Source organism: Bradyrhizobium sp. Kon56 (assembly GCF_055807635.1).
Genome location: NZ_JBVVOU010000013.1, coordinates 1 through 55,286 on the forward strand (window position 1 = coordinate 1; position 55,286 = coordinate 55,286).

55 protein-coding genes (1 of these 55 running past the window's edge) are annotated in these 55,286 nt (G+C 64.9%); 24 read left to right on the forward strand and 31 right to left on the reverse strand.

Translation table 11 applies throughout. The features are described 5' to 3' along the window. Positions 1–1,204, forward strand: a 1,204-nt coding sequence (gene ligA / locus AC0L3B_RS20980) for an NAD-dependent DNA ligase LigA (RefSeq protein ID WP_473380968.1), incomplete at its 5' end; no start/stop codon positions are given. Between the two features lie 174 nt (positions 1,205–1,378). Here ligA and AC0L3B_RS20985 read toward each other — a convergent pair. Next, positions 1,379–2,653, reverse strand: a complete 1,275-nt coding sequence (locus AC0L3B_RS20985) for a multidrug effflux MFS transporter (protein ID WP_377788787.1) — start codon at positions 2,651–2,653, stop codon at positions 1,379–1,381. Positions 2,654–2,965: 312 nt separating this feature from the next. Then, a complete protein-coding gene (locus AC0L3B_RS20990; RefSeq protein ID WP_473380969.1) occupies positions 2,966–4,795 on the reverse strand; it encodes an aminopeptidase P family protein in 1,830 nt (609 codons plus the stop codon). Between the two features lie 188 nt (positions 4,796–4,983). Here AC0L3B_RS20990 and AC0L3B_RS20995 point away from each other — a divergent pair, with 188 nt between their 5' ends. Next, complete coding sequence (locus AC0L3B_RS20995; RefSeq protein ID WP_018454252.1) at positions 4,984–5,163, forward strand: hypothetical protein; 180 nt, start codon at positions 4,984–4,986, stop codon at positions 5,161–5,163. Positions 5,164–5,187: 24 nt separating this feature from the next. Here the strand turns inward: AC0L3B_RS20995 and AC0L3B_RS21000 are convergent, their stop codons facing one another. Further along, on the reverse strand, positions 5,188–6,075 hold the full coding sequence (locus tag AC0L3B_RS21000) for a 50S ribosomal protein L11 methyltransferase (protein ID WP_377788783.1): 888 nt from the start codon (positions 6,073–6,075) through the stop codon (positions 5,188–5,190). Between the two features lie 162 nt (positions 6,076–6,237). On the opposite strand from AC0L3B_RS21000, the gene AC0L3B_RS21005 reads away from it, so the two are divergent. Continuing rightward, positions 6,238–6,393 carry a Flp family type IVb pilin gene (locus tag AC0L3B_RS21005; protein ID WP_085395715.1) on the forward strand — a complete coding sequence of 52 codons (156 nt, stop codon included), beginning with the start codon at positions 6,238–6,240 and terminating at the stop codon, positions 6,391–6,393. A 276-nt stretch (positions 6,394–6,669) separates the two neighbouring features. Here the strand turns inward: AC0L3B_RS21005 and AC0L3B_RS21010 are convergent, their stop codons facing one another. Then, positions 6,670–8,280 (reverse strand): phytoene desaturase family protein, encoded by a 1,611-nt coding sequence (locus tag AC0L3B_RS21010; protein WP_473380970.1) that lies wholly within the window; start codon positions 8,278–8,280, stop codon positions 6,670–6,672. A 168-nt stretch (positions 8,281–8,448) separates the two neighbouring features. Here AC0L3B_RS21010 and AC0L3B_RS21015 point away from each other — a divergent pair, with 168 nt between their 5' ends. After that, the gene (locus AC0L3B_RS21015; protein WP_473380971.1) at positions 8,449–10,728 is read left to right on the forward strand and encodes a spermidine synthase; all 2,280 of its coding nucleotides are present in this window, start codon (positions 8,449–8,451) and stop codon (positions 10,726–10,728) included. A 9-nt stretch (positions 10,729–10,737) separates the two neighbouring features. Here AC0L3B_RS21015 and AC0L3B_RS21020 read toward each other — a convergent pair whose 3' ends face one another. Continuing rightward, complete coding sequence (locus AC0L3B_RS21020) at positions 10,738–11,673, reverse strand: glycerophosphodiester phosphodiesterase (protein ID WP_473296709.1); 936 nt, start codon at positions 11,671–11,673, stop codon at positions 10,738–10,740. A 220-nt stretch (positions 11,674–11,893) separates the two neighbouring features. Here AC0L3B_RS21020 and AC0L3B_RS21025 point away from each other — a divergent pair, with 220 nt between their 5' ends. From AC0L3B_RS21025 to AC0L3B_RS21035, 3 genes are read left to right on the forward strand one after another with little or no spacing between them, the layout of a single operon-like run. Then, entirely contained in the window at positions 11,894–12,853 is a 960-nt protein-coding gene (locus AC0L3B_RS21025) for an acyl-CoA desaturase (RefSeq protein WP_473380972.1), read from the forward strand. A gap of 44 nt (positions 12,854–12,897) precedes the next feature. After that, on the forward strand, positions 12,898–14,280 hold the full coding sequence (locus tag AC0L3B_RS21030) for an MBOAT family O-acyltransferase (protein ID WP_473380973.1): 1,383 nt from the start codon (positions 12,898–12,900) through the stop codon (positions 14,278–14,280). After that, a complete protein-coding gene (locus tag AC0L3B_RS21035; RefSeq protein ID WP_473380974.1) occupies positions 14,255–15,268 on the forward strand; it encodes a hypothetical protein in 1,014 nt (337 codons plus the stop codon). Before AC0L3B_RS21030 ends, AC0L3B_RS21035 begins: the two co-directional genes overlap by 26 nt. A 6-nt stretch (positions 15,269–15,274) precedes the next feature. On the opposite strand, the gene AC0L3B_RS21040 is transcribed toward AC0L3B_RS21035, so the two are convergent. From AC0L3B_RS21040 to AC0L3B_RS21050, 3 genes are read right to left on the reverse strand one after another with little or no spacing between them, the layout of a single operon-like run. After that, complete coding sequence (locus AC0L3B_RS21040) at positions 15,275–16,975, reverse strand: fatty acyl-AMP ligase (protein ID WP_473380975.1); 1,701 nt, start codon at positions 16,973–16,975, stop codon at positions 15,275–15,277. Positions 16,976–16,999: 24 nt separating this feature from the next. Beyond that, positions 17,000–17,473, reverse strand: a complete 474-nt coding sequence (locus AC0L3B_RS21045) for an acyl carrier protein (RefSeq protein ID WP_473380976.1) — start codon at positions 17,471–17,473, stop codon at positions 17,000–17,002. A 5-nt stretch (positions 17,474–17,478) separates the two neighbouring features. Then, complete coding sequence (locus tag AC0L3B_RS21050; protein ID WP_473380977.1) at positions 17,479–18,285, reverse strand: L,D-transpeptidase; 807 nt, start codon at positions 18,283–18,285, stop codon at positions 17,479–17,481. Positions 18,286–18,590: 305 nt separating this feature from the next. On the opposite strand from AC0L3B_RS21050, the gene AC0L3B_RS21055 reads away from it, so the two are divergent. Beyond that, positions 18,591–18,914, forward strand: coding sequence for a hypothetical protein (locus AC0L3B_RS21055; protein ID WP_085349135.1), 324 nt, complete (start codon positions 18,591–18,593; stop codon positions 18,912–18,914). A gap of 48 nt (positions 18,915–18,962) precedes the next feature. Here the strand turns inward: AC0L3B_RS21055 and AC0L3B_RS21060 are convergent, their stop codons facing one another. Together AC0L3B_RS21060 and AC0L3B_RS21065 are read right to left on the reverse strand one after the other, a co-directional pair. Next, the gene (locus tag AC0L3B_RS21060; protein ID WP_018454266.1) at positions 18,963–19,724 is read right to left on the reverse strand and encodes an ABC transporter permease; all 762 of its coding nucleotides are present in this window, start codon (positions 19,722–19,724) and stop codon (positions 18,963–18,965) included. Continuing rightward, the gene (locus tag AC0L3B_RS21065; protein WP_018454267.1) at positions 19,721–20,644 is read right to left on the reverse strand and encodes an ABC transporter ATP-binding protein; all 924 of its coding nucleotides are present in this window, start codon (positions 20,642–20,644) and stop codon (positions 19,721–19,723) included. The genes AC0L3B_RS21060 and AC0L3B_RS21065 overlap by 4 nt, the downstream gene beginning before the upstream one ends. A 280-nt stretch (positions 20,645–20,924) precedes the next feature. Here AC0L3B_RS21065 and AC0L3B_RS21070 point away from each other — a divergent pair, with 280 nt between their 5' ends. Continuing rightward, positions 20,925–21,638 carry a hypothetical protein gene (locus AC0L3B_RS21070; protein WP_018454268.1) on the forward strand — a complete coding sequence of 238 codons (714 nt, stop codon included), beginning with the start codon at positions 20,925–20,927 and terminating at the stop codon, positions 21,636–21,638. Positions 21,639–22,050: 412 nt separating this feature from the next. Continuing rightward, positions 22,051–23,040, forward strand: coding sequence for a zinc-binding metallopeptidase family protein (locus tag AC0L3B_RS21075; RefSeq protein ID WP_473380978.1), 990 nt, complete (start codon positions 22,051–22,053; stop codon positions 23,038–23,040). A 22-nt stretch (positions 23,041–23,062) separates the two neighbouring features. Here the strand turns inward: AC0L3B_RS21075 and AC0L3B_RS21080 are convergent, their stop codons facing one another. Then, on the reverse strand, positions 23,063–23,914 hold the full coding sequence (locus AC0L3B_RS21080; RefSeq protein WP_473380979.1) for an alpha/beta fold hydrolase: 852 nt from the start codon (positions 23,912–23,914) through the stop codon (positions 23,063–23,065). Positions 23,915–24,038: 124 nt separating this feature from the next. Here AC0L3B_RS21080 and AC0L3B_RS21085 point away from each other — a divergent pair, with 124 nt between their 5' ends. Continuing rightward, positions 24,039–24,656, forward strand: a complete 618-nt coding sequence (locus AC0L3B_RS21085; protein WP_085350313.1) for a CGNR zinc finger domain-containing protein — start codon at positions 24,039–24,041, stop codon at positions 24,654–24,656. A gap of 128 nt (positions 24,657–24,784) precedes the next feature. Continuing rightward, positions 24,785–25,717, forward strand: a complete 933-nt coding sequence (locus tag AC0L3B_RS21090) for a LysM peptidoglycan-binding domain-containing protein (RefSeq protein WP_247294832.1) — start codon at positions 24,785–24,787, stop codon at positions 25,715–25,717. 336 nt (positions 25,718–26,053) lie between these two features. Here the strand turns inward: AC0L3B_RS21090 and AC0L3B_RS21095 are convergent, their stop codons facing one another. From AC0L3B_RS21095 to AC0L3B_RS21110, 4 genes are all read right to left on the reverse strand, one after another. Beyond that, complete coding sequence (locus AC0L3B_RS21095) at positions 26,054–26,293, reverse strand: hypothetical protein (protein ID WP_018454273.1); 240 nt, start codon at positions 26,291–26,293, stop codon at positions 26,054–26,056. Between the two features lie 26 nt (positions 26,294–26,319). Next, positions 26,320–26,637 carry a hypothetical protein gene (locus AC0L3B_RS21100; protein WP_018454274.1) on the reverse strand — a complete coding sequence of 106 codons (318 nt, stop codon included), beginning with the start codon at positions 26,635–26,637 and terminating at the stop codon, positions 26,320–26,322. A gap of 117 nt (positions 26,638–26,754) precedes the next feature. After that, positions 26,755–27,210 (reverse strand): small heat shock protein HspD, encoded by a 456-nt coding sequence (gene hspD / locus AC0L3B_RS21105; protein WP_018454275.1) that lies wholly within the window; start codon positions 27,208–27,210, stop codon positions 26,755–26,757. 199 nt (positions 27,211–27,409) lie between these two features. Then, positions 27,410–28,483, reverse strand: a complete 1,074-nt coding sequence (locus tag AC0L3B_RS21110) for a tartrate dehydrogenase (protein WP_473380980.1) — start codon at positions 28,481–28,483, stop codon at positions 27,410–27,412. A 125-nt stretch (positions 28,484–28,608) separates the two neighbouring features. Between AC0L3B_RS21110 and AC0L3B_RS21115 the strand changes: the two genes are divergently transcribed. Together AC0L3B_RS21115 and AC0L3B_RS21120 are read left to right on the forward strand one after the other, a co-directional pair. Beyond that, on the forward strand, positions 28,609–29,526 hold the full coding sequence (locus AC0L3B_RS21115; RefSeq protein ID WP_473380981.1) for a LysR family transcriptional regulator: 918 nt from the start codon (positions 28,609–28,611) through the stop codon (positions 29,524–29,526). Between the two features lie 37 nt (positions 29,527–29,563). Continuing rightward, a complete protein-coding gene (locus tag AC0L3B_RS21120; protein WP_085350296.1) occupies positions 29,564–30,388 on the forward strand; it encodes an aspartate dehydrogenase in 825 nt (274 codons plus the stop codon). Between the two features lie 3 nt (positions 30,389–30,391). Here the strand turns inward: AC0L3B_RS21120 and AC0L3B_RS21125 are convergent, their stop codons facing one another. From AC0L3B_RS21125 to AC0L3B_RS21165, 9 genes are all read right to left on the reverse strand, one after another. After that, positions 30,392–31,696, reverse strand: a complete 1,305-nt coding sequence (locus tag AC0L3B_RS21125) for a PQQ-dependent sugar dehydrogenase (protein WP_085350295.1) — start codon at positions 31,694–31,696, stop codon at positions 30,392–30,394. A gap of 142 nt (positions 31,697–31,838) precedes the next feature. Continuing rightward, positions 31,839–32,048, reverse strand: coding sequence for a hypothetical protein (locus AC0L3B_RS21130; protein ID WP_018454280.1), 210 nt, complete (start codon positions 32,046–32,048; stop codon positions 31,839–31,841). A 124-nt stretch (positions 32,049–32,172) separates the two neighbouring features. Then, positions 32,173–32,799 (reverse strand): methyltransferase family protein, encoded by a 627-nt coding sequence (locus AC0L3B_RS21135; protein ID WP_007600907.1) that lies wholly within the window; start codon positions 32,797–32,799, stop codon positions 32,173–32,175. A gap of 30 nt (positions 32,800–32,829) precedes the next feature. Then, positions 32,830–33,861 carry an NAD-dependent epimerase/dehydratase family protein gene (locus AC0L3B_RS21140; protein WP_018454281.1) on the reverse strand — a complete coding sequence of 344 codons (1,032 nt, stop codon included), beginning with the start codon at positions 33,859–33,861 and terminating at the stop codon, positions 32,830–32,832. 29 nt (positions 33,862–33,890) lie between these two features. Then, positions 33,891–34,427, reverse strand: coding sequence for an Mpo1 family 2-hydroxy fatty acid dioxygenase (locus AC0L3B_RS21145; RefSeq protein WP_018454282.1), 537 nt, complete (start codon positions 34,425–34,427; stop codon positions 33,891–33,893). Positions 34,428–34,581: 154 nt separating this feature from the next. Beyond that, complete coding sequence (locus AC0L3B_RS21150; RefSeq protein WP_018454283.1) at positions 34,582–35,253, reverse strand: OmpA family protein; 672 nt, start codon at positions 35,251–35,253, stop codon at positions 34,582–34,584. Continuing rightward, the gene (locus tag AC0L3B_RS21155; protein ID WP_018454284.1) at positions 35,253–35,669 is read right to left on the reverse strand and encodes a hypothetical protein; all 417 of its coding nucleotides are present in this window, start codon (positions 35,667–35,669) and stop codon (positions 35,253–35,255) included. The genes AC0L3B_RS21150 and AC0L3B_RS21155 overlap by 1 nt, the downstream gene beginning before the upstream one ends. An 88-nt stretch (positions 35,670–35,757) precedes the next feature. After that, positions 35,758–36,048, reverse strand: a complete 291-nt coding sequence (locus AC0L3B_RS21160) for a type II toxin-antitoxin system HicB family antitoxin (RefSeq protein ID WP_018454285.1) — start codon at positions 36,046–36,048, stop codon at positions 35,758–35,760. 7 nt (positions 36,049–36,055) lie between these two features. Then, complete coding sequence (locus AC0L3B_RS21165; protein WP_473380982.1) at positions 36,056–38,695, reverse strand: ATP-dependent helicase; 2,640 nt, start codon at positions 38,693–38,695, stop codon at positions 36,056–36,058. 241 nt (positions 38,696–38,936) lie between these two features. Between AC0L3B_RS21165 and AC0L3B_RS21170 the strand changes: the two genes are divergently transcribed. Next, positions 38,937–39,110, forward strand: coding sequence for a DUF1328 domain-containing protein (locus tag AC0L3B_RS21170; protein ID WP_007600914.1), 174 nt, complete (start codon positions 38,937–38,939; stop codon positions 39,108–39,110). 5 nt (positions 39,111–39,115) lie between these two features. Here the strand turns inward: AC0L3B_RS21170 and AC0L3B_RS21175 are convergent, their stop codons facing one another. Next, complete coding sequence (locus tag AC0L3B_RS21175; protein WP_018454287.1) at positions 39,116–39,622, reverse strand: thioesterase family protein; 507 nt, start codon at positions 39,620–39,622, stop codon at positions 39,116–39,118. Between the two features lie 87 nt (positions 39,623–39,709). Here AC0L3B_RS21175 and AC0L3B_RS21180 point away from each other — a divergent pair, with 87 nt between their 5' ends. After that, complete coding sequence (locus tag AC0L3B_RS21180) at positions 39,710–41,134, forward strand: FAD-binding oxidoreductase (protein ID WP_085350292.1); 1,425 nt, start codon at positions 39,710–39,712, stop codon at positions 41,132–41,134. A 50-nt stretch (positions 41,135–41,184) separates the two neighbouring features. Beyond that, on the forward strand, positions 41,185–41,547 hold the full coding sequence (locus AC0L3B_RS21185; RefSeq protein ID WP_026232706.1) for a hypothetical protein: 363 nt from the start codon (positions 41,185–41,187) through the stop codon (positions 41,545–41,547). A gap of 6 nt (positions 41,548–41,553) precedes the next feature. Here AC0L3B_RS21185 and AC0L3B_RS21190 read toward each other — a convergent pair whose 3' ends face one another. The 4 genes from AC0L3B_RS21190 to AC0L3B_RS21205 form a co-directional block, all read right to left on the reverse strand. Continuing rightward, positions 41,554–43,221, reverse strand: a complete 1,668-nt coding sequence (locus AC0L3B_RS21190; protein WP_473380983.1) for a SulP family inorganic anion transporter — start codon at positions 43,219–43,221, stop codon at positions 41,554–41,556. Between the two features lie 161 nt (positions 43,222–43,382). Next, positions 43,383–43,649, reverse strand: coding sequence for a hypothetical protein (locus AC0L3B_RS21195; protein ID WP_018454291.1), 267 nt, complete (start codon positions 43,647–43,649; stop codon positions 43,383–43,385). Beyond that, positions 43,643–43,924, reverse strand: a complete 282-nt coding sequence (locus AC0L3B_RS21200) for a GCG_CRPN prefix-to-repeats domain-containing protein (protein ID WP_143273231.1) — start codon at positions 43,922–43,924, stop codon at positions 43,643–43,645. Before AC0L3B_RS21200 ends, AC0L3B_RS21195 begins: the two co-directional genes overlap by 7 nt. A gap of 91 nt (positions 43,925–44,015) precedes the next feature. Continuing rightward, positions 44,016–44,345 (reverse strand): hypothetical protein, encoded by a 330-nt coding sequence (locus AC0L3B_RS21205; protein WP_085350289.1) that lies wholly within the window; start codon positions 44,343–44,345, stop codon positions 44,016–44,018. A gap of 171 nt (positions 44,346–44,516) precedes the next feature. On the opposite strand from AC0L3B_RS21205, the gene AC0L3B_RS21210 reads away from it, so the two are divergent. Together AC0L3B_RS21210 and AC0L3B_RS21215 are read left to right on the forward strand one after the other, a co-directional pair. Then, positions 44,517–45,227, forward strand: coding sequence for a response regulator (locus AC0L3B_RS21210; protein ID WP_085350288.1), 711 nt, complete (start codon positions 44,517–44,519; stop codon positions 45,225–45,227). Positions 45,228–45,245: 18 nt separating this feature from the next. After that, positions 45,246–46,592 carry a sensor histidine kinase gene (locus tag AC0L3B_RS21215; protein WP_473380984.1) on the forward strand — a complete coding sequence of 449 codons (1,347 nt, stop codon included), beginning with the start codon at positions 45,246–45,248 and terminating at the stop codon, positions 46,590–46,592. Here AC0L3B_RS21215 and AC0L3B_RS21220 read toward each other — a convergent pair. Then, the gene (locus tag AC0L3B_RS21220) at positions 46,586–48,082 is read right to left on the reverse strand and encodes a caspase family protein (protein WP_473380985.1); all 1,497 of its coding nucleotides are present in this window, start codon (positions 48,080–48,082) and stop codon (positions 46,586–46,588) included. The genes AC0L3B_RS21215 and AC0L3B_RS21220 overlap by 7 nt on opposite strands. On the opposite strand from AC0L3B_RS21220, the gene AC0L3B_RS21225 reads away from it, so the two are divergent. The 4 genes from AC0L3B_RS21225 to AC0L3B_RS21240 are packed head-to-tail and all read left to right on the forward strand — an operon-like array spanning position 48,081 to position 52,415. Further along, entirely contained in the window at positions 48,081–48,527 is a 447-nt protein-coding gene (locus AC0L3B_RS21225; RefSeq protein ID WP_473380986.1) for a hypothetical protein, read from the forward strand. The two genes, AC0L3B_RS21220 and AC0L3B_RS21225, sit on opposite strands and share 2 nt — an antisense overlap. After that, a complete protein-coding gene (locus AC0L3B_RS21230; protein ID WP_456653643.1) occupies positions 48,509–49,540 on the forward strand; it encodes a TRAP transporter substrate-binding protein in 1,032 nt (343 codons plus the stop codon). Before AC0L3B_RS21225 ends, AC0L3B_RS21230 begins: the two co-directional genes overlap by 19 nt. Before the next feature lie 7 nt (positions 49,541–49,547). After that, positions 49,548–51,425: a TRAP transporter large permease gene (locus tag AC0L3B_RS21235; protein WP_473380987.1), complete on the forward strand. Its 1,878-nt coding sequence runs from the start codon at positions 49,548–49,550 to the stop codon at positions 51,423–51,425. Between the two features lie 12 nt (positions 51,426–51,437). Further along, positions 51,438–52,415: a hydroxyacid dehydrogenase gene (locus tag AC0L3B_RS21240; RefSeq protein WP_018454299.1), complete on the forward strand. Its 978-nt coding sequence runs from the start codon at positions 51,438–51,440 to the stop codon at positions 52,413–52,415. Between the two features lie 6 nt (positions 52,416–52,421). Here AC0L3B_RS21240 and AC0L3B_RS21245 read toward each other — a convergent pair whose 3' ends face one another. Next, positions 52,422–53,588, reverse strand: a complete 1,167-nt coding sequence (locus tag AC0L3B_RS21245; RefSeq protein WP_473380988.1) for an ABC transporter substrate-binding protein — start codon at positions 53,586–53,588, stop codon at positions 52,422–52,424. Positions 53,589–53,905: 317 nt separating this feature from the next. On the opposite strand from AC0L3B_RS21245, the gene AC0L3B_RS21250 reads away from it, so the two are divergent. Then, on the forward strand, positions 53,906–55,286 hold the 5' portion of the coding sequence (locus AC0L3B_RS21250) for a bifunctional diguanylate cyclase/phosphodiesterase (RefSeq protein WP_473380989.1). The gene runs 1,010 nt beyond the window's last position; 1,381 of the gene's 2,391 nt are visible here — the first part of the coding sequence; the start codon lies at positions 53,906–53,908; the stop codon falls past the right edge of the window.

The following is a 55,286-nucleotide window of genomic DNA, read 5'->3' on the forward strand; positions in this document are numbered from 1 at the left end:
GCGGCTCGGCTTCGTCTCGCGCACGCCGCGCTGGGGCATTGCCCACAAATTCCCGGCCGAGCGCGCCACGACGGTGTTGCGCGACATCGAGATCCAGGTCGGCCGCACCGGCTCGTTCACGCCGGTCGGCAAGCTCGAACCGGTCGGCGTCGGCGGCGTGATCGTGCAGAACGTCACGCTGCACAACGAGGACTACATCAAGGGTATCGGCAATAAGGGCGAAGTGCTGCGCGAGGGCCGCGACATCAGGATCGGCGACACCGTCGTGATCCAGCGCGCCGGCGACGTCATCCCGCAGGTGGTCGACGTCGTCCTCGACAAGCGGCCGAAGGCTGCCAGGGAATTCCAGTTTCCGAAGAAGTGCCCGTGCCCGTTGCACACCGACGTCACGCGCGAGGAGACGGCGGCGGGCGAAGAGGGCTCACGCGCTCGCTGCACCGGCGAGTTCGCCTGCCCCTACCAGAAGATCGAGCATCTGAAGCTGTTCGTGTCGCGGCGCGCCTTCGACATCGACGGTCTTGGCGAGAAGCAGCTCCAGTATTTCTTCGACGAGGGCTTTGTGAAGGAGCCAGCGGACATCTTCACGCTGGAAAAGCGCAATTCGAAACTCAAGCTCGAGGACATCGAGGGTTACGGGGCAACCTCGGTGCGCAATCTGTTCAGCGCGATCGAGAGCCGTCGGAAGATTGCACTGGAGCGCTTTATCTTCGCGCTCGGCATGCGCCATATCGGCGAGACCACGGCGCTGGCGCTGGCCCGCGGCTACGGCTCCTGGGACGCCTTCCACGATGCCAGCCTCAAGGTCGCCAAGGGCGACGAGGAGGCGATGGCCGAGATGGACGCGCTCGACCAGATCGGCGAGACCGTGATCAAGAGCATCGCCGATTATTTCGGCGAGAGCCACAATCGCGGCATCGTCGAGCGGCTTACCAGGGAGGTCGAGATCATCGACGCGGAGAAGCCGAAGAGTAACTCCGCCGTCGCCGGCAAGACCGTGGTGTTCACGGGCTCGCTGGAGAAGATGACGCGCGACGAGGCCAAGGCCACCGCTGAGCGGCTAGGCGCAAAAGTGTCCGGGTCGGTGTCCAAGAAAACCGATCTCGTCGTCGCAGGCCCCGGCGCAGGTTCGAAGCTCGCGGAGGCCAACAAGCATGGCGTCAAGGTGCTGACCGAGGACGAGTGGCTGGCGCTGATCGGGGAGTGACTCTTCCCTTCTCCCCTTGTGGGAGAAGGTGGCGCGCAGCGCCGGATGAGGGGTTCTATCCTCGAATTCAAACTTTGAGAGGGGACCCGTGCGGAGAGAGACCCCTCATCCGGCGCGCTACGCGCGCCACCTTCTCCCACAAGGGGAGAAGGAAGAAGGCCTCACCGCGCCCGATCACATCATCCCGCTCTCTTCCTCTTCCGCCTGCTCGATCAGCGTCTCGCTCACCATGACCTCGCGGCGGGGGACGACGAAGGTCATCGTGCAGGCGCAGAGCAGGGAGATCGCCAGTACCGCGGCGGTGAGCGGCAGCGTGGTCGCGGAATGGCCGCCGAGATAGGCGCCGAATTGCGACATCAGCGCGCCGATGCCCTGCTGGAGAAAGCCCATCGCACCTGACGCGGTGCCGGCGGCCTCGGGACGGATGCTGATCGCGCCGGCGGCCGAGTTTGCCATCACGAAGGCATTGCCGACCATCACGATCATCTGCGTGCCGAACAGCCAGGCGGGCGCCTCGTTCCAGCCGGTGAAGCTCCAGAGCAGGTTCAACAGGCTGCCGCAAAGCTGAAGCGCGAGGCCGAACCAGATCAACTTCTCCAGCGAGTGCCTGGGCGCGAAGCGCACGCAGAGCAGATTGCCGACGAGATACGCAAAGCCCGTCGTCGCGAACCACGCGCCGTATTCGGCGCTGGTCCTGCCCATCTGCGTTACCACGATATAGGGGCCGCCGCCCGCGAAGGTGAAGATGATCTGCGAGGCCAGCACCTGGCACATCACGTAGCCGACGAAGGCGCGGTTGCGGATCAGGATGCCGACATCGCCGCGAAAGCCGCTGCCGGCGACGCGGTCTCGGCGGGTCTCGGGCAGCGCGAATGCGATTCCGACGGCGACAATGATCGCGGCGACGGTGATGGCGTAGAAGATCGCGCGCCAGCCGAACGCGGTTTCGATCAGGCCGCCGGTGAGCGGAGAGACCATCTGCCCGATCATCAGCGCCGCGACCACGAGGCTGATCATCGAGGCGACGCGGTCGCGCTCGTAGATGTCGCGGATGATGGCGCGGCTCACCACCATGCCCGCGGCGCCGCCCAACGCCTGGAAAAAGCGCGCGGCGATCAGCTGCGGCAGGGTTTCCGCGAAGATGCAGGCGGCGCTGGCGACCACCATCAGCGCCAGTCCTCCGAGCAGCACCGGTCGCCGCCCGAAACGGTCCGACAGCGGGCCCATGATGAGTTGCGACAGCGCGATGCCGACCATATACAGCGACACCGTCATCTGCGCGACCGAGATGTCGCTGCCAAAGGTCGTCGCCAGCACCGGCAGCGCCGGAACCAGCATGTAAAGCGAGATCGGCGCGATGCCGGTCATGACGACGAGCAGCAGCAACACCACGCGCGAGGTCGCGAGGTTCTTCGCCGTGTCCGGCGGCTTGCTGATCATGCCGTGCATGCGTGTCCGTCTCGTAGAAATTCGAATCGGACTGTAGCGCGCTCGCACAAGACGCATATCGGCGTTTCGGAATGCGGCTATACGGATTCCGGGACGGTTATAGTGGCGACCGATTGGGCGCGATGTTCGTGCCAAAAAGTCGGTGTCATCGCCCGGCTTGACCGGGCGATCCAGTACGCCGCGGCTTCTCCGCATGCGTTTGCTGTCTCTGGAATACTGGATTCCCCGCCTTCGCGGGGCATGACAGCGGAGGTGGGAATGAGCCTTGCGCAAATCGCGTGGTGCTATGCGTCGAGCCCGTGAATGGCGAATTTACGCCTTCAGCTCCGCCGTGGCCTGGTCCAGCCAGGCCTTGGTCGTCTCGTCCAGCGCCGGCCGCACCTCGGCCCTGACGCGCGCGTGGTAGGCGTTGAGCCAGTCGAGTTCGTCCTTGCTGAGCATGCCGACCTCGATCAGCCGGCGGTCGATCGGTGCCAGGGTCAGCGTCTCGAACGCGTTCATCGATTTTTCCGCGCCCTTGATGTCGACCGCGACCACCAGTTCGAGGTTCTCGATGCGGATGCCGAAACCATCGGTCTTGTAGTAGCCGGGCTCGTTGGACAGGATCATGCCGCGCTTGAGCGGCGTGGTGCCGAGCTTCGAGATTCGCGCAGGCCCCTCATGCACGCTCAGATAGCTGCCGACGCCGTGGCCGGTGCCATGCTCGAAATCGACGCCGGCGGCCCAGAGATATTGCCGTGCGAGTGTGTCGAGCTGCGCGCCGGTGGTGCCGTCGGGAAAGATCGCCCGCGCAATTGCGATGTGGCCGCGCAGCACACGCGTGAAGCGGTCGCGCATCTCGTCGGTCGGCTCGCCCACGGCCATGGTGCGGGTGACGTCGGTGGTGCCGTCTTCGTATTGTGCACCTGAATCGATCAGCAGCAGATCGCCGGGGACGATCCGCCGGTTGCTCTTGCGGGTGACGCGGTAGTGCACGATCGCGCCATTCGGGCCGGTGCCCGATATGGTCGGGAACGACACATCTTTGAGCGCGCCGGTGTCGCGGCGGAATGTCTCCAGCGCCTCGACCGCGTCGATCTCGGTGAGCTTGCCGCTTGCCGCCTCGCGGTCGATGAAGGCGAGAAAGCGTGCCAGCGCCACGGCGTCGCGCCGGTGCGCCGTTTGCGTGCCCTTGATCTCGGTCGTGTTCTTGACCGCCTTGAGCAGGGCGATCGGATCGCTGCCGCGGACCGGCTTGCCGCCGGCGCCCGTGATCAGCCGGCTGAGGGCGTCGGCCGCGGTCGCATTGTCGAGCGCGATCGATCCACCGCTCTTGGCGAGCGCCATCAGCGTCGGCGCCATCGCATCGGGCTCGCGCACGTCGGCGGACTGCTCGAGATGGTCGCGGGTCAGATTTGAGAGCTTGCGGTGATCGATGAAGATGGTGGGACGGCTGTCCTTCGGCACCAGCGCATAGGACAGCGGCAGCGGCGTATGCGCGACGTCGGCGCCGCGGATGTTGAAGGTCCAGGCCACGGCATGGCTGTCGGACAGCACCAACGCATCGACGCCGAGCTTGCCGATCTCGCTCCTGATCTGCGTCAGCTTCTCGGCTTCAGTCACGCCGGCATGTTGCATTCCGTGCACCGTGACCGGCGCAATCGGCGGCTGTGGCCGGTCATGCCAGATCGCATCGACCGGATTGCTGTCGACGGCGACCAGTTCGGCACCGGCCTTGGTGCAGGCGGCGGCCAAACGCTCGGCTGCTGCAAAAGTGTGCAGCCACGGATCAAATCCTAGGCGGTCGCCGGCCTTCAGGTGTGCCGACATCCAGCTTTCCGGCGGGGGATCGATCAGAGATTCCACGGCCCAGGCCCTTGAATCGACCTGCTTGGCCGCCTGGATCGTGTAGCGGCCGTCGACGAAGACCGCGGCCTCGTGCGTCAGCACCACCGCCAGTCCCGCCGAGCCCGTAAAACCGGTCAGCCAGGCGAGACGTTCTTCGGACGGCGGCACGTACTCATTCTGCTGCTGATCGGCGCGTGGAATCACGAAACCGGTCAGCTTGCGGCGGGCGAGTTCTTCACGGAGCGCGGCCAGCCGGGCTGTCAACGCGACGCCGGCCTCGGGCTCCTCGAATGTCTGGAAATGCGCTTCGAACATGGTGGATCACTTTAGGATCATGCGGATCAGTCCGCAATGTAGACGCATTTGAGGTCGCATCTGGCATGGACTGTGCTTGAACAAGTTCCATTCGAATTGAGTGGAGTACAGGATGCGGCAGTTGCGCTTCGTCCAGATGACAGGGAAATTCGAGCAAGTTGTTCATCTCAACGACGAGGGGACACTCGATGCCTGCGTTCACGTTTGAAAAGATTACGCCGCCGGTGCGCCGCGCCCCGGCTGCGGCAACACCGAAGAAACCGCGCGGCCTGATCAGCCAGATGATCGACCGTTTCGCCGAACGCCGCGCGAGGCGCGCCTCGCAGGCCGAGCGCGCGATGCGCCGGGACGAAGAGACGGCAAAGTAGCGGCATCTACGGCAGCGGCCGTACTCACCCCATCTTCCGCAGCAACAGGCTGCTCCATCCCTGGATTCGCATGTGCTTCAGAGGCACGAGGCCGCGCGCGCGGTAGGCGGCGATCACGGCGGGGACCTGGGGCGTCAACAGGCCGGAGAGGATGACGCGCCCGCCAGGGGCGAGGTGGCGCGTCATCGGGCCCGCCAATTGCCGTAACGGATTGGCAAGGATGTTGGCCAGCACCAGGTCGAACGGGCCGCATCTGCCGAAATCAGCTGCAGCGAAGCCGGTGGCGCGGATCACGCGCACATGGTGACCCACCTCGTTCAACAAGGCGTTCTCGGCTGCCACCTTGACCGAGGCCGGGTCGATGTCGGAGGCTAGCACCGCGCGATGCAGCGCCTTTGCCGCCGCAATTCCCAGTACGCCGGTTCCGGTGCCGAGGTCGAGCACGCGGCCGGGCCGGGTGCGTTTCAGGACATGGTCAAGCAGGAGTAAACAGCCGCGTGTGGTGCCGTGATGGCCAGTGCCGAAGGCGAGAGCCGCCTCGATCTCGATGGCGAGCTTGTTTGGCGCCACGCGGTCGCGGTCATGGTTGCCGTGGACGACGAAGCGCCCGGCCGGCACCGGGACGAGATCTTCCAGGCTCGACTTGACCCAGTCCCTGGCTTCGACGGTGTCGAAGGCCAGCGTGTCCGCGATCTCATTTCCTGCTGATGTTGCAACGAGTTCGCGCAGCCACGCCCGGTCCGGTGCGTGCGCGAAATGCAGCGCGACGTCCCACTGTCCGTTCGGCTGCTCGAAGGCGGCGACCGCCGCATCGTCTTCGAAGAAAACCTCGGTGAGGACGTCGACGATGCGCTTGGCAGCGATCTCGCTGCCGATCGAAAAACTGGCGCGATGGGTGGGGGCAGGCTGCATCTCAGGGTTCCGTCCGGTTCAATTTTTGGAACTTTTGTTCCCGATTTTTCTAATAACTTGCATTTATGAGGTTAACCCGACCGCAGGTTGTGCCACGTAGAATTGCGGGTGTTGGGCAACCCACACAGCTTGAAATGGAAAAGGAGGCGAGACTTGAAGCGCATGATTTTGAAATTCTGGACCGACGATTCAGGTGCAACCGCAATCGAGTACGGCCTGATCGCAGCCGGCATCGCGCTGGCGATCATCACCGTCGTGAACGGACTGGGCACCACCATGAACGACAAGTTCACTTCGATTAGCAGCTCCTTAAAGTAATTTCCGCCTCCCATTTCCCGGCGGGGCAATTCTCCATACGACTGCTTTCGAGCCGCGCCCGCCGGGGGAATTGCCCCCTGGCGGGCGAAGTCGTTTTGGGGAGAGGTTTTCACAGAATGCCCACAGGCTACCCGCTGGTTTGTCCGGACTTTGTCCACGGATTATCCCGCCGCTCATTCTCGGATTTTCCACCGATTTGTAGCAGGCTTTGAAGGGGCATAACCCACCGCCCTTTCACAGCTTTGCCAACAGTCTGTCCACAGCCCATCCACAGGCTTATCCACGGCTTCCGAACAACGACCGGTGATCCCTCAGGATTGCCTGGGCGGCGTTGTGGCCAGGCGCGCCGGTGACGCCGCCGCCGGGGTGGGCGCCGGAGCCGCAATGATAGAGGCCCTTCACGGGCCCGCGATAATCGGCGTGGCCCAGCATCGGCCGCGCCGAAAACAGCTGGTTCAGCGTCAGCGCGCCGTGGAAGATGTCGCCGCCGAGCAGGCCGAACTGCCGTTCGAGGTCGAGCGGTGACAGGATCTGGCGGCCGAGCACGCTTGTCGCAAAACCCGGCGCGTATTTGTCCACCGTCGCGATCATGAGGTCGGCAACCTCGTCGCGATGGTCGTCCCACGACTTCCCATCGGGAAGCTCCGGCGCGACGTGCTGGCAGAACAGGCTTGCGACGTGGTGTCCTGCGGGCGCGAGCGTGTCGTCGAGCGTCGAGGGGATCAGCATTTCCACGACCGGCTCCCGGCTCCAGCCGTGCGCGCGGGCATCGAAAAAGGCGCGGTCCATGTAGCCGAGATCAGGGGCCAGGATAATGCCGGAGGTGAGATGATCGCCGTCGCCCGGCAGCGCCGTGAAGGAGGGCAGGCGGTCCAGCGCCACGTTCATGCGGAAGGTGCCGGAGCCGTTCTTCCAGTGCCGGATGCGGGCGAGGAAGTCTTGGGGAAGCGCATCGGCGGCGACCAGCCGCGTGTAGAGCAGTTTCGGATTGACGTTGGCTGCGACATATTTCGCGCGGATGGTCGTACCGTTCTCCAGCGCCACGCCGACCGCGCGATCGCGCTCGACGATGACCTCGCGCACGCCTGCATCGGTGTCGATCACAACGCCGCGGTCGCGTGCGGCGCGCGCCATGGCCTGCGTGATCGCACCCATGCCGCCGATGGCGTGACCCCAGACGCCCTTCTTGCCGTTCACCTCGCCGAAGGCGTGATGCAGCATCACATAGGCCGAGCCCGCGGCGTAGGGGCTGGCATAATTGCCGACGATGGCATCGAAGCCGAACAGCGCCTTGACCAGATCATGCTCGAAACGTTCGTCCAGCATCTCGCCGGCCGAGCGGGTGAAGAGATCGAGCAGGCTGCGGCTCTGCTCCAGCGACAGCCCGCGCAGGATGTTGGCGCTCTGGAATGCGTTCACGGCTTCGCGGATCGAGGCCGTGCCGAAACCATCGAGCAGGTTTGGCGGCGCGCGCAGCACGAATTGCCGAAGCACGTCGGCGATATCTTCCAGTTCGCGCGAAAACCCGTCGAGTGCATTTGCGTCATGCGGGCTCAGCCGGGCGACGGACGCCTGCGTCCGCCCCTCGCCGGTGAGCAGATAGCTGCCGTCGGGGGCGGGCAGAAAATTCTGCGCGCGCCGTTCGACGATGCGCAGGCCCTGTTCGGCCAGCTTCAAGTCGCGGATCACCTGCGGATTAAGCAGGCTCACGGTGTAGGCCGCGACCGAATTGCGGAAGCCGGGATGAAATTCCTCCGTGACCGCGGCCCCGCCGACCACCTTGCGGCGCTCGACCACGCGCACGCGCAAGCCGGCCATCGCGAGATAGGCCGCGCAGGTGAGGCCGTTATGGCCAGCGCCGATGATGATGACGTCGGTTTCGATCATGAAGGGGTCAGCTGTTCCACGCCCATTCCGGGATGGTCTGAACGACCGGGCTCGGGACATCTGTATATCAAGCATTCCCCGCTGCAACATCACGAGACCCTTTATTGCCCGTTCAGGCGCCTTGTGCTCCATTGCGCGCGCCCGGCGCCCGCCGGGGCTGGAGCTTCCATGGATTCGATCGTGCAACCCGCCGCCACGGAGCAGCCGTCCTCGTCACGCAACCGGCTGCTGCTGACGGTCTACACCGCCGCGATCTTCGTCAGCGCGCTGTTGCTGTTCTCGGTGCAGCCGCTGTTCACGAAAATGGTCCTGCCGCGGCTCGGCGGCTCGCCGGCGGTGTGGTCGGTGGCGATGGTGTTCTTCCAGTCGCTGCTGCTGGCGGGCTACGCCTATGCGCATTTGTTGATGCAGGTGAGGAACCGCATCGTTCCGGTGGTGGTGCATCTCCTGCTGCTGATCACGGCGTTCGTCACGTTGCCGCTCGGCATCGCCTCGGCCTATGGCGATCCGCCCGCTTCGGGCTACGCGATCTGGCTGCTCGGTCTGTTCGTGATCTCGATCGGGCTGCCGTTCTTCGCGCTTGCCGCCAACAATCCGTTGCTGCAGGCCTGGTTCGTCCGCACCGGGCATCCTGCCGGACACGATCCCTATTTCCTCTATGCGTCCTCCAACATCGGCAGCTTCCTCGCCCTGCTGTCCTATCCGTTCCTGCTGGAGCCGATGTTCACGCTGCACACGCAGAACCGGCTCTGGACCGGCGGTTACGGCATTCTGATCGTCCTGATCGCCGCCTGCGGCGTGCTGCTGTTGCGCTCGCCGAAACTGGCCATGGTCGATGCGCGAACCGAGGATTTGAATGCGCCGGCGCCCGGTCTCATGACGCGGCTGCGCTGGATATTCCTCGCCGGAGTGCCGTCCGGCCTGCTCATCGCCGTCACCGCGCACATCTCGACCGATGTTGCGGCAGCGCCGCTGCTGTGGGTGCTGCCGCTGTCGCTGTATCTCCTGACCTGGGTGGTGGTGTTCCAGTCGCGGCCGTTACTGCCGCACAAATGGATGCTGATGCTCCAGCCGGTCGCGATCGCGGGCGTCGTCTTCCTGCTGGCGTTCGGCGGCGAACAGAACCTGCTGCTGACGCTCGGCGGTCATCAATTGTGCTTCTTCGTCATCGCGATGGCCTGCCACGGCGAATTGGCGCGAACCCGGCCGGCCGCCAAATATCTCACCGGATTCTATGTCGCGCTATCGTTCGGCGGCATGGTCGGCGGCCTGTTCGCAGGGCTCCTTGCGCCGTTCACATTCTCCTGGATCGCCGAATATCCGATCCTGGTTGCGCTTGCCGCGCTGTGCCGGCCGCCCGCGAACGAGCGGCTGGCGGGCATCGTCAAATGGTACTGGCTGGCGCTTGCCGCGCTCGCCGTCGTGCTCGTTGTGCCGTCCACCACGACGGGCGGGCTATCGACCTGGTTCGAGGATCACCGGGTCTGGATGGCCGGCGGCGTCGGCGTGCTCGCCGCGCTGCTGGCGCTGGCGGTCAACGCCGGCCGCTGGAAGATATTCGCCACCGTCGCGCTCGCGCTGGCGTTGATCCGGGTTTATCCGGCGGACGAAGGCCGCGTCACCACGGTGCGCAGCTTCTTCGGCGTGCACAAGATCGTGGTGACGCCCGGCGGCTATTTCCACGTGCTGATGCACGGCACCACGATTCACGGCGCCGAGCGCTTCCTCAACAATGACGGCACGCCGGTCACCGGCCGGCCGGAGCCGATCACCTACTATCACAAGGACGGCGGCATCGGTCAGGCCGTGACCGCGATGCGCGAGCGCAAGGGCGCGCCGCTGAAGGTCGCGGCGATCGGCGTCGGATCGGGCACGCTCGCCTGCGCCGCCGAGCCCGGCGAGAGCTGGACATTCTTCGAGATCGATCAGTCCATGGTCGACGCGGCAAGCGATCCGAAGAATTTCCGCTACATCTCGAGCTGCATGCCGGGCCTGAAGCCGGTGATCGGCGATGCCCGCCTCACCTTCGCGAAGGAGCCGGACGGTGCCTATGATCTCATCATCGTCGATGCCTATTCGTCGGATGCGATCCCGATCCATCTTGCGACCGAAGAGGCGATGAAGATCTACAAGGACAAGCTCGCTCCGCACGGCGCCGTGGTGATGCACGTCTCCAACCGCCACCTCGATCTCGATACGGTCGTGGTCGGTATCGCCGATGCCAACGATCTCAAGAGCTGGGTCTACAACGAGGATTCCGGGCGCGATGGTGACTACATCTTCTCGACCGACGTCGTCATCTCCGCCCGCGAGGATGCCGACGTCGGCAGGCTCGCATCGTCGAAAACATGGGAGCAGACCGAAGCCGACGACCGGGTGCGGGTCTGGACCGACGATTACTCCAACATTTTGGGCGCGCTGTACCGGCGCTTGCGGGACGGGGAGTAGGGCCCGCTTCTACGGCTCCACCGGCGTCCCCGCGGGCAACGCGATTGCCTTCTCGCCCGCGACCTGCCGCAACAAATCGGGCCTGTCGGAGATGATCCCGTCGACGCCGATCTCGATCATGCGCGCCATGTCTTCGGGTTTGTTGACCGTCCAGACCACGACACGCAGCCCGAGCGCATGGGCCTCGGCGATCAGTGCCGCGGTCACATCGCCGAAATAGGGTGACCAGACCGCGCCGCCCGCAGCCTTGATGGTCCGCGGCAGCGACCCGCCGTGATCGGCCGGGCTGAAGCCCGCCGTCCAATTGGTCGCCTTGTCCAGCGCCACCGTCTGGCCCGAGCCGCGCTGGAGCGTCAGGTACACCGTCGGCATCTTTGGTGCCCGCTGCTGGACGAGCAGCAGGGTCCGCCAGTCGAACGACTGGATCATGACGCGGTCGGAGAATTTCTCGGCTTCGATCACGCCGAGCAGCCTGGTGACGAAAGATTGCGGATCGAGCGTCTCGTCCGGATGGTTCGGATCGATCTTGGTCTCGACGTTGAAGCGCACGCGCGTATTGCCGGATTTGCGCACCAGCGCGAACAGCTCGCTCAAGGTCGGAATACGGGTCCCGGGCATGGCGCGCTGGTCGGGGAATTGCTTTTCGTAAGGGCTGTCTGACCGGATCTGGCCGACGTCATAGGTCCTGACATCGGCGAGCCGCAGTTTCACGAAGGGCGTGCCGGGAGGCGTGACGTAGGCGCCGTTCGCATCCCGCGTGATATCAGGATTGAGCCCGCGCTCATGCGAGACGACGACTTCGCCGTCGGCGGTGATGCCGACATCGAGCTCCAGCGTGTCCACGCCGATCGACAGCGCGTTGGCGAAGGCCGGAAGCGTGTTTTCCGGCAGCAGTGCCCGCCCGCCGCGATGGGCCTCGAGGTCGAAAGCCGAATCAAATGCCATGCCCGGTCCCGCAATGAGAAGTGACAGTACGGTCAAGATCGTCGCAGCACGTGACGGCATGGTGGCTCATGGGGCAAGGGGAAAGGGGCGATATTTCAACGCGTTTGGCGCGTCCGTCCTATTGTATAGGCTTTCCTGGCTGTTGAAACCTTGGGCGGCGGCTTGGGTTGCGGCCGCCGCGGGGGTATGTACTCATAGTCGGTGCCCTGGAATCCCGCCCGTGCAGCAGCAACGCGATCATCGAATTATCCGCAGCCGGCATTTTCGCCGGATGCAGCGCCGGCATTTCATGATCTTCGACGTTTTGCCCTTCGTCGGCACGCTGCTGGCGCTGGTCCTTCTGTTCTACCGCCCGATCGGCGCGATGGAGCTTGGCCTGTTCGTCGGCTTCTGGCTGGTCACCGGCCTCGGCCTTACCGTCGGCTATCACCGGCTCTTCACCCACCGCGCCTTCGCGACCTCCACGGCGATGAGTGCGATCCTGGTCGTGATGGGATCGATGGCCGGCCGCGGTCCCATGCTGTCCTGGGCGGCAATGCACCGCCGGCACCACGAATTGTCCGATCACGACGGCGATCTGCATTCGCCGCGGCTGCACGGCAAGGGCGCATTCGGCCGCCTGCGCGGCTTCCTGCACGCGCATTTGACCTGGATGATCGCGCACGATTATCCCAATGTTGCGCACTATGTTCCGGATCTGATGGCGGATCGCAGGCTGGTTGCCGTCAACAGCTACTATTACAGTTGGGTCGGTCTCGGCCTGGTGCTGCCGGCCGCGATCGGCGGCCTCGCCACGATGAGCCCGTGGGGCGCACTGACCGGCTTGCTCTGGGGCGGCGTGGTGCGCATGTTCGTGGTCGAGCAGACCATGTCGGCCATCAACTCCGTCATGCATAGCTTTGGCGCGCAGCCGTTCGTCACCCGCGACGACAACAGCCGCAATCTCGGCGTGGTGGCCTGGCTTGCCTGGGGCGAGGGCTGGCACAACAACCACCACGCCTTTCCCTATTCCGCGGCCTTCGGCTTGCGCTGGTTCGAGTTCGATCCGGGCTTTGTCTTCATCAGGGCGCTGGAAGCGCTGGGACTGGCCTGGGACGTCAAGGTGCCGAGCGACGAGAAGATTGCGCGACGCATGCTGCGGCAGCCGGGTGACGCTGCGCCCGACCTCGAAACGGGCTGAGCATCATCGCCGGCTCACGCCGGCGATGGCGCGGCTGTGAACCGATGCTGTTCAACGACTATCCCTTTCTCCTGGTCTTCCTGCCCGCGGCGCTGCTGATCTATCGCTTGGCCGACCCCTATCCGGGCTTGCGTATCGGCGTGCAGGTCGCGCTGTCGCTCGCCTTCTATGCCTGGGGCAGCCCGTCCTTCATCCTGCTCCTGATCGGCTCGATCGCGATCAACTGGCTCGCCTCGTTTGCCTATGGGCGCGTGAAATGGCCGGCGCTGCTGACACTGGTGATCGGGCTCGATCTCGTGGTGCTGGCGCTGTTCAAATACGCCAACTTCGTTCTCGCTAATCTGGGTCTCGTGCTCGGTACGACGCTGCCGGTGCTCGACGTCGGGCTGCCGCTCGGCATCTCCTTCTTCACCTTCCATCACATCATGTATCTGGTCGACCTGAAGCGCGGCAGGGCGCCGCTCTATGCGTTCGACCGCTATGCGCTCTACATCGCCTTCTTCCCGCAGGCGATCGCCGGCCCCCTGGCGCGCTGGTCGGAGGTGATGCATCAGTTCGGCAGGCAGGTCTACGTTCCGGGCTGGCAGCGTCAGTTCTGCATCGCCACCTGCTTCATCGCGATCGGCCTGTTCGAGAAAATCGTGATCGCCGACGGCCTCGCGCATCTGCTCGATCCCATCTACGCGCAGGCCGCGAACGGGCCGCTCGCGGGCGGTGACGCCTGGCTCGCCTTCTGCTTCTCCTTCCAGATCCTGTTCGATTTCTCCGGCTATTCCGACATCGCGATCGGCCTCGGCCTGCTCTTCGGCGTGCAGCTGCCGTACAATTTCGATGCGCCGCTGCGCTCGACCAATATCCAGGATTTCTGGCAGCGCTGGCACATCACCCTGATGCTGTTCCTGCGCGATTACGTGTTTTATCCGCTGGTCAATCTGCGCCTGCTGCCGCGGCGCTGGCTGCCGGTGCAGTTTTTCGGCGCGATGATGATCACGATGGCGCTGTGTGGCCTCTGGCACGGCGCGAGCTGGACCTTCGTGCTGTGGGGCGTGCTGCACGGGCTTGCGCTGGTCGCCTGCACGCTGTGGCGTCGCTATGGCCCGGAGTTCCCGTCATGGCTCGGCTGGGCGCTTACCGTGCTGTTCGTGCTCGCGACCGGCGTGATCTTTCGTGCGGGATCGGTGGAGGCGGCCTGGCATGTCTTCGCCGGACTGGCTTCGCCGCTCCCGCTCGAGCGCGGAAAGCATTTGTGGCCGCTAATCGCAGCGCCGCTGTTCGCCTTCCTGCTGCCGGCGAGCCAGGACATCGTGGCGGTGCTCACGCGCCGTCCCAATCCGTGGCTCGCGGGTCTGCTCGGTCTTGGGCTATTCGCATTGCTGCTTCACATGGGTGGTCGGGATCTCCATGAGTTCGTCTACTTCAAGTTCTGAGACCGATCTCGGCTGGGGCCGGAGCTTGCTGGCGTGTCTGGGCACGCTGATCGGGGCTGCGCTGCTGGTGCTCGCACTGATGGTGGCGGTCGATCCCTATGACAGCGGCAAGCTCGGCCTGCTTGGCATCGACGGCGTCGATAATCGTCTGACCAAAATCACGGCCGCGAGCCGCGCGCGGGATCCGGATTTCAATGCCGCGATCCTGGGCAATTCGACGGCGCAGATGGTCGAGCCGGCGGAATTGTCGCGCGCAACCGGCCTGCGGTTCGTGCAGCTCTACATGACCGGTGCATTTCCCCGCCAGGAGCTCGCAGTGCTGGACTTCTTCCTGCGGAATCACCGGGAGGTCGGCGCACTGGTGATCGTGACCGACCCTGGCTGGTGCACGCATGCACGGGCGAAGGAGGAGGGCGGCGTCCCGTTTCCCGACTGGCTCTATGACAGAAGCGTCGTCACCTACGCCGCACGGCTGATCTCCTGGCAGGCAATCGAGCACGCCTTTCAACGCATCAGTATCGGCCTTGGCCGGCGACCACGGATGAACCCTGACGGCTTTGTCAGCTACGAGGACATCTGGCCGCCGGGCCAATTCAAGGAAGTCGGCTGGCCCAGGGATCCGGCGCCAGCCTCGTCTGCCGAGATGCGGGCGACATTTCCCGAGATCGCTGCGCTGGCAGATATCGTCAGGGCATTGCCGGCCGATGTGCCCGTCGTCATCATCGTGCCGCCGACCTTGGCGACCACTGTGCCGAAGCCCAGTACGGAAGCCGCCTTGGAGCGCAGCGCCTGCGATGCCGCGCTGAAGAAAGTGGTCGCGGACCGACCGCGCAGCAATTTCATCAGCTATCGCGTCGACAACGATCTCACGCGCGACCGCGCCAATTTTGCCGACTTCATCCATTATCGCCCAATTCTCGCGCGCAAGATCGAGCAGGGGATCGATGCGAGCCTGCGCGATGGGGAGAGCGCGAAGATCGATTTCTGAGTGGTCTCAGCCGAGCTGTTCGAACCCGCCATCGAGCCAGAGCTTGCGTGCCAGCTTGCGCTGGATCTTGCCGCTGGTGGTCTTCGGCAGCGTGCCGGGCCGGATCAGCGCGATGTGACGCGCGGAGAGTTCGTGGTTGTCGGCGACGGCCTCGCGAATTCGGCCCTTGATCGCTTCGGTGTCGATCGAGTGGCGCGCGGTGCGCTCGATTTCCTGGACGATGACGAGCATTTCTTCGCCGGTCTCGTCCGGCACCGAGAACGCCGCGCCGCAGTTTTCGCGCAAAGCTCCATCGAGCGATTGCACCGTGCGCTCCACGTCCTGCGGATAATGGTTGATGCCACGGATGATGATGAGGTCCTTGATCCGTCCCGTGACGAACAATTCGCCTGTGACGTCGATGAAGCCGAGGTCGCCGGTGCGCAGCCACGCTCCGTCTTCGCCGGCAATCTGCGCATTGAGCCCCTCGCGCGTCGCCTCGTCGTTGCGCCAATAGGCGCGGGCAATATTGGCCCCACTCACCCATATCTCACCGACGCGGTCCGCGGGCAGCCGCGTGCGGTTGTCCGCGTCCACGATGGCGATCCGTTCGCCGGTGAGCGGGCGCCCGCAGCCGACGGCGACCTGTGTATCTTCGGCGTCGGAAGGCGCCTGCGCCGCATGCGCCTGCAGCGCCGTGCGGCTCACGCTGCGTGTGACATGACCGCCGCCACGGCGTCCGCCGGAAATCAGGAGCGTCGCTTCCGCCATTCCGTAGGCGGGATACATTGCGCGCGGATCGAAGCCGTGGGGCGCAAATGTCTGGATGAACCGCTCGATGGTTTCCGCATGCACCGGTTCTGCGCCGTTCAGTGCGATCCTGAGCGAGGACAGCTCGATGCCTTCCATCTGGTCGGCGCGATAGCGGCTGACGCAGAAATCGAAGCCGAAGTTCGGGCTGCATGCCACTTCCGCGCGATAATGCGCGATCGCGCGCAGCCAGCCGAGCGGCCGCTGCATGAACGCGTTCGGCGCCATCAGTACGCAGGTCGCGCCGACATAGAGCGCTTGCAGCGCGTTCAGGATCAGCCCCATGTCGTGATAGAGCGGCACCCAATTGACGTAAGTCGATTGCCGGCTGTTGCCGAGCGCGAGCCGGATCATCTCGAGATTGGCGAGCAGATTGGCGTGGCTCACCATTACGCCTTTGGGCGCGGACGTGGAGCCGGAGGTGTATTGCAGGAAGGCGATGTCGTCCGGCGCCGGCTCGGGTAGTTCGATTGTCTCACCTTCGGCCGCGGCGAGATCGACCTCGATCCAGCGAATGTGCTCATGCGCGAAGCGTGCCCGCAAATCACCGCGGAGCGCGACGGCCGAATTGGTCAGCGCCACCGCCGGCGTGCAATTGGCGAGGATCGCGGCGCTGGCATCGCGCGCGCCGTTTCGCCGCGGCATCATCATCGGCACGGCGATGATGCCGGCCATCAGACAGCCGAAGAACGCCACCATGAATTCGATGCCGGGCGGAAACACCAGGATGGCGCGATCGCCGGGACGCGCGGCCACGGTCAGTCGCGACGCGAGCGCGCCCGCGGCATCGTGCAGCTGTCGAAAGCTGAGGACAGCGTCCTCCGTCCCGCGATCGGAGACGAAGACATAGGCGCGGTCGTCGGCCTGCTCCGCCGCACGCCGGGCCAGCAATGCCACGAGCGAGCGGAAGGTTTCCATGGGTTGCGCCGACTTCAGCCGCCCTCAGGCGGCGGGGCGGATTGCGCGCTTGTCGGCGAGAAACCGCGACAACGCCTCAACGGTCGGATGGTCGTAGAAGTCGTCCGTCGACAGCTCGAGGTCGAGCTTCTCCTCGAGTTCCATCATCAGGTAGACCAGCATCGCCGAATCGAGGCCGAGGCGGCTGAATTTCGTGCCGATATCGACGCGGTCGCTCGAAATTCGCAGGATATTTGCCAGGGCGGTAACGCAGAAATCCGAAATCTGCTCGCGTGTCATGTCATGTCCCAGAAACAATGGGAACGACAATAGGGGCGACCCCCTGGTTGTCAATTTGGTCGGAACGCCGCCGCGTTGAAGGTTGTGGACTGTTGCTTCCTTGCGTCGGCCGGTGCCCAATCCGTGCACGGGCTGGCGCCATTTCCTGCGGTCGATTGCGGCAAGCGCCCGTCGCGGCCGCGGCTTCCTGATTCGCTGGCGCGGCAACGCCGCGTTCAAGTAGGTCAGTTCTGGTAGTAATAGCCACGCGGTTGGTAAACCTGCCGGGGCTGCGGCTGATAGTAGGTGCCCTGCTGGCCGTAGCCCTGATTGTAGTATTGCTGCGGCTGCGGCTGATAGACCTGCGCGTCATAGAGCGGGCGGCTACTGCGCGGCGCGGGGTAGCGCGCGCCGGTGTCGCTGCCGTCGGCCGGATAGATGTAGTTGTCGTCTTGCGGCATGTAGCGGCGGGCAGGTGCGGCCTGAGGCGTCAGGTTCACGGGATCGCCTGATGTGGCGTACTGCTCTTCGGCGGGCTGCGGCGCGCGGGCCACTGCCGTGGGATTGCGGCCACGCGGATTGCGGGCGAGCGCCACCTGCGCCGAGCCGGTCAGCGTTACCGTGGTGTTGAGCACGCCCTGCTGCTGCACCAGCGCGTAGAGCGTGGTGGCATTCTGGCGCGACAGCCGCACGCAGCCATGCGAGGCGGGCGTGCCGAGCCGGCCGACCGAGTCGGTGCCGTGGATGGCGTGCCCGACCTTGGTGAAGAAGATCGCGTGCGGCATCGGCGCGTCGTCGAATTCCTTGGAATAGTGATCCTCTTCCATGCGGAAGGCGCGGAACGCGCCGTTCGGCGTCTCCCGCGAGGGGATGCCTGTCGACACCGGCCAGTGGTAGCGCGCGACGCCGTCGACGGCGACGGTCATCTGCTGATTGTCCTTGTCGACGGTGATGTCGACCTTGGCCTGCGCGGCGCCCGCGCTCAAAAGCATCAGGGAGGTGAAAGCAATAAAAAACGAACGCATCTGACTCGTGGCCTCCGGCCTGTTCATACTAGGCGCCGCGGCTCTCCGTCCCCCGGCGTGCATTATGCCTGCAATCGCGCTTTCGTTCCAGCGGCCTGCAAAGCAAACCTTATTGCCATCGTTAACGGGACGCCCGGCGTAAGCAAGGCCGCTTTGTGCCGCAAAGCGAGCGGCAGCGCTGACATTTTCGCGAGCGGGAGATGCGTTCACAACGCCGACAATTCATCACAATGGTGCAACCATCCGGGGCGCAACCATTTGGCCGCATCGGCGTTGACGATCGCTGCCTCGACCGGCCGCTTCCGCGGCCGGTTTTACCTTTGGGAATGAAGATGAACAAAGTTTGCGTCGCCGCCGCTTCTCGGCCGGCTGGTCTGCCTTTCCGTGTGCTCTTCGCTGGCGCGGCCGTTCTGGCCGCGCTGTCCTGCGTCCCCCAGCCTGGCCATGCCCAAGGCATCGTTCGGGGCGCCCAGGAAGGTTCTTACGAAGGCAACCGGATCGCCGGCCCCGTCGGCGGCGTGGTTGGGGGCGCGGTCGGCGCCGGTGTCGGCGGTGCCGTCGGCGCGGTCGAGGGGGTGTTCGGCATTCCCCATCGCGGCCACCGTCGGTGTCGCGGCTATTACGACGGATACAACCGCTTCCACTGCTATCGGTAGAGCTTGCGATTCCGGGGCGCGCGCGTGCCCCCCGGAATGACGGCCGGATCAGTTCTTCAACCGATATCCCGTGCGGAAAATCCACCAGATCACGACCAGGCAGATCACCAGGAACGCCGTTGTCATGCCGATGCTGACGGCCATGCTGACGTCCGCGATCTCGTAGAAGCTCCAGCGGAAGCCGGAGATCAGATAGACGACCGGATTGAGCAGCGCCACCGTGCGCCAGGCGGGCGGCAGCATGTCGATGGAATAGAAGCTGCCGCCGAGGAAGGTCAACGGCGTCACCACCAGCATCGGGATCATCTGCAGCTTTTCGAATCCGTCGGCCCAGATGCCGATGATGAAGCCGAACAGGCTGAACGTCACCGCCGTCAGCACAAGGAAGGCCAGCATCCAGACCGGATGATGGATGTGCAGCGGCACGAACAGGCCAGCCGTGGCGAGGATGATCAGGCCGAGGATGATCGATTTGGTCGCGGCCGCGCCGACATAGCCGAGCACGATCTCGAAATAGGAGATCGGCGCCGACAGGATCTCGTAGATCGTGCCGGTGAATTTCGGGAAGTAGATGCCGAACGAGGCGTTGGCGATGCTCTGCGTCAGCACCGAGAGCATGATCAGGCCCGGCACGATGAAGGTGCCGTAGCTGACGCCCTCGACCTGGCTGATGCGCGAGCCGATCGCGGCGCCGAACACCACGAAATACAGCGAGGTCGAGACCACCGGCGAGACGATGCTTTGCAGCAGCGTGCGCCAGGTGCGCGCCATTTCGAACAGGTAGATGGCGCGGACAGCGCGGTAGTTCATGACGCCCTCACGAGATCGACGAAGATGTCCTCGAGCGACGATTGCGTCGTGTCGAGATCGTTGAACCGGATGCCGGCTGTACGGAGATCGCCGAGCAGGCTGGTGATGCCGGTGCGCTCGCCCTTGGTGTCGTAGTCGTAGACCAGCGTCGCGCCGCCGTCGCAGAGGTCGAGCTCGTAATGCCTGAGGCTCTCCGGCAGCGCATCGAGCTTGCCTTGCAGATGCAGCGTCAGCCGCTTCTTGCCGAGCTTCTGCATCAAGGTGGCCTTGTCCTCGATCAGCACGATCTCGCCCTTGTTGATGACGCCGATGCGGTCGGCCATCTCCTCGGCTTCCTCGATGTAATGCGTGGTCAGGATGATGGTGACGCCGGATTGCTGGAGCGTGCGCACCACCTCCCACATGCCCTTGCGCAGTTCGACGTCGACCCCGGCGGTCGGCTCGTCCAGGAACAGGATCTGCGGCTCGTGCGACAGCGCTTTGGCGATCATCACGCGACGCTTCATGCCGCCGGAGAGCGTGATGATCTTGCTGTCCTTCTTGTCCCACAGCGAGAGGTCTTTCAGCACCTTCTCGATATGATCGGGGTTCTTCGGCTTGCCGAACAGCCCGCGGGAGAAGCTCACGGTCGCCCACACGCTCTCGAAGGCATCGGTGTGCAATTCCTGCGGCACCAGCCCGATCAGCGAGCGCGCCTTGCGATAGGAGGTCTGGATGTTCTCGCCGCCGACGAGGACCTTGCCTTCGCTCGGATTGGCAATGCCGCAGATGATCGAGATCAGCGTGGTCTTGCCGGCGCCGTTGGGGCCGAGCAAGGCGAAGATTTCGCCGCGCGTGATGTCAAGATTGACGTTCTTGAGCGCCTTGAAGCCGGACCCATAGGTCTTCGACAAATTGGCGACGGAAATGATGGAGGACATGATGGCCGCAAGTCTGAGGGGCTAAGGCTGGGGAGGGGAGGCTGGAACCTACCGGGAGGGGCGGGTCAGCGGAGCCCTGACATAGGAAGGCCCTTGCGCGGCTGCAATTAGCGGGAGAAAAATGGCCTCGAAACAGCTCCTTCCGTGGCAGGTTTCGGGCAAGTGTTGCGCGATGGTCACGGCTTGATGCTAAGATCGTCGTTCACGCGGCTCTTTGTTGCGTCTGCGAGCAGGCCATGGCTACGATTCCGGCCGAAGCATATTCCCAGGGAAAAGATCGATGAGACCGAACGGCCGTCACACCGCTGGCGTCAGCCAGTTGTCCGCCCTCCGTGCCTGGGCGATGGGCCTGCTCCTGCTGTCAGCTGTTGCCATCAGCCCGACCACCGCCAAGGCGGCGCCAAGCCAGGCTGCCGTCGCGACCACGCATGTCTACCTGCTCCGCGGCGTGCTCAACATCTTCTCGCTCGGGCTCGACACGATCGGCGCCCGGCTCCAGGCGCAGGGCATCCCGGTGACCGTGGCGAATTTCGTGTCCTGGTCCTCGCTCGCGGATGAGGCCGCGACCGCCTACAAGGCCGGCCGGCTCAAGACCATCGTACTGGTCGGGCACTCCTCCGGCGCGACTGCGCTGCCAGACATGATCGCCAAGCTCAACCGTCTCGGCGTGCCCGTGAAACTCGCGATCGGGCTCGACTCCGTGTTCAAGACCAAGCTGTCGACCGGCGCGGAGCGCTACATCAACATCTATATCGGCGACGGCCCCGGCGAGCCGGTGAAGCGCGCGGACGGTTTTCGCGGCAAGCTCGACAATGTCGACGTCCGCGGCTCCGGCGTCGGCCACATCTCGATCGACAAGAACGAAGCGATCCAGCGCCGCGTGATTGCCGAGATCGACGCCGCAATCATGCGCTCGCGCGCACCGGCTCCGGTTGCCGAACCCGGCGCGCCCAGGTCGGCGCGCTCGGCGGCGGCAACGGCTCCCCGGAATTAAGCCGTTCGCCGCAAGCAGGTGAATTGACAATGCCGCCGTCACGCCGACGGCGGCATTGTCGTATCTGCACAAGCCAAGCTCGATCACCCGCCGGTGAGGAAGGGAACTCGGCGTACGATCTGGTGTTGTTACAGCATGACAAGCGGACGAAACGTCGGCCCCATGGCGGTTCAGCCCGAGCGGATATGGGCCGGTCGGCCTGTTTCCGAAAATGCCCTTGAGAAAAAGCCGCAGCCTCAATCGAGCCAGTTGAGCGCGACGCGAGCCGGCTTGTTAAGACAGCACGCGCTGCGGACGCAGCGTGCGTTGCTCGCCGGCAACAGCGACGGTCGCAAGAGTTCCTCGAAGTGCAAGAGTTCCTCGAATTGACAGGCCGGCCTTCCGGTGTGCCGTCTGTCTGGGGCCAGTCCACGTGAAGATCTTTCAGTGCCCGTCATGCCGCCATCCTGTCTCGTTCGAGCACATCGCGTGCGCGAATTGCAGCACTGAGCTGGCGTTCGACTCCTCGCGCATCGAGATGACTAGGCTTACATCCCATCAATCTTGCCGTAACCGCGAGATCATCGGCTGCAACTGGTGTGTCGAGGGCGCGGACTGGTATTGCGGCTCGTGCCGCCTCACGCGCACAATTCCAAAAATCGGCAGCAGCAGAAACATCATGCTCTGGCGCCTTATGGAGGAAGCCAAGCGCCGTCTTCTCTATGATCTCAGTCGCCTCAAGCTTCCGCTCGCATCGCGCAACGGCGCAGAATTGGCTTTCGACATTCTTTCGGACGAGGTCGGTCCGATCGTGACGGGGCATCTCTCGGGCCTGATCACGCTCAACCTTGCGGAGGCCGACGATGTCGAACGAGAATCTCGCCGCGTGGCGTTCCGGGAGCCGTACCGCACGCTGCTCGGGCATTTCCGGCACGAGATCGGTCACTTCTATTGGGACCTGCTCGTCGACGGCACGACATTCCAGGCCCCGTTCAAGCTGATCTTCGGTGATCAGGCGCAGGACTATCAGGCCGCGATCAACTCCTATTACAGCCGCGCCGATCGTTCATACGACCGAAGCGGCTTCATCAGCGAGTACGCCACGTCCCACCCCTGGGAGGATTGGGCGGAAACGTTCGCGCATTTCCTGCATATCGTGTCGACGCTCGACTCGCTGGCAGGTTTGCCGTTGGCGCTGGACGAGCGCGCCCGGCAGACCCTGACGGATCCCTATCTCGAGAGCGACTTCGAGGCACTCCTGGCACTGTGGATGCCGCTTGCTCGCAGCATCAACGAACTCAACCGCTCGCTCGGGATGAGCGATGCATATCCCTTCGACATATCGCCGGCGGTCAAAGGCAAGCTGCATCTCGTCCATATGGCGATCAGCGCATTCCGCGCTCAGCAGAGCCTGGCGGCGTAACTTTCGCGGAGGACAGCCCCCGTTACGTCAGGAAGGTACGAATGCTGTCCGCGATTTCCTTCGCGTGCGTCTCCAGCGCGAAATGACCGGTGTCAAAGAACTGCACCAAGGCGTTCGGATTATCGCGCTTGAACGCTTCGGCGCCGGGCGGAATAAAGAATGGGTCGTTCTTGCCCCAGACCGCGAGGAACGGCGGCGTGTGCTTGCGGAAATAGTCCTGGAAGGCCGGATAGAGCGCGACGTTGCTCTTGTAGTCGCCGAACAGGTCGAGCTGCACGTCGTCCGAGCCCGGGCGCGCAAGGTAGAAATTGTCGAGGCTCTGGCCGTCCGGTGACACGGTCATCGGATCGGGGACGCCATGCGTGTACTGCCAGCGCGTCGCTTCCGGCGTGAGGAGCGCGCGTAGCGCGTCGCGATTGGCCGGCGACGGATCCTGCCAATAGGTCTTGAGCGGAGTCCAGTCGTCGCTGAGCCCTTCCTCGTAGGCGTTGCCGTTCTGTGAGATGATTGCCGTGACCCGCTCGGGGTGACTGAGCGCAAGCCGGAAACCAGTCGGCGCGCCGTAATCGAAAACGTAGACCGCGAAACGGTCGAACCCGATCATTTCGGTGAAGCGTTCGATCACGCGCGCGAAATTGTCGAACGTGTAACGGAAGCTTTTGCGCGAAGGCATGTCGGATTGGCCGAAGCCGGGAAGGTCGGGCGCCACGATATGAAACCTGTCCGCCAGCAGCGGGATGAGGTCACGAAACATGTGGCCTGCGCTGGGGAAGCCGTGCAGCAGCAGGAGTTTTGGCGCTCCGACACGACCGGCCTCGCGATAGAACACCTTGAAGCCCTCGACATCCGCGGTCCGGTACGCGATTGCGGCCATGACATTCTCCATCTTAGTAACCACTAAATTGCCTACTAAGAGGTTACGTCCCCTTACCGTAACTTGTCAACGCCGTTCTATCAGGTTATCCGAGTCCATGCTCCCGACCGGCCAAGGACCGCTCATGGACCGCCCGCCCGCCATGTTCATCGCCGACTCTCTCGGCCTCGACTTCCTCAACTCGGTGGCGACGCCGCTCGATACGCCGGTCGACTGGATCGATGATGGTCATGGCCTGATCGACTGGCTGGCGCAGGCGAAGCTGGTGCCCGCGGATGATCTGCACGCGCTGACGGCGCGCGCCACGCCGGAGGAGCTGGACAAGGTTGCGGATCAGGCGCGCGCCTTGCGCGAATGGTTCAGGGGCTTCGTGCGCAAGCATGCAGGCCGACCGCTCACGACGGATGCATTGCGCGAGCTCGATCCGTTGAACAGCCTGCTGGAGCGCGACGAAGCGTTCAGCCGGATCGAGCCGGGCCATGCCGATGGCGGCGCTCTGGCATTGCGAATGAGGCGGCGCTGGCGATCGCCGGAGGCGCTATTGCTGCCGGTTGGCGAAGCCATGGCGAAGTTCGTTTGCGACGAGGATTTTTCGAACGTCAAGGCGTGCGAGGGGCACAACTGCACCATGCTGTTCGCCGACCACACGCGCAGACGCGCGCGGCGATGGTGCATCATGGCGGTCTGCGGCAACCGCGCGAAACAGGCCGCACACCGCAGCAGGCTCAAGAGCATGCAGTGATTGGGGGGCGAGATGCTGGAATGAGCGCGGATCGAGCCCCGGTTCCGTGCCCCAAATTCCACCCAATCGACCGTCACTAAGCGCCTTTGGGGGAGGCTGCAGCCTCCCGGAGTGGGACTGCTGGACTGATGATCGATTTGAGGCGACTTCTCGCGCTGGCAGCCGTTGCGCTGCTCGCCTTGAGCACCGGGACGACCGCTGCCTCACCTGCCAAGACGAAGCCCGCCGCGGCCGCACCCGCCGCGCCGCCGCCCCCACCGTTCGAGCCATTGCCGCCGCCGAAGATCTACCTGTTCCGTGGCGCCATGGGGCCGTTCTTCTCCACCGGCATGGACCGGCTCGAAGAGAAGCTGACGCAGGCCGGCTTTTCGGCCAACGTCTATGAATTCACCATCTGCCGATGGATCGGCGATCGTGCGATCTCCAGCTACAAGGAAGCGCCGGCGCCGATCGTGCTGATGGGGCATTCGATGGGCGGGCTTTGCTCGATCGTCATCTCCGAGATGGCGGCCAAGGAGAACATCCCGATCAGCCTCGTCATCACCATCGATCCCGCGCATGCGACCGGCGACGTGCCGCTCAATGTCGAGCGCTTCATCAACATCTACCTCTCCGACAGCGTGCTTGGCGGCGGCAACGTGGTCGCGGTGCCGGGCTATCGCGGTCACTATGCGAGCTATGACCTGAAGGAGAACGCGCGGGTCAGCCACATCAACATCGAGAAGTCCGACGACATCCACCGTCAGATCGTCGACATGGTCACGCAGTTGCCGCGCATTCCGCCCCAGACGCAGGTGGATGCCGTGCCGCTGCGTTATCTCGTGCCGGCGAATACGCTGGTCGAATTGTGGGACAGTGGCGTGCGGCTACCGGTGCGCCGCGGCGACACCATGGAGAGCATCGCGGCAGCCAATCGCGTGCCGCTGTGGTCGCTGGCGCAGAGCAACTCGCTGCCGGAGAACGCGACGCTCACCCCCGGCCAGTCCATCATCGTTCCACGCCACCTGACGCCGCCGGAGCCGACAGCCGCTATGGCGAACCCGCCGCCGGGACGGCGGTAAGCAGTCAGCATCGGAGATGGTCGGGATGGGCTGATGCAGGCACCATCCCTCGCGGCACCTGTCATTCACGCATCTTGTGCCGCGGCAGCCATCTTGATGCGGGTGTCGCCAAGGAGGAGCGAGCCGTGGCGGAAGCCCGGCCCGCCGGGCGATAGGGCGCGGCGAGAAGCATCATAAACAAGGCCCTGTCAGCCGCATATTTGGCAGCGGGTCGGCCATTTTCGAAGCCGTGCATGACCAGGCGTCCTTCCGTCGTGCAGACACGCCATCGCCATGTCCTTCGACCGCACTTCTTCAGGAACACTTCGAATGTCGGGAGGTGTTCGGGCATGTCGATCACCCGTGCCGGCTTGCCGTCAGGCGCGTGGTGGCGTTCCCCATCGCCCGGCTCGGAGCCTGAAAGGTGAGCGGAAAGGCGGAGACGGCGAGCTTCTCGATCGCCGAGCGCTCCTCGGACACACGTCTCTCGATGAACCGCCGTTCGAACTCGGTCAGCTCGGTCTTGAGCAACCGCTGATAGCGGCTGATGTTGCTGCGGTGGCCGCGCAACAAGGCCAGCTCTTCATCAAGCATCATCGCAATCCCCGTTGAGCTGTCGTTGCCTAGGCTGCGAGGCCGGTTCGTTCGACGGATCGCGTGCGGACCGGCTTGCCGCCCGGAGGGCCCTTCGGATGGTGGTCGAGGCTCGCGAGCGCTTCCAGAATTTCGTCTATGGTGACGGCTTTGTCCGAGCCGGGCAGCTCCCGCAATGTCGGGCTCGAGGCGACACTGGCTGCGTCCGAAGCCCAGGACGCGAGGATCGCGCGCTTCTCGCCGATCGACAAAGTTGGATCGGCTATGACGTCGCGGGGATGATCATAGACGGAGCCAGGGTGCAATATCGCGTTCAGATCGATGATGTTGTCGGCATGATCGAGCATGAGAGGTCCTCCTCCTTTCTCTAAAACCTCTGACTTGCATTCGGGTACGCGATCGAAGGCCATGGCCCATCCCGCCCGACGATCGGGCGGGATCACCGGGTCTCCGACAGACCGAATTCAGGCGGCTTTGCCCTCGAGTTGATGCACGTTGCCGGACGGCGCGGCATTGATGGCAATTCGCCGCGGCTTCATGGCTTCAGGGATTTCTCGGACCAGTTCGATCTTGAGCAAGCCGTTCTCGAACGAGGCGCTGTGCACCTGAACATACTCGGCCAGGTTAAACTGCCGCTTGAACGGTCGCGCGGAAATGCCCCGGTAGAGATACTCGCGTTCGGTTCTGTCCGGCTTGTTTCCCTCGACGGTCACCGCATTCTGCTCGGCCGTCACCGCGACCTCGTTGGGTGAGAAACCCGCAATCGCAAGCGAAATCTGGTAGCGATCCTCGCCGAGACGTTCGATGTTGTAGGGAGGATAGTTGTCCTCGCCGGCACGCTGTGCCGTTTCAACGAGGTCGAAAAGGCGGTCGAAGCCAACGGTCGAACGCCACAAGGGAGAGAAGTCGTAAGTGCGCATAGCCAGATCCTCCAAGGAGCAAAATGGATACGAACGACACCGGACACGACCGGTGCCCGTCTCAGCTTCCCGACCCTACAGGCGTCGGGAACACCACCTCTCGGCGGCAGCGGAAAAATAAAAAAAGCCCGTTTTGGTTTCAAGAGGGGGGCTCAAAATTTTTCGGAAACCCTGGCGCCTCCCGCTGACGTAGCTCGGATTACACGTTCGATCCGTGGATCGCTTCGATCACGGCATCGGTCACGTCCTTCGTCGTCGCCTTGCCGCCGACATCGGGCGTCAGCACGCCGGCCGCGCAGACGCGCTCCACCGCCGCCATCAACCGCACCGCCGCGTCCTTCTCGCCCAGATGCTCCAGCATCTGTGCGCCGGTCCAGAACGTCGCGACCGGATTGGCGATGCCCTTGCCGGTGATGTCGAAGGCCGAGCCGTGGATCGGCTCGAACATCGAGGGGAAGCGGCGCTGCGGGTCGATATTGGCGGTTGGCGCGACGCCGAGGCTGCCCGCCAGCGCCCCGGCGAGGTCGGAGAGGATGTCGGCGTGCAAATTGGTCGCGACAATGGTGTCGAGGCTCTTCGGATGCAGCGTCATGCGCACCGTCATGGCGTCGACCAGCATCTTGTCCCAGGTCACATCGGGGAATTCGGCCGCGACTTCGGCTGCGATCTCGTCCCACATCACCATGCCATGGCGCTGCGCGTTCGACTTGGTCACCACGGTCAGGAACTTGCGCGGGCGCGACCGGGCGAGCTCGAATGCATAGCGCATGATCCGCGTCACGCCGACGCGGGTGAACACCGCGACCTCGGTGCCAACCTCTTCGGGGAGACCCCTGTGGGCGCGGCCGCCCATGCCGGCATATTCGCCCTCGGAATTCTCGCGCACGATCACCCAGTCGAGGTCGCCGACGCCGACATTGCGCAGCGGCGAGGCGACGCCCGGCAAGATCTTGGTCGGCCGCACATTGGCGTATTGGTCAAAGCCCTGGCAGATCGGCAGCCGCAGGCCCCACAGCGTGATGTGATCGGGCACGTCGGGCGCACCGACCGCGCCGAAATAGATCGCGTCGAATTTCTTGAGCTCCGCGAGACCGTCGGCCGGCATCATCACGCCGTGCTTCTTGTAATAGTGCGAACCCCAGTCGAAGGTTTTGATGTTGAAGGCGAGGTCACCGCTGCGGTTGGCCAGCGCCTCCAGCACGCGGACGCCGGCGGAGATGACCTCGGGGCCGATGCCGTCCGCGGGGATCGCTGCAATCGAATGGGTGCGCATGAAGGGCTCCGTCCAGATGTCGGTGGGGTTGCGTAACGCTAGCGAACCTAGGGGCCGGGACTCAATCCGCGCTGGTTTATACAAAAAAATGATATAATCCCGTCACAGGATCAGAGGACCGGTGGATGGAATTGCATCAGTTGCGATGCTTCGTGGCGGCGGCCGAGCAGTTGCATTTCGGCCACGCGGCGCAGCATCTCCAGATGCTGCCCTCCGCGCTGGGCCGCCAGATCAAGCTGCTGGAGCAGGATCTGGACACGCGGCTGTTCGCACGGACGACGCGTGCGGTGTCGCTGACGGAAGATGGCGCGACCCTGCTGCGTGATGCCCGTGCCATCCTCGCCCGCGTCGAGGCGGTCGAGACCAACCTGCGCAATCGCGCGCGCGCGCGGGCTGCTCGAAAACTCCGGGTCGGCGCCATCGACAGTGCCGCGGCGGGGCTGTTACCGGCGCTGCTGCGCGATTTTCGCGCAAAGCATCCCGATATCGCAGTGCAGCTCCTGGAAGAGAAGACCGTCCGGCTGCTGCCAAAGATCCTGACCGGCGCGCTCGATCTTGCCTTCGTGCGTCCACCGGCTCAGCGGGACAAGCGGCTCGAATTCCGCGATCTGCTGCAGGAAACAGCCATCGTGGCCTTCCCGCAGCGCCACGCGCTGGCCAAACGCAAGTCGATCACGCTGGCGGAGATCGCCGAGGAGGCGATGCTGGTGCCGGATCGTCGCTCGCGGCCGCACAGCCACGACCTCACGATAAGACTATTCGAGCAGGCAGGCCTCACGCCGCGCGTCGTGCAGGTCGCCGACGAGAAGCAGACCATCATCAATCTCGTCGCAACCAGGCTCGGGGTCGCGATCGTGCCGCGCTGGACCATGCGGATGGCGGTGTCAGGCGTGCGCTTCGTGCCGCTGCGGCCAAAGCAGATCGGGCCCGTCGGCCGGCTGCCGCTCGCTGCCGCATGGCTGCGCGGCTCGCGCGACCCCGCCCGCGACGCAATGCTCTCCGTGCTCGAGACGCGCCTGCGCAGCTATGCGCGCGACGCCTGAGGCGCTATGACATCGACTTGGCGAGAGGGGTGATGCGATGGCTGAACGGACAGCTTCGAACGAATTGCGGGTTGCCGTCGCGGGGCTCGGCTCGATCGGCACCAAGATCGCGACCGCGCTCGATCAGGGCATCGAGGGATTGACGCTCTCCGCCGTGGCGGTGCGCGATCCTGCAAAGCATCAGAAATTGCTCGGCAGCCTGCGTCGTCCGCCATCCCTACTGCCGCTCGACCAGCTCGGCGACGCCGCCGATATCGTGGTGGAGTGCGCGCCGAGCAGCCAACTCCGCGCGATCGTCGAGCCCGCGGTGAAACGCGGCAGGGCCGCGGTCGTTGTCAGCGTCGGTGGGCTGCTCGACAATTTTGATCTCGTCGATCTCGCCCGGGCCAATGGCGGCCGCATCCTCGTGCCGACCGGCGCGCTGATCGGGCTCGACGCCGTCAACGCCGCCGCGATCGGCACAATTCACTCGGTGAAGATGGTGACGCGCAAGCCGATCGACGGCTTGAAGGGCGCGCCGTTCATCGTCCAGAACAACATCGATATCGACAATCTGCGCGAGCCGCTCAAGCTGTTCGAGGGGACCGCGCGAGAGGCAGCGAAAGGCTTTCCGGCCAATCTCAACGTCGCGGTCGCGCTGTCGCTCGCGGGCGTCGGGCCGGATCGCACCCAGGTGCAAATCTGGGCCGACCCGACCGTGACGCGCAATGTTCATCGCATCGAGGTCGAGTCGGATTCCGCGCGCTTCTCGATGTCAATCGAGAACGTCCCCTCCGAGAATCCCAAGACCGGGTTGATCACGGCACTGTCGGTGATCGCGCTGCTCCGCAAGCAGCGCGCCACGCTTAGCGTTGGAACATAACCTTCAAGCGCCCGTCACGCGCCAGATCACGTTGCCGACGTCGTCGGCCATCAGCAGCGATTTCTTGTCGGGACCGATCACGACGCCGACCGGACGGCCGTAGGATTCTTTCTCGTCCGGCGCGAGGAAGCCGGACAGGATGTCGCGTGCTGGACCCGAAGGCTTTCCGTTCTCGAACGGGATGAACACCAGCTTGTAGCCGGACAGCGTGCTGCGATTCCACGAGCCGTGCTGGCCGATCGCCATGCCGTCGGGGAAGCCCGGCAGCGTGCCCGCGGGCATCCAGCACAGGCCGAGCGAGGCGGTGTGACCGCCGAGCGCGTAGTCAGGCGTGAGTGCCTTGGCGACCATCGCCGGATCCTGCGGCACGCGGTCATCCACCGTCTTGCCCCAGTAGCAATAGGGCCAGCCGTAGAAACCGCCATCGCGCACCGAGGTCAGGTAGTCCGGCGGCGTTTCGTCGCCGAGGCCGTCGCGCTCGTTGACGACGGTCCAGAGCACGTTGGTGCTCGGCTCCCAGGCGAGACCAACCGGGTTGCGCAGGCCGGCGGCGAAGATGCGGTGCGTACCGGCGACGAGGTCGACCTCGTAGACCGCGGCGCGGCCTTCCTCGACCTCCATGCCCATCTCGCCGATGTTGCTGAGCGAGCCGACGCCGGCATAGAGTTTCTTGCCGTCGGGGCTTGCGAGCAGGCTGCGGGTCCAGTGGCCGCTCGGCTTGAAAGTGGTGAGGCGCTTGCCCGGCGCGGTGATGCGATCGGCATTCGCCACGTACGGGAAGGCCATCACGCCGTCGGTGTTGCCGACATAGAAGGTGTCGCCGACCAGCGCCATGCCGAACGGCTGGCTGAGGTTTTCCATGAACGCGCCGCGATACTCCGCGACGCCGTCGCCATCCTTGTCGCGCAGCAGCGTGATGCGGTTGGCGCTGACGCCGAGCGCGGCGGCGCGCCGCATCGTCGCTTGCATTGCGTAGTGAAACACGGACCGCGGCGCCCCCGCGATCTGCGTCGCCTCCGCGATCAGCACGTCGCCATTGGGCAGCACCTCGATCCAGCGCGGATGGTCGAGGCCGGTCGCGAACGCATTGACCTTGAGCCCGGGTGCGACCGTCGGCTTCTGTCCTTCGCTCCAGCCCCGCGCCGTCGGCATCTTCAGTGTCGGAATGGCGCCTTGCGGTTTTGCTTCGGGAATCGCGGGCGACTGGCCCCAGGCCGGCGCAGGCACGGTGCCTGACAGCTTCCGCCATTGCAGCGCGATGCCGCCGAGAAGCGCAACGAACTGCGCAAAGATGCTGGAAAACGTCATGAGAAGCCCCTGTTTGCGGGCGCATCCAACGGGCTGGCGGGGCAGACGTCAACCTGTGCGATGGGCCGCGGGGCTCTATTCCCGTGGAATGGCAGCCGTTCGAATTTGCATGGGACGAATGCCGGCAAGCGGGGCCCGGAGATCAGTGGCCGATCTGCCGCTCTGCCCGGCGCGCCGCGCGAAAATCATCCAGATGATGGATGTTCGGCGCGAGCGCGGCCTCCCTGGACAGGAGATGATAGACACGCGCCACGGTGCGCTGCTTCTGCTTCGGCCGCCCCGGCGGCAGCGCCCGCGCCTTGCGGACGGCGGCGATCGCGTGCTCGCGAAAATAATCGTAGGCGTCGGACATGGCTCGATGCTCTGCGGTCAGTGGCAGGTATCGAGAGGCTAACGGCCTGGAGGGAAGGCAGTTCCTCTCGCTGTCGTCCGGCGAAGGCCGGGACGACAGCGAATGTGGGGCGCGTCCGCCGCTCTCAGCGCGGCGACAGGAACGGGATGATCATCGGCACGCGGCGGCAATAGGCGCCGTAGGCGTCTTCGCCGAGCTCCTTGGACAGGAACACTTCTTCCATCCGGCCCTTCTGCCACATGCCGAGCGAGATCAGGATCGCGCCGAGCATCGCGGTCACCGTGCCGACCGCGATGCCGGTCACCAGCATGCCGAGGATCAGGCCGGTGTAGATCGGATGGCGTACGATGCCGTACGGGCCGGTGTCGATGACGCGGTGGTCTTGCTTGTGGGTGATGGTGTTGGACCAGAATTGTCCGAGATGCAGCCGTCCCCACCAGGTGAAGGAGATGCCGGCCAGCACGATCAGCGCCACCACGTAGACAGCTGTATTGCTGAACACCCAGAGCGGCTTCTCGCCGAGCACTTCCGCGGTCCATGGCGTGAACAGGATGCCGCCGACCAGGATCGGGATGCGATAGCGGCCGGACTCCAGCGTCATTACCTGCTTCTGGGTGCGGCCCTGCCAGAACGAGGCGCCGACCCAGCTTGCGAGCCAGGCGAGCCAGATCAGGGCGAGCAGTTGCGTCGGCCAAGTCGTGGTCCAACCACCCCAGGCGACAGAGAGAAGCTTGCTGAAATCGAAGGACATGCGGAAAGGTTCTTTGGGTTGGGCGGCAGCTCAGCTGGCGCGCGAGGAGAGCGCGTGATGCTCGATGGCGCCGGAGGCAAGCGCGCCGCCGCGGGCGAGAAGATGGGTGATGGTTTCGCGCAGGACCGGCTCGATCGGGCGCGGCGCGTAGCCGAGTTCGGTGCGCGCCTTGCTGATCGAGAGGTCGCTCGCGGCGAGCGCAATGCGCACGCCCTCGGCGGTGCCGTTGGGCGGCCTGCGCGTGATGCGGTCAGAGAGATATTCGAGCATGATGCCGGACAGCTCGGCCATCTTGCCGGGAACGACGACCGGGAATTGCCGGCGGCCGCTCATCGCGGACATCATCCGCAGAATCTGGCCGAGCCTGACGCAGTCGCCGCCGAGGATGTAGCGCTGGCCGTTACGCCCGCGTTCCATGGTCAGCACGAGGCCCATGGCAACGTCGCGAACGTCGACGAGATTGACCGGGAAGTCGAGATGCGGCTGCACTTTCTTCTGCAGGAAGTACCACAGCATCGCAGTCGGCGGCGTCAGATTGTGGTCGGCAGCACCGATCGGCATGGTCGGGGTGCCGATCACCAGCGGAAAACCTTCAGCTGCGGCCTTCGCGGCGCAATGCTCGGCCAGCGATTTCGACCGCGTGTAGGCGCCCGGCATCGCATCGGCCGGCTGCAGCGCCTCTTCGGCGGGAACACCGTTGAGGTCGGAATAGGGGAATAGGATCGATTCCGTCGAGCAGTGCAGAAAGCGCGAGACCCCGCGCTTCATCGCGGCCGCGAGCACGATCTCGGTGCCGCGGCAATTGACGTCGTGAAAGGCCTGCTTGTCGGCGACCCACATGCCGGGCAGGCCCGCGAGGTGATAGACCTGATCGACCCCAGCAATCGCGGCATCGACCGCGGCACCGTCGAGCACCGAGCCTTGGGCATATTCAACGTCGGCATACGGCGCGGCAGGCGCACGGACGTCGAGAACACGCACCCGCTGCCCACGGGCGCGGAGCGCTTCTACAAGATGATGTCCGATGAAGCCGCTGCCACCGGTAACCAGTACGAGAGCCATGCAGTAGGTTTGCTGTTTCGCGTCTAGAACTATCGGGTTGAAAGGGAATTGGTCGGAGCAGGCGCCAGAATCGCGGCAAGGTCGCGACGGAAGCCCAATGCAATGAATAATTTTGCCATGACAAACATCGGTCCAAGCAGAAAATGCGTGGGGTGGTCGACCATCGACGGCTGCCGCTCCTCGAAAACCTTGTGACCGACGATTTGCGACGCGACGCCGAGCCCGATCAGCACCACAAAAATCGACCACATCATGACGATCGAGACCTGATTGCCAATCGCGGTTGCGACCGAAAGCAGCACGATCATCGAGGCGAGGATGCCGAGCCCGATCCCGGCGTCCAGCATCAGCCAGTAGGCCAGCACCGGCAGGGCAAGAACCATGGCCAGGCTGACCTCGATCCCGAACACCGGGAAATGGACCAGCGTCAGCGGCAGCACGGCGCCGGTGAAGAGCAGGAGGATGCCGACCACGTGCATCGCGCAGTTCCAGGGATCGCGATGATATTCGACGTAGTCGGCCAGCTGACGTTGAAAATAACTGGCCATCTCGGTCTCGTGCAGCATGGGGTCGGGCAGGGCGAAAAAAGCCTATAGCACCTGATAGGGCGGTGCACAAACCGGCGTAATTGTCGCGCGAAACCGCGCTGTTGCGCTGTGAGACAGGTCACAAAAGAAACGTGACTTCAAAGGGTTGCGTCAGACGCCGTGGCGCGTCCGCTCAGCGCTTCTTGGCGGGCTTTTTCGCCGCAGGCGCAGGTGTCGCAGCGGGATGCGCAGGCGCTTCCTCCGGTACCTTGGCGTAGGTCAGGATTTGCAACTGGGCGTTGGCGGCTGAGGTCGGCCTGGCCCGGTCGAGAAACTGCTCCTCGCCGAGGCCGATCGGATGCAGCCGCTTGGTCGAGATCTTGAACGTGTTCACCAGCACGTCGCGTATCGCGTCCGCCCGGCGCTGGCTCAGGATCGCATTGGCCTCGCGCGTCTTCGCGTTGGATTCGACATGGCCGACGATCAGGAACGTGTAGGGCAGCAGCGAGGCATGGACCAGCGCATCGGCGAGGCGGCCGACGGTCTGGTAGGACGCCGGCTGGATGATCGGCGTGTCGGCGTCGAACTGGATCTGCGCAGTGAAGGTCGGCAGATTGACCAGATCAGGCGCGATCAGCGGCCGGTTCACCGGACCGGGATCGTTCTTGATCCTGGCCTTGGCCCGCTCCATCACCTGCAGCTTCAGCGCGGGGAGATCGATCTCGGCGGCTTGTTCGAAATGGTTGAGCTTGCCGACGATGTCGTCGCGGGTTGGCGGCGCCGTCTGCGCTTCCGCTGTGCCCGCGAGCAAAGCGAGGCCGAGCGCGATGCATATTCCGGCGGTGGAAAGCCTCGTCGCTGGCATCACCGATACCCCGCGTCGTCAACGGCCTTCAGGCAATTGTTGCTGATGCCCTTGGGCGTCGAGACCAGGCAGGGGACCGCCTTGCTGGTCTCCTTGGTCGAGCCGCCGCAGACCTTGACGATCTCGCGCTGGCAGACGTTCGCCACGGTGACACGGGCTGCGACGCGCTTCTGGATGGCGTCGAAGGCACCGAGATAATCGCTCTGGCACTGCTGCGAGAGCACGTCGCGGTTGCGCGAGAGGCACTCCTTCAGGCGGGTCGAATCCGGGTTGACGCCGCGGCAATTGGCGACGATTTCCGCGCCGCAACTTTTCGCCAGCAGCCCGATCGCATCGCCAAAGCTCATGGTCTCCGCCGCCGCAAGCGACGGCATACCCAATGCCAGCAAGATCAGTGTGATGGAGCCCCGGACCATGGTCGCATCTGATACGGGGAAGTTCACGGTGGTCAAGGGCTGTTCGGACCTGAACTGTCGAGAGTCCGACCAGTGCGGCGAACAGTCCTCACTCCGTGGCCTCAGTGAGGGGTGGCCATTCGATCAGGGCGACCGTGTGCTTCCCGAGTTCGTCGGCGACATCAGGGTCGGCCTTGAGCTCGTCCAATGTCCGCGGCGGGGGAAGCTGGCGGCCGTCCGCGGTCAGTTCCTGTGCATAGAACGCGAGTGCCTCGGGCGCATTCTCCAGGGCCTCATCGACGTCGTCGCCGCCGGAAATGCAGCCGGGCAGGTCGGGAAACCACACGCCGACGGCTTCGTCCGGGCCGGCATCCTCGATGATGGCGATGTAGTGCGGCATGCAGGCCTCACGCCCGCTGCACAAAACTGTCCACGACCTTCTTCTCCCCCGCCTTGTCGAAGGCGATGGTGAGCTTGTTGCCGTCGATCTTGGTGACGCGGCCATAGCCGAATTTCTGGTGGAAGACGCGGTCGGAGAGGGAGAATTCCGAGGTCGTGCCGGTGGATTTGGCCACCAGCTCGCCCTCGATCGTCAGCGGCCCGCGGCGGCGCGAGGAGAAGCTGCCGAAATCGGGCGAGGACGACTGGGACGAAAACGACGAGGCCTGTTCCTCGAAACTGCCGCGGCCGCCATTGCCGCCGCCACCGCCGCCGCGATTGCGATTGGCCTGGGCGCGCTGCCAGCCCGGGGTCGAATAGGTGGAGCCGAACGCTTCCATGTCGTCGAAGCGGGAGGCGCCGTAGCCGCCGGTGCCGCCCCAGGCCGAGCCGCCCTTGGATTCCGTGATCTCGACATTGGCCGCGGGCAGTTCGTCGAGAAAGCGCGAGGGGATCGTGGTCGACCAGGTGCCATGGATCCGGCGGTTGGTGGCAAAATAGATTTTGGCGCGGCGGCGGGCCCGGGTCAGGCCGACATGACCGAGCCGGCGCTCTTCCTCGAGGCCGGCGCGGCCCTGTTCGTCCAACGTGCGCTGGCTCGGAAACAGGCCTTCCTCCCAGCCGGGCAGGAACACGTTGTCGAATTCCAGCCCCTTGGCCGAATGCAGCGTCATCAGCGACACCGCGTCCTCGTCGGCGCCGCTGTCGCGGTCCATCACCAGTGAGATGTGCTCCAAAAACCCTTGCAGGTTCTCGAACTCCTCCATCGAGCGCACCAGCTCCTTGAGGTTTTCGAGCCGACCCGCGGCGTCCGCCGAACGGTCCTTCTGCCACATCTCGGTGTAGCCGCTCTCGTCGAGCACGATCTCGGCGAGCTCGGTGTGCGAGGTGACCTCGCGCTGGGCGCGCCAGCGGTCGAACTGGGCGACGACGTCGCGCAAGGAGCCGCGCGCCTTCGGCTTCAGCTCATCGGTCTCGACCACCGCGCGCGCCGCCTCGAACAGCGGGATGCGGCGCTTGCGGGCGTGATCGTGCAGCATCTGCACGGTGGCATCGCCCAGGCCGCGCTTGGGCGTGTTGACGATGCGCTCGAAGGCGAGATCGTCGGCCGGTGAATTGATGACGCGGAGATAAGCCAGCGCATCGCGGATCTCGGCGCGCTCGTAGAAGCGCGGGCCGCCGATGACGCGATAGGGCAGGCCGAGCGTGACGAAGCGGTCCTCGAACTCGCGCATCTGGTAGGAGGCGCGCACCAGAATCGCGATCTCGTTGAGCTTGTCGCCCTTGCGCTGGATCTGCTCGATCTCCTCGCCGATGCCGCGGGCTTCCTCTTCCGAATCCCAAGAGCCCGTTACCGTGACCTTCTCGCCGTCCTGGTCCTCGGTGCGCAGCGTCTTGCCGAGCCGGCCCTCGTTGTGGGCGATCAGGTGCGAGGCGGCGGCGAGGATGTGGCCCGTCGAGCGGTAGTTGCGCTCGAGGCGGATGACCTTGGCGCCGGGGAAATCATGGTCGAAGCGCAGGATGTTGTCGACCTCCGCGCCGCGCCAGCCATAGATCGACTGGTCGTCGTCGCCGACGCAGCAGATGTTTTTGACGTGGCGCGTCTGCTCCTTCTCCCCGCTTGCGGGGTCGCGACGAGCTTCGCTCGCGCTGAGAAGGTCGGGATGAGGGGCTGCCTCCACGAGCTCAGCTTGCTGAGAGTCCCCCTCACCCGGATCGCTCGGGCGCGCAATTGCGCTGCCGGGCGATCCGACCTCTCCCCGCACGCGGGGAGAGGCAAAAGAAGTCGGCGCTTGGGACAGCAGCCGCAGCCACAGATATTGAGCGACGTTGGTGTCTTGATACTCATCGACCAGGATGAATTTGAAGCGCTGCTGGTACTGCCGCAGGATATCCGGGTGCTCGCGGAAGATGCGGATGTCCTCGAGCAGCAGATCGCCGAAATCGGCGGCGTTCAGGATCTTCAGCCGCTCCTGGTAGCTCGCATAGAGCTTGCCGCCCTTGCCGTTGGCGAACACGGCGGCCTCGCCCGACGGCACCTGCGACGGCGTCAGGCCGCGGTTCTTCCAGCCGTCGATCAGCCCGGCCAGCATGCGCGCCGGCCAGCGCTTGTCGTCGATATTGTCGGCTTGCAGAAGCTGCTTGAGCAGTCGGACCTGATCGTCGACGTCGAGCACGGTGAAGTTCGACTTGAGCTGCGCCAGCTCGGCGTGAGTGCGCAGGATGCGCCCGCCGATGGAGTGGAAGGTGCCGAGCCACGGCATGCCTTCGACGGCATGGCCGAGCATCTGGCCGAGCCGGTGCTTCATTTCGCGCGCGGCCTTGTTGGTGAAGGTCACCGACAGGATTTCGGATGGGCGGGCGCGGCCCTGGCTCAGGATGTGGGCGATGCGCGTGGTCAGCACGCGGGTCTTGCCGGTGCCGGCGCCGGCCAGCACCAGAACCGGCCCGTCCAGCGTCTCCACAGCCTCGCGCTGCTCCGGATTGAGCCCGGACAGGTATTGCGGGCCTACCGAGGCGCGCGCACGCGCGGCGATGCCGCCGGCTGCGGGCTGGTGGTCGGGGACGCTCTGGGACGTGATCTTGCTCGGCTCGGTCATGCGAATCATTTGCCCCACGTTGGCACCGCGGGGTGGTGAAAGGGGAGCCTTCTTAACAGGGATTGGTCCCTATATGGGGCCGCGGACAGGGGTTTTCCACGTGCGCCGAAAGCCAATTTGTTCCTGTCGGTCAGGCGAATTTCCGGCTTCAGCGGCCCGGAACCATTGTTCCGAGTTGGCGATTGGTTCTGCAAGTGAGGCGCGTCAGCCGCGCCGATCGCAGACAGACATCGAAACAGAGGTTCGGATCATGCTTAGCTGGGTAGTTACGTTTCTGGTTATCGCCCTGATCGCCGGTATCCTGGGCTTTGGCGGCCTCGCCGGCGCGTCGATCGAAATCGCCAAGATCATCTTCTTCATCGCAGTCGTGTTGTTCCTGGTCTCGGCCGTTGTCGGACTGGCACGGGGTCGTAACAGGGTTTAGCGCGCTTACCGCTTCGAGGGCATCGCCACGTTCCGGCCGATGCCCTCGGGCCGCGGGACGGCGCTGTGGGCCTTGACCACCGCTGCGATGCGCTCACGGATGTCTGGGGGAAAAGCCGCCACCTTTCGTGAGCCCATGTCGATGTGAAGCGACATGTTTTCCGATGTGGCGGACAGCCATCCTTCGGTCGCGTGCCGCAGCTCCTGGAAGGTGTGCAGCCGCTTGTCGTCGGCTTCCAGCAGCCAGACCGAGACCTGCACGGGATCGTCGAGGTGGATTTCGCGCAAATACCGCACGTGGCATTCGGCGGTGAAGGTCGAGCCGCCGCGCTCTTTCATGTAGCCCGGTCCGATCCCGAGCGTCAGCCACATCTGGTCGATCGCGCGGTCGAACATCACGTTGTAATAGGCCATGTTGAGGTGGCCGTTGTAGTCGATCCATTGCGGCTCGATCTGCATGATTGACGAGCGGAACGGCACGCCCTCGATCGTTGTGGCAGCAGTCTCCGGCATGTGTCCTTCCCCAGCTATGCGTCCGGTCGCTTGACTTGACCGGTGAGATGTCCTTTGCCACGGTTCGTCTCGTCGGGAGGAACGTCCGTGGGTACGACCATCACCAATAATCCGCCGCGGCCGGCGCCGAAAGCCCTCGCGAGCGCGCTGGAGCAACTTGCCGCGCGGTTCGGCAACCGCCTCATCACCTCGCAAGCCGTCCGCGAGCAGCACGGCCATACCACCACATGGATCGTGAACCAGCCGCCGGACGGCGTGGTGATGGCGCAGGAGACTGCCGACATCCAGGACGTGGTGCGGATCTGCGCGAAAAACGGCGTGCCCGTCATCGCCTTCGGCACCGGCACCTCGCTCGAGGGCCAGGTCAACGCACCCGCCGGCGGAATCTGCATCGACCTGCGCGACATGAACAAGGTGCTCGCGGTGCATGCCGAGGACCTCGATTGCGTGATCCAGCCCGGGGTGACCCGCAAGGCGCTCAACGAGCATCTGCGCGACCAGGGCCTGTTCTTCCCGATCGACCCCGGCGCGGACGCTTCCCTCGGTGGCATGGCCTCGACCCGCGCTTCCGGCACCAATGCGGTGCGCTACGGCACCATGCGCGACAGTGTGCTGGCGCTGAAAGTGGTCCGCGGCGACGGCGAGATCATCACGACCGGCACGCGTGCGAAGAAATCATCCGCCGGCTACGACCTGACGCATCTGTTCGTCGGCGCCGAGGGCACGCTCGGCATCATCTCGGAGCTGACCATCCGCCTGCGCGGCATCCCCGATACGATCGCGGCCGGAGCGGTGTCGTTCGAGACCGTGCACGGGGCGTGTCAGGCCGTGATCCTGGCGATCCAGACCGGCATTCCCGTGGCGCGCATCGAGTTGCTCAACGCCGCGCAGGTGCGGGCCTGCAACGCCTATTCGAAGCTGACGCTGCCGGAAACGCCGCTGCTGCTGATGGAATTCCATGGCAGCGAGATCGAGGTCGCCGAACAGTCCAAGGCCTTCGGCGAGATCGCCAGGGATTGCGGCGGCGGCGATTTCTCCTGGACCACCAAGCCGGAGGACCGCACAAAACTGTGGCAGGCGCGGCACGACGCCTATTGGTCGGTGAAAGCGCTGCGGCCCGGCGACAGCATCGGGGTGGTCGCGACCGACGTCTGCGTGCCGATCTCGCGGCTTGCCGAATGCGTCGGCGAGACCGAGGAAGATCTCAAGCGCCTCAACCTGTTGTCGCCGATCGTCGGCCATGTCGGCGACGGCAATTTCCACTGCTCGCTGGTCTGCGACACCAACGATGCCGACGAGATGGCGCGCGGCGAGGAGTTCATGCATCGGCTGGTCGAGCGCGCGCAGGCGATGGACGGCACCTGCACCGGCGAGCACGGCATCGGTCAGGGCAAGCAGAAATACCTCAAGGCGGAGCTCGGCCCCGAGGCGATCGACGCGATGCGGGCGCTGAAAAAGGCGCTCGATCCGCAGAACATCTTCAATCCCGGGAAGATCGTACCGGAGGCGTAGCGCGCGGCGTGGCCGCCGTTTATGCTCGCTCCCTCACCACGGAGCAGGCAATGCAGTGGTTCGCGCGCAAGACGCGTCAGGACGTCTGGGACGAAGCGATCGAGCGGCCGCTCGGCGACATCGAGGCCGCCGAGCGCATCCGTGCGATCTGTGACGCCGCTGCGGCGAGCGCGGCAGGTAGCGCGCGCAGCGACAAGCGCGACAGCGAGCGCTACGAGCGCGCGGCGAAAGTCGCGATGGAAATCGCGATGAAGATCTCGGATGGACTGATGCGCGACGACGCAGTCCGTCGCATCGTCGATCTCTGCATGAAGGCGAACGACCTCAAGACGGCGCAAATCCTGTTTCGCGCGATCCATGCCAGCTGGATCCGCGAAACGATCCAGCGCGATCACCCGCCATTGGCGCAGTGAGCCCAGTTATCGCGCCAACTTCCGCACGGCCTCGTCGACGCTGTGGAAGACACGCTCTCTCGGCAGGGCGTCGAACAATCTAAACCGCTCGAACGCGTCCTGCGCGCGCACCGATTCCAGCCGGGCCAGCGCGACGGTGACGCCCTGTTCGCTGCACGCCCTGAACACGTCCAGCAGGATCTGCGCGGCGGTGAAGTCGATCTCGACCATGCCGCTCGCCTCCAGCACCAGCAGCTGTGGCGGCGTCGTGCCGAGCACCTTGATCACGTCGCTGCGAAAGCCGGGCGCGTTGAGGAAGGACAGCGGCGCCTGCAGCCCGAGCACGGCGACGCCGGCGATGCGCTCGCCGGCGATGTGCGGATGTGCCGGCCACCAGATCGTGGTGCCCGGCACGCGCTCGAACTCGACCAGCCGCGCGCGCGTCGTGCTCCAGATGCCGTGCAGCAGCGACAGCACGATGCCGAGGAACGCGCCTTGCTGGATCGGCAGCACGATGATCAGCGCGGCGGTGGCGGCGATCAGCAGGAATTCGCTGGGGGATTGGCGATAGATCGTGACGATCTGCTTCACGCGGATGATGCGCAGCGCGACGAACAGCAGGATGCCGCCGAGGGCTGCGTCTGGAACGTGCTGCAGCAATCCCGTTCCAAACGCGAGCAGCGCCAGCACGATCGCAGCGGCGGCGAGACCCGCGAGCTGCGATTGTCCGCCGGTCTCGGCGACAATGCCCGTCCGCGGCGGGCTGGCGTTGACCGGAAACGCGCCGAACAGGCCCGACAGTACGCAGCCTACGCCCGCGCCGAGAAAATCGCGATCGACATCGGCCGGCTTGTCGGGATCGGACGGGAATGAGCGCGTCGTCGCCGCGGTCTGCACCATCACCACGACCGTGATGACAAAGGCGAGCGGCACGAGGCGGACCCATTGCTCCGGTGCAAGCTCGGGGAAGGCCGGCCGCGGCAGCGTCCCCGGCACGAGGCCTACGACATTGACGCCCTTGCTCTCGAGGCCGAGCGCGATCGTGGCCAGGGTCGCGGCGACGAGCCCGATCAGCGCGCCCGGAATTTTTGCGCTGATCTTCTCGGCGGCGAAGACCACGGCCAGCACACCGAAGCCGATGCACAGCGTGAAGGGATTGCTGCGGCCGAGCTCGCTTGCGAGCACACCGATGCGATCGAGCGTCGGCCCGCTTGGCGAGTCCAGACCCAGCACGCCCGGCAATTGCGACACGATGATGTGGACGGAGATGCCGGCGAGGAAACCGACCATGACGGGCACGGACAAGAGATTGGCGATGCCGCCGAGGCGGAAGGCGCCGCCGGCCAGCATCATTGCGCCGACCATCAGTGCCAGTGCGATCGCGAGGCCCTGATACTCAGGCGAGCCGGCGGCGGCCAGCGCCGCCAGCCCGCCGGCGAAGATCGGCGTGATCGTGGAATCGGCGCCGCAGGACAGGAAGCGGTTTCCGCCGAGCATCGCAAAGCCGAGCGATCCCGCCATGAAGGCGAAGAAGCCGATCTGCGGCGCGAAGCCGCCGAGCCGCGCCGTGGCCATCTGCTCTGGGATCGCGATTGCCGCGAGCGTCAGGCCGGCCATCAAATCGCCCGGCAGCGAATAGGACGCGAGTGAGCGAAACAGCGGCCATGATGTTGCGGTGTGAGCGTCCTGCGCCATCAGCAGCGAATCCCCGAAGTGTTCCGTTGGCCGACCAGACCACAGCTGCCGGTCGTCGGCAAACATGGGGTTGCCGGCCTCGCCTGTATATCGTGCGACACCGCAGGGCTCGGGCACTTATCGCGTCTGCGAGCCCCACGCGCACTCCCGCGAGGCACGCCCTATGGCTTCGACGCCTGCGCCTGCTTCAGCGCGCTCTTGCAGCCATCCGACAGCTGGTTGAAATGCTCGATCATGCACTGCTTGACGCGGCCGCCTCCCGGCATGATGCCGGAGCACAGCGCGCGCATGTCCGCGGTGCACGCTTGGCGTATCTCCTGTCGCGGTTGCTGGGCGGACGCGGCGCCCGCGGACGATATCGCGACCAACGCGGCGATGATGGCCGCGATCGCGCGTCGCAGCTCCCGTAGCTGTACAGGTCTCACCATGCGCAGACCCTCCGCACGCCGAATGGCGTGCTGGTCCACCAACAGGCCCCAGGATAGGGAGGCGCCGCATAGGCATAGGGTGGATGGGCGTAGGGCACGATGGTCCGCCGGCACAGGCCGTTGGCCGTCAGGTGCCAGCCGGGTCCGCAGCCGCCGCTGACTTCGGTGAGGCCGTCGGACATGCCGGGGTGAGGGCTGGGGGTGAAGGCTAGCGCGGTCGAACCTGCGGCCAGTGCGGCTGCCGCGGCCGACGCCAAGATCGTCAATCGTCGCATTCGAGATATCCATGCTTGCAAGTTGGAGGAAGGCAGTCCGCGGCCAGTGTTCTGACCCCGGCCGGAATTTCACGGTCGTGCGGCGCGAGGGTCAGTACCGGTATCCGTAATAGGGATGAGTCCCGACCGTGCCGCTGCGCGTCACGCTGTTGCCGTTCGGACCCGTCGTGGTGCGCGTGTAGTCGAATGCATGCGGAGCGACGCGCGTGATGCTGCCGCTGCGTGCGATCGTGCCGCCATAAGGTCCCGTCACCGAAGCCGAACGCGAGCAGGTTCCGCCGGCGCATCCGCCGCTGGCGCTGCCGTAGTAGGTACCTCGCCAAGTCGTGACGCTGCCGCTGCGAACCCAGGCGTTTGCACCGGAGGCTCCCGTGAGAGCCAGCACCGTTGCGAGTGATAGCGAAGCCAGAATGGGTTTCATCGGATACTCCTGTTTGTGAGGACGCGCCGGAACGAGACCGGTCGCCGCATGGGGCCAATCTCGCCTCGATCTTTTGCCGTGATGTTGCCGGCGAGGCCGGAAGTGTAACGTTTTGTAACGAGTGACGGGGTCGCCACATTCCTGCCAGCGGGCTGCTCGATAGAGGCCGCGATGGACACTCGGACGATCATGATCGTGGAGGACGACCGCGAGATCCGCGCGCTCTTGGCGGACCTGCTGACGCGGGAGGGCTATGCGCCGGTTTGCGTCGAGAACGGCGCGGCGATGGACCGGGCGCTGATGCAGGCATGCCCGGATCTCATCGTGCTTGACATCATGCTGCCGGGCGAGGACGGACTGTCGATCTGCCAGCGCCTGCGCGGCAAGAGCCGCACGCCGATCCTGATGCTGACGGCCAAGGCCGACGATGTCGACCGCATCATCGGCCTGGAGCTCGGCGCCGACGATTATCTGCCGAAGCCTTTCAATCCTCGGGAATTGCTGGCGCGCATCAAGGCCGTCTTGCGGCGTGTGGACGGCCCGCTGCAGATGCCGCCGCCGCGGCGAATTGCTTTCGGCAGGCTGGTGGCCGATCTCGACGGGCGCAGCCTGACCAACGACCAGGACCGTATCGTCGAGTTGACGGCAGCGGAGTTTGATCTGCTGGCATGTTTCCTCGAACGGCCCAAGCGGGTGCTGTCCCGCGACCAGTTGCTCGACTGGACGCGCGGCCGGACCGCGGATCCGTTCGACCGCGTCATTGACGTGTCGGTGAGCCGGCTGCGCCGCAAGCTCGTCGCCGCGGATCCCAAGGCTGCGTTCTCGATCAGGACCGTGCGCAATGGCGGCTATCTCTTCAGTGCTGACGTTCGCCCGCTCTGAGCACGGAGCCTGTGCGGAATGAGCAGGCTTCACATCGCCGCCCGCCTCGGCCTTATCGTCGTCGGCGCCATCATTCTCGTGCAGTTGCTGTCGGTCGCCATCTATTTCGTGGAGCAGCGCGGCCGCGGCGAGCCGTCCGGATTTGCCGCTCTGTTCGCGCAGGTCGCCGCCTTGGCGGAGGCGATCGACAGGGTCCCGCGCGACGATCGCGACCTGGTGCTGCGCGCGGCCACGACGGCGCGATTTAAGCCGGTCGTGCGTCAGGACGTGCCGCCCAACCCGTTGCATGGCCGTTTCCTGGGCAGCGCGGAGCAACGGTTGCGCGCGCTGAGCGGTGTGCCAGCGGAGCGGCTGGTCGCACTGTCCTTCGTCAACGTCAGGGACGGCCAACAGGTGGCCCGCTTGCGTGATCTCATCACCTCGCGCCTGCAAGCTGTCATTGAACTTGCTGGCGGCGGCTATCTGGTGATCGAGACCGCAGGTGAGCTCAGCCTTCGCCTGCTCGGCATTCCTGTCGGCCTGCTGGCCGGAATTCTCGGCTTCGTCGTCGCTTTGGCGGCCTTGCTCGCGGTCCGCCACGAGACCAGGCCGCTGTCCGAGTTGACCGTCGCCATCGAGCGCTTCGGCGCTGCCATGGAGACCATGCCGGTCAGCGAGCGGGGTGCTCCCGACGTCCGGGCGCTGATCCGCGCCGTCAACGCCATGCAGGCGGACATCGCCGAACTGCTGCGCAGCCGCACCCTCGTGCTCGGCGCGATCAGCCATGATCTGCGCACTTATGTCACGCGGCTGCGGCTACGTCTCGAGCTGCTGCCCGAAAGCGTGCAGCGGGACAAGGCAACCGTCGATCTCGACGACATGCAATCGCTGATGGATGATGCGCTCGCCTTTGTCCGCGCCTCGTTCGCAGGCCCGTCGGCGGAAACCGTCGATCTTGCCCGCGTCGCGCGGACCGAGTACGAAGCGCGCAAGGGCGCCTGCGCAGCGCTGACGCTCACCTGCGAAGATCCGGCTCTCCTCATCCGCGGCTCGGCTGCGGGCATGGCTCGGGTCGTTGCCAATCTCGTCAACAACGCGATCCTCTATGGTGGCGCCGCGGACATCTCGTTGTACGCCGAGACCGATGTGATCGAACTCCTGGTCGAGGACCGCGGGCCGGGAATCCCGGTTGACGAACGCACCCGCGTATTCGATCCATTCTACCGGCTGGAGACCTCGCGCAGCCGCGAGAGCGGCGGCGCAGGATTGGGACTCACAATCGTGAGGCAAGTTGTCGAAAGCAACGCCGGCACGGTCGCCATTGAGGATCGTCCCGGTGGCGGCACGCGTGTCCGCGTCCGGCTGCCGCGCGAGCGGTCTCAGTAACGGCTGCGGTAGCCATCGCCGCGTCCCGGGCCGCCGTAGTTGCCGCCTCGACCGCCCATGCCCATGCCAATTCCGATGCCTATTCCGACACCTAAGGCTTCTGGCGGCGGGCCGCGATCCGGTGGCGGCGCGCGCTCGTAGATCACCTCATCAGGCGGCGGCCGGCGCGGCCTGGGCGGCGTGTCGACCACCTTGCGCTTCGGCGGTGTGTCGTCGACGCGCTTCTTGATCACAGGCGCGATCGTCGGGTTGATCGGCGAAGCCGGTGGTGTGGGCGTCGAGCACGGGCAGGTCGGGGCCATCGCGACGGCGACCGGGGCAGGAGCGGCCGCGACCGCGGCAGGCAAGACGTAGTTGCGGTTCTGCACGCGGAGCAGCAGCCGGCGTGCGGTCGCGGCCAGATCGCTGTTGTCCCAGTTCGCCAGATACGCCTCGAACGAGGCGCGGGTGTTGATCGCGGTGGCGCGCTCCCACGCCAGCATCTGGCGCCGGCGCTCCACAATCGTGCGCAGCCGCGGCGTACGGGTATCCTGAGCGTACAACTCGATATAGGCCTGATACGCCGGCACGGTGTCGTCGGTGATCACCATCTCATAGGCGACCATGGCCGGCTTGCCCTGCAAATCCTTGCGCCAGTCCTCGAGGCTGCGCGTGCCGCTCGCAAGTGCCATGGAGGATGCGCCAGGAAGCGCAGTCTGACTGCCGCTGCTGTCGCCGCCGAAGAACTTGAAGTCAGTCGTCAGCGACGAGCTTTCCCAGGGGATCTGGCGTCCGTCGGTCGATTGCGCCACGGCGACGCGAATGCGCTTGAACACTTCCTCGATCGGCAGATTGGGCTGCTTGGCGACGGTCAGCGCCGCGGTGGTGTAGGGGCTGTCGATGCCGGAGCCATCCTCGGCTTCGGAGCCCGGCGAGGTCGAATAGGAAATGAAGGAGCCCGGCGCGCCGGCCTTGGTGTCGACGATCGCAAGCCCGTGTCCGGCGCCGCTGAGCGCAGGGAAGGGATTGTTGCGGCAGGCATCGAGCATGAAGATGCGCGCCCGCGTCGGCAGTGCGCCGAGCGTGTTGAGCAAATCGTTCAGTCGCACACCCTGCAGCGGAATGTCGGCTTCGCGCTTGGGGTCGAGATCGACGGGAACGAGATAGTTCTCGCCGTCGATCTGGAGGCCATGGCCGGCATAGAACACCAGCGCGACGGTGTCGGCGCCGCTGGCGCTGACCTTGCCGGCGAAATCCGAGATCGCCTGACGCATATCGTTTTGCGCCAGATTGGATGCCGTGGTGACGGTGAAGCCGGCATTGGCGAGCAGCTCCGTCATGCCCTTGGCGTCGTTGGCTGCGTTGGGCAGTTCCGGCACGGTGCGATAGGCCGATTGGCCGATCACCAGTGCGAGCCGCGCTTCGGCCGCGGCCCCCGTCGGCATCGTCAATTGCGTGAGCGCGAGAAGAGCGGATGCAAGAAACAAATTGCGAAAGACTGGACGGCGCATGGTGTCACCTCCATCGGCAATGCGCGCGATGATGTCACCTTTTCTAGGTGGCCGCCATGCGTCTGTCTGTGCACTGGATCACGTTGAGCTGCGGCAAAATGGGGCAGAAGGTCTGCCAGAGCTGATGCGGCATCGTTCTGGCGCCATCCATGTGAATTGCGCATTGATCCATGCGGCAATTGGATCGATGCCCAACGCTGCGCGAAAGCATCTTCTCGCGCATCGGCCCCATGCCGATCCGATCGAGAATCCCGCAAAAACATGGCTGTTTCGCCGCGCGCTGATGCCGTTGATCCTCGCGACACACCGCTTTGCAACGGCCGGCCGCAAGCCTTGCCTGCGCCGTCGCTTTGGCCATACAGTCCGCGCAACGGGCTGCGGCAACGACCGTCGCTCGAAAAACAAAAATTGGGGAGAAACCGCATTATGTCCATCGTGCCCGTGAACCGTCGCGCGTTCATCAAGTCGTCGACGGGACTTGCCGCCGGCCTCGTATTCTCCCCCGCACTCATCGGCCGCGCCGAAGCCGCGACGCTGAAGCTGAAATGCTCCTCCTCGCTGCCGAACGATCCCAAATTCGCCAACGGCCGGGTCTACTACGACAATCTGGTGAAGAACCTGAAGGCGAACGGCCTCGGTGAGCAGGTCGAGGTCGCGTTCTTTCCCGACAACCAATTGGGTCAGGAAATCGACGTCATCAACTCAGTGAAGCTCGGCGTCATCGACCTCATGGTGTCGGGCTCCTCGATCTCGGCCAATCTGGTGCCGCTGGTCGGCACCTACGACCTCGGCTTTCTGTTCTCGAGCTTTCCGCAGCAGACCAAGGCGTTCGACGCTGGCGCGGCCAAGCCGATCGAGGACGCGCTGCTCAAGGGCAGCAACATCCGCATCATCGCCTGGGCCTATAATTTCGGCTCACGCAGCGTACTTGCGAGGAAACCGGTGAAGACGCCGGAAGATCTCGCCGGTCTCAAGATTCGCACGCTGCCAAATCCCGTCATCACGGAATGCCTGCGCCTGATGGGAGCTGCCGCGACGCCGCTGGCGTTCGGCGAAATCTACACGGCATTGCAGGCCGGCGTGCTGGACGGGCTAGAGCACGACCCGCCGACCATCCTGGCCAGCAAGTTCTTCGAAACGGCGAAATTCTATGCATTGACGCAGCACAATTTCTCGCCGCTCGCGATCTATTTCAGCGACACGACCTACAATCGCATGGATCCGAAGCTGCGCGAGGGTTTCCTCGACGCCGCGAAGAAGGCTGCGGCCGACACGCGGACCCACGGGCTCGCGGTCGAGAAGGAGGCCCTGTCGGCCTTGACCGAGAAGGGCGTGACGGTGGCCGAATGCGACCGCGAGGCGTTCAAAAAGCGCGTCGCGCCGCAGATCGAGAACTTCATGAAGGCGCGGCCGGAATCCAAGGCCGTGATCGACATCATCCGCGCCACGCAGGCCTGACGTGGCAATGACAGCTGCCGTACCTCTCTCGGGCGGCCGCCACGGGAGCATCGCCCTGCTGCTTCGCTTCAGCGACGCGATCGCGGCCATCCTGCTGGCCACGGATCTCGTCGTCGTCTGCGGTTCCGTGCTGCTGCGCTTCTGCATCAACGCGCCGGTGGAGTGGTCCGACGACGTCGCGCGCGGACTGATGGTCGGATCGGCCTTCTTCGGCGCGGCGAGCGCGCTCGCGCGCGGCGAGAATGTCGGCGTCTCTTTCTTCCGCGATCTGGCTCCGGTACGGCTGCGCGCGCTGGTCGACGCCGCGAGCGCGCTGCTGGTGGTGCTGATTTCGGGCTACGTCGCCTACAACGCCATCAAGCTCGGCTCGCTGACGGCGGGCCAGACCACCGGATCCGGCCTGCCGCTGGAGCTGACCTTCTACCCGATGGGCGCCGGCGCGCTGTTCATGACGGTGTTTGCGATCGACCAGCTCTGCGCCAGGCCGCTCCCTGACATCGTCAGAGGCCTCGTCGCGATTGCCGTCGTGACCGGCCTTTATCTCGCCTGGGATTATCTGTCGCCCGCCACGGTGCCGTCGGCGGGCACGCTGATGCTGATCGGTTTCTTTGCGACGTTGGTCGGTGGCTTGCCGATCGGCTTTGCGCTGGCGCTGGCCGCGCTGATCTTCATCTGGGTCGAGGGCGCGCTGCCCGGCGTGATCTTCGCCCAGCAGATGGCGCGCGGCATCGACAATTTCGTGCTGCTCGCGATTCCGTTTTTCATCCTCGTGGGCTACCTCATGGAAGCCAACGGCATGTCGGTGCGGCTGATCGAGCTGTTGCAGCGGGGCGTCGGGCGGATGCGCGGCGGTTTGAACGTCGTGATGGTGGCCTCGATGGTGCTGTTCTCCGGCATTTCCGGCTCGAAGATGGCCGACGTCGCCGCGGTCGGCTCCGTGCTGATTCCGGCCGCGCGCCGCTCCAAGCAGAATCCGGGCGGCGCCGTGGCGCTGCTCGCAGCCTCCGCGGTGATGGCGGAGACTATTCCGCCCTGCATCAACCTGATCATCCTGGGTTTCGTCGCGAACCTGTCGATCGGTGGTCTGTTCGTCGCAGGGCTGTTGCCCGCGGCGCTGATGGCGCTGGCCTTGATCGCCGTCTCCATCATCTTCGGCAAGACTCCAATTGAGACTCCAACTGAGTCTCCAGCTGATGCCGAGGAGATCGCGCCGCAGATGCCGGTGTCGGGCCTGTGGAGCGGCGCGATCGCCTCGTTCGGCCTGATCTTCATGATCTTCTTCGGCTTCAAGAGCGGCTTTGCCACCGCCACGGAAATCTCGGCCTTCGCCGTGGCTTATGCACTCGTCGTCGGCAGCGTGGTGTTCCGCGAACTCAGCTTCACATCGGCTGCGCACAGCTTCGTCCAGGGCGCGACGCGCGCGGGGCTCGTGCTGTTCATCGTTGCCGCAGCGCAATCGCTGGCGTTCACGCTGACCCTGCAGCAGGTGCCGCATGCGGTCGGCGATTTCATGCTGGGATTGTCCAAGACCAGCGGCACCTGGCTGTTCATCCTGCTCGCGATCGCCGTGCTGATCGTGATGGGCTCGGTGCTCGAAGGCGCGGCGGCGCTGATTATTTTCGGGCCGTTGCTGTTGCCGGTGGCCGTGCAGCTCGGCATCGATCCCCTGCATTTCGGCGTCGTGCTTGTGATCGCGATGGGCATCGGCCTGTTCGCGCCGCCGCTCGGGCTCGGGCTTTACGGCGCCTGCCTGATCGGCAATGTGCCGATCGAGCAGACGGTGAAGCCGATCATGGGCTATCTCGGCCTGTTGTTCCTTTGCCTGCTCGTGATCGCGTTTGTGCCATGGCTCAGCACGGCATTGCCGCGCGCGTTCGGCTATTGAGGGAGTATCGCCGTGAAAGTCCTGCTGGCCCACACGCCGGAGATGCGCCGCAATTACTACGGCGATCGCAGCCTGAACGGCTTGCGCGCGACCGCCGAGGTGATCCTGCACGAGAGCGATGAGACGCTGGTCTCAGCCAGCCTCGTGCGCGCTGCGCAAGATGTCGACATCATCGTGGCCGATCGCATGACCGAGGGACGCGGCGAGATCTTTGCACAACTGCCGCGCCTGCGCGCCTTCGTCCGCTGCGCCGTCGACATCCGCAACGTCGATGTCGAGGCGGCCTCGAACGCCGGCGTGCTCGTGACCCGCGCCGGGCCTGGCTTCGTGCAAGCCGTTGCCGAGCTCGCGGTTGGCTTCATGGTCGATCTCTCCCGCGGCGTATCGCGAGCGACGGCCGATTATCACGCCGGCCGCAAGCCGGAAGCGCGGATGGGCCGTCAACTCGCCGGCAGCAAGATCGGCATCATTGGCTATGGCAGCATCGGGCGCTATCTCGGGGAAATCGCCAAGGTGATGCGCATGGAAGTGCTGGTCGCAGATCCCTTTGCGACCGTGACCGACGGTGCCATCCGGCAGGTCAGCCTCGACGAGCTCCTCGCCGCGTCCGACTATGTCGTCTGCCTTGCCATCGCCAACGAGCAGACCGAAAATCTGATCGGCGAGGCGGCGCTGGCGCGGATGCAGAAGCATGCGGTCTTCATCAATCTCTCCCGCGGCAACCTGGTCGACGAAGCGGCGCTGGCGAAGGCGTTGCTTGAAAATCGAATCGCGGGTGCCGCGATGGATGTGGGCCGCGCGCCCGACCAGATGCCAAGCCCGGAGCTTGCGAAGCTTCCCAACGTCATCGCCACGCCCCATGTCGGCGGCCTGACGCCGCAGGCGATCGAATATCAGTCGCTGGAAACCGTGCGGCAGGTCGAAGCGATCGTCAAAGGCGAGATCCCGCAAGGCGCCGTCAACGCCGACCGCTGGACGCGGCGGCCGTGATCTGCTCTATAGCCGGTCCACAGCTTTGAACGTCCCGTCCTTCTGGATCACCGTCAAAAACACCTTCGGCGGCGCGTCGAGCATGCGCATGCCGACGGTGATGGTGCTGCCGCTGATGTCGAAGCGGCCGACATCGTTGATGGTGCGCAGCAGGCTCGCGCGCGTCGGTTGCGGTCCGGCTTGTTCCAGCGCCGCGGCCGCGAGACGGCCGGCGATATAGCCTTCGAGCGCCACGAAATTCGGTGTCAGCGCCGGGTCGAACGCCGTCTGCGCCGCCTGGTAGTCGGCGACCAGCTTAAGCGAGCGGTCCCAGGGAAACGGCACGACCTGCGTGACGACGACGCCTTCGCCCTCGGGGCCGAGCTCCTTGGCGAGCGCAACGGCGCCGACAAAGGAGATGTTGACGAAGGTCGGACTGGCGCCGCTGCGGTGCGCGAGCTTGATGAGCTCGGCGCAGGGACCGTAGGTCCCGACCATGACGATCGCCTCGGGTTCGACGCGCTTGATCGTGCGCCAGGCCGACGCGACGGCGCGGGTGTTGCGCTCGAAGGTGCCTTCGGCGGCGAGCTCGAGGCCGCGCCTGGCAAGCGCGCGCTTCACGCCGGAAAGACCGTCGCGCCCGAACGAGTCGTCCTGGTAGAAAATGGCGATGCGGGTGAAATGGCGATCCTCGGTGAGATGCTTGACCCACGCCTCGGCCTCGGCGCCATAGCTCGCACGGATGTTGACCACGTTCGCAAGCTCGAGGTCGCGCAAGAATTCAGCGCCGCTGAACGGACCGATGAAGGGCACGTTCCTGGCGCTGGTGATCGGTATCGTCGCGACCGCGGTCGGCGTCCCCACCGCACCGATCAGCGCGAACACCTTGTCGTCCTCGATCAGCCGCAGCGTTTGCACCACCGAGCGGTCGGGGTCGTACCCGTCGTCGCGGCTGATGAGCTGGAGCTTGCGGCCGTGGACGCCGCCCTTGGTGTTGATCTCGGTGAAGGCCGCGACGATGCCCTGCCGCATCCGCTGCCCGAGCGCGGAGGAGGGACCCTCCAGAGCGGCGGCCTGGCCGAACAGGATCGCATCCTCGCTGACGCCGATCTCGTCGGCTTTCGCCGGCAGCATGATTGCTGCCAGGACGGCGACGGTCATGACGATGCATGTCGCAGATCGAGATCGATACATCAGAGAAAGTCTTGCCGGGTGCGGTGAGTAGCTTCGGGAAAGCTATCGCCACGGGATGAATCGGCGATGTATCGACGGCTCCGTACTACTCCGGGGAAAACCGGCAACTTGCTTCGACAGAGCCCGCATCATCCTGCACTTCATTAACTAAACCGGGTAATGCGGAAAAGCCGGGTTCCGAAATTGTGCAGTTCTTAACCGCGGTCCTGTTCCGATAGTGGCTCCGGCGGCTCAACCAGAGGTTCGGTTGAGCGGGACAGGGGACGGCGGTTTTTGGAATGGGCGGTCGGGATCAGAACGATCAGGATCGGGGGCGTATGACCGGATGGTGGCGTGCCGCGCCGCTGCTCGGGCTCTATCGCCCTGCGCTCGTCGCAGTCGGCGTCGGTCTTCTGTTTTCGGTCGTGGCTGCAGCCGCCGTGGCGCGATGGGAAGGCCGCGTCAACAAGATCGAGTTCGAGAACGCGGCCGAGACCGAAGTGATCGTCATGCAGAACGGCATGAGCGAGTACATCTCCAGGCTCGTCGCGCTGCGCACGCTGTTCGAATCGACCAATCAGGAGATCACCCGCAGCGAATTCGAGACCTTCAGCGCCCGCCTGTTCGAGCGCCATCCCGGCATGCTGCGCATCTCCTGGGTGCCGCGGGTGAACCGCAAGGAGCGCGCCGAATACGAGGCCGCGGCGATCACGGACGGCGTGTCCGGCTATCGCATCAAGTCGCTCCAGGGCGATGCGTTCGCGACCGCGCCGCAGAGCGACGAATATTTTCCGGTGTTCTACTCGACCCAGCCGAAGACGTCTCCAGTCTACGGAATGGACTACGCGACCGTTCCGGAGCGCCGCGCGGTCCTCGAGCGCGCGCGCGACACCGACCGGATAGGGGCCATTCGCACCCGCCTCTACGAGCCGAAGGAGGGCGGCCGGTTGCCCGACGTCCTCGTCGCCATTCCCGTCTACGCCAAGGGAACGTCGCGCGACGCGGTCGTGGACCGGCGCCGCAATCTCGCCGGCTTCGTCGTCGGCGTCTTCGACCTGCCGCTGCTGATCCAGTCCATTCGCGTGACCACCGGGGCAAGCCCCGCGGTCAGCGTCAACGTCTATCCGCCGTTCGCGGGTCAGATCGTCGGCCTGGAGCAAATGCTGCCGGATTACTCGTCGGCCGCGACGGCGCCGCAGACGATGCGGGACGTCGCGCGGACCCTGCACTGGTCGGGCAATCTCAAGATCGGCGACACCGATTGGCAGGTGCGGGCGGTTCCGGCTGCCGGCGGTCCGCTGGAGACGACTTACGATCGCGCGGGTGCGGTGCTGATCGTCGGCATGCTGCTGACGCTGTCGCTTTCGACCTATCTCATGCTCGCAAGCCGCAATTCGCAGCGGCTGTCACTGGCGAACCGGCGGGTGCTCGAACTCGCCCAGACCGACATCCTGACCGGATTGCCGAACCGCGCTTTCTTCCTGGCCCGGCTCGACGAGCTCAAGGGCCGTTTGAAGGACGCCGGTCCGACCTTCTCGATCCTGATGCTCGACCTCGACCGCTTCAAGAACGTCAACGACTCGCTCGGTCACGGTGCCGGCGATGCGCTGCTGCGTCAGGTCGCACAGCGGCTGAAATCCGCTTTGCGCACCAGCGACGTGCTGGCCCGGCTCGGCGGCGACGAATTCGCCATCATCCAGGAAGCTTGCGAGGATCAGC

Coding starts and splice junctions, on each gene's coding strand:
- AC0L3B_RS21030 (WP_473380973.1), top strand. CDS start 12,898: ATGCTGTTCAACGACTATCCCTTTCTCCTGGTCTTCCTGCCCGCGGCG.
- AC0L3B_RS21215 (WP_473380984.1), top strand. CDS start 45,246: ATGAGCAGGCTTCACATCGCCGCCCGCCTCGGCCTTATCGTCGTCGGC.
- AC0L3B_RS21060 (WP_018454266.1), bottom strand. CDS start 19,724: ATGAACTACCGCGCTGTCCGCGCCATCTACCTGTTCGAAATGGCGCGC.
- AC0L3B_RS20990 (WP_473380969.1), bottom strand. CDS start 4,795: ATGTTCGAAGCGCATTTCCAGACATTCGAGGAGCCCGAGGCCGGCGTC.
- AC0L3B_RS21200 (WP_143273231.1), bottom strand. CDS start 43,924: ATGCGACGATTGACGATCTTGGCGTCGGCCGCGGCAGCCGCACTGGCC.
- AC0L3B_RS21150 (WP_018454283.1), bottom strand. CDS start 35,253: ATGCCAGCGACGAGGCTTTCCACCGCCGGAATATGCATCGCGCTCGGC.
- AC0L3B_RS21040 (WP_473380975.1), bottom strand. CDS start 16,975: ATGGAAACCTTCCGCTCGCTCGTGGCATTGCTGGCCCGGCGTGCGGCG.
- AC0L3B_RS21000 (WP_377788783.1), bottom strand. CDS start 6,075: ATGCAGCCTGCCCCCACCCATCGCGCCAGTTTTTCGATCGGCAGCGAG.
- AC0L3B_RS21155 (WP_018454284.1), bottom strand. CDS start 35,669: ATGGTCCGGGGCTCCATCACACTGATCTTGCTGGCATTGGGTATGCCG.
- AC0L3B_RS21130 (WP_018454280.1), bottom strand. CDS start 32,048: ATGTCCGACGCCTACGATTATTTTCGCGAGCACGCGATCGCCGCCGTC.
- AC0L3B_RS21160 (WP_018454285.1), bottom strand. CDS start 36,048: ATGCCGCACTACATCGCCATCATCGAGGATGCCGGCCCGGACGAAGCC.
- AC0L3B_RS21015 (WP_473380971.1), top strand. CDS start 8,449: ATGGATTCGATCGTGCAACCCGCCGCCACGGAGCAGCCGTCCTCGTCA.
- AC0L3B_RS21055 (WP_085349135.1), top strand. CDS start 18,591: ATGAACAAAGTTTGCGTCGCCGCCGCTTCTCGGCCGGCTGGTCTGCCT.
- AC0L3B_RS21170 (WP_007600914.1), top strand. CDS start 38,937: ATGCTTAGCTGGGTAGTTACGTTTCTGGTTATCGCCCTGATCGCCGGT.
- AC0L3B_RS21245 (WP_473380988.1), bottom strand. CDS start 53,588: ATGTATCGATCTCGATCTGCGACATGCATCGTCATGACCGTCGCCGTC.
- AC0L3B_RS21010 (WP_473380970.1), bottom strand. CDS start 8,280: ATGATCGAAACCGACGTCATCATCATCGGCGCTGGCCATAACGGCCTC.
- AC0L3B_RS21235 (WP_473380987.1), top strand. CDS start 49,548: ATGACAGCTGCCGTACCTCTCTCGGGCGGCCGCCACGGGAGCATCGCC.
- AC0L3B_RS21185 (WP_026232706.1), top strand. CDS start 41,185: ATGCAGTGGTTCGCGCGCAAGACGCGTCAGGACGTCTGGGACGAAGCG.
- AC0L3B_RS21175 (WP_018454287.1), bottom strand. CDS start 39,622: ATGCCGGAGACTGCTGCCACAACGATCGAGGGCGTGCCGTTCCGCTCG.
- AC0L3B_RS21095 (WP_018454273.1), bottom strand. CDS start 26,293: ATGATGCTTGATGAAGAGCTGGCCTTGTTGCGCGGCCACCGCAGCAAC.
- AC0L3B_RS21205 (WP_085350289.1), bottom strand. CDS start 44,345: ATGAAACCCATTCTGGCTTCGCTATCACTCGCAACGGTGCTGGCTCTC.
- AC0L3B_RS21225 (WP_473380986.1), top strand. CDS start 48,081: ATGGTGTCACCTCCATCGGCAATGCGCGCGATGATGTCACCTTTTCTA.
- AC0L3B_RS21125 (WP_085350295.1), bottom strand. CDS start 31,696: ATGACGTTTTCCAGCATCTTTGCGCAGTTCGTTGCGCTTCTCGGCGGC.
- AC0L3B_RS20995 (WP_018454252.1), top strand. CDS start 4,984: ATGCCTGCGTTCACGTTTGAAAAGATTACGCCGCCGGTGCGCCGCGCC.
- AC0L3B_RS21020 (WP_473296709.1), bottom strand. CDS start 11,673: ATGGCATTTGATTCGGCTTTCGACCTCGAGGCCCATCGCGGCGGGCGG.
- AC0L3B_RS21085 (WP_085350313.1), top strand. CDS start 24,039: ATGGACCGCCCGCCCGCCATGTTCATCGCCGACTCTCTCGGCCTCGAC.
- AC0L3B_RS20985 (WP_377788787.1), bottom strand. CDS start 2,653: ATGCACGGCATGATCAGCAAGCCGCCGGACACGGCGAAGAACCTCGCG.
- AC0L3B_RS21115 (WP_473380981.1), top strand. CDS start 28,609: ATGGAATTGCATCAGTTGCGATGCTTCGTGGCGGCGGCCGAGCAGTTG.
- AC0L3B_RS21005 (WP_085395715.1), top strand. CDS start 6,238: ATGATTTTGAAATTCTGGACCGACGATTCAGGTGCAACCGCAATCGAG.
- AC0L3B_RS21090 (WP_247294832.1), top strand. CDS start 24,785: ATGATCGATTTGAGGCGACTTCTCGCGCTGGCAGCCGTTGCGCTGCTC.
- AC0L3B_RS21065 (WP_018454267.1), bottom strand. CDS start 20,644: ATGTCCTCCATCATTTCCGTCGCCAATTTGTCGAAGACCTATGGGTCC.
- AC0L3B_RS21120 (WP_085350296.1), top strand. CDS start 29,564: ATGGCTGAACGGACAGCTTCGAACGAATTGCGGGTTGCCGTCGCGGGG.
- AC0L3B_RS21110 (WP_473380980.1), bottom strand. CDS start 28,483: ATGCGCACCCATTCGATTGCAGCGATCCCCGCGGACGGCATCGGCCCC.
- AC0L3B_RS21100 (WP_018454274.1), bottom strand. CDS start 26,637: ATGCTCGATCATGCCGACAACATCATCGATCTGAACGCGATATTGCAC.
- AC0L3B_RS21145 (WP_018454282.1), bottom strand. CDS start 34,427: ATGCTGCACGAGACCGAGATGGCCAGTTATTTTCAACGTCAGCTGGCC.
- AC0L3B_RS21190 (WP_473380983.1), bottom strand. CDS start 43,221: ATGGCGCAGGACGCTCACACCGCAACATCATGGCCGCTGTTTCGCTCA.
- AC0L3B_RS21195 (WP_018454291.1), bottom strand. CDS start 43,649: ATGGTGAGACCTGTACAGCTACGGGAGCTGCGACGCGCGATCGCGGCC.
- AC0L3B_RS21210 (WP_085350288.1), top strand. CDS start 44,517: ATGGACACTCGGACGATCATGATCGTGGAGGACGACCGCGAGATCCGC.
- AC0L3B_RS21140 (WP_018454281.1), bottom strand. CDS start 33,861: ATGGCTCTCGTACTGGTTACCGGTGGCAGCGGCTTCATCGGACATCAT.
- AC0L3B_RS21220 (WP_473380985.1), bottom strand. CDS start 48,082: ATGCGCCGTCCAGTCTTTCGCAATTTGTTTCTTGCATCCGCTCTTCTC.
- AC0L3B_RS21070 (WP_018454268.1), top strand. CDS start 20,925: ATGAGACCGAACGGCCGTCACACCGCTGGCGTCAGCCAGTTGTCCGCC.
- AC0L3B_RS21035 (WP_473380974.1), top strand. CDS start 14,255: ATGAGTTCGTCTACTTCAAGTTCTGAGACCGATCTCGGCTGGGGCCGG.
- AC0L3B_RS21050 (WP_473380977.1), bottom strand. CDS start 18,285: ATGAACAGGCCGGAGGCCACGAGTCAGATGCGTTCGTTTTTTATTGCT.
- AC0L3B_RS21080 (WP_473380979.1), bottom strand. CDS start 23,914: ATGGCCGCAATCGCGTACCGGACCGCGGATGTCGAGGGCTTCAAGGTG.
- hspD (WP_018454275.1), bottom strand. CDS start 27,210: ATGCGCACTTACGACTTCTCTCCCTTGTGGCGTTCGACCGTTGGCTTC.
- AC0L3B_RS21230 (WP_456653643.1), top strand. CDS start 48,509: ATGTCCATCGTGCCCGTGAACCGTCGCGCGTTCATCAAGTCGTCGACG.
- AC0L3B_RS21165 (WP_473380982.1), bottom strand. CDS start 38,695: ATGATTCGCATGACCGAGCCGAGCAAGATCACGTCCCAGAGCGTCCCC.
- AC0L3B_RS21135 (WP_007600907.1), bottom strand. CDS start 32,799: ATGTCCTTCGATTTCAGCAAGCTTCTCTCTGTCGCCTGGGGTGGTTGG.